The organism is Methylobacterium haplocladii (assembly GCF_007992175.1).
In the GTDB taxonomy this organism is placed as follows: Bacteria; Pseudomonadota; Alphaproteobacteria; order Rhizobiales; family Beijerinckiaceae; genus Methylobacterium; species Methylobacterium haplocladii.
Map to the genome: position 1 here is coordinate 1 of NZ_BJZT01000019.1, position 55,191 is coordinate 55,191.

The 55,191-nt window shown below is 66.9% G+C and carries 56 protein-coding genes, 1 tRNA gene and 3 pseudogenes (1 of these 60 only partly in view); 27 read left to right on the forward strand and 33 right to left on the reverse strand.

From position 1 onward, the window contains the following. The 3 genes from MHA02_RS09735 to MHA02_RS09740 all read right to left on the reverse strand — a co-directional run. The coding region (locus tag MHA02_RS09735) for a site-specific integrase (protein ID WP_244612415.1) at window positions 1-373 on the reverse strand (373 nt) is incomplete at its 3' end. 18 nt (window positions 374-391) lie between these two features. Next, a complete protein-coding gene (locus MHA02_RS23045; RefSeq protein WP_497801081.1) occupies window positions 392-496 on the reverse strand; it encodes a hypothetical protein in 105 nt (34 codons plus the stop codon). Window positions 497-523: 27 nt separating this feature from the next. After that, the gene (locus MHA02_RS09740) at window positions 524-856 is read right to left on the reverse strand and encodes a hypothetical protein (protein ID WP_147078451.1); all 333 of its coding nucleotides are present in this window, start codon (window positions 854-856) and stop codon (window positions 524-526) included. 33 nt (window positions 857-889) lie between these two features. Between MHA02_RS09740 and MHA02_RS09745 the strand changes: the two are divergent. Further along, window positions 890-1,465 (forward strand): annotated as a pseudogene (locus MHA02_RS09745) (IS3 family transposase); the annotation flags it as partial. Window positions 1,466-1,598: 133 nt separating this feature from the next. Then, window positions 1,599-1,862, forward strand: coding sequence for a hypothetical protein (locus MHA02_RS09750; RefSeq protein WP_147078452.1), 264 nt, complete (start codon window positions 1,599-1,601; stop codon window positions 1,860-1,862). Here MHA02_RS09750 and MHA02_RS09755 read toward each other — a convergent pair. Beyond that, window positions 1,859-2,539, reverse strand: coding sequence for a VIT1/CCC1 transporter family protein (locus tag MHA02_RS09755; protein WP_244612416.1), 681 nt, complete (start codon window positions 2,537-2,539; stop codon window positions 1,859-1,861). The genes MHA02_RS09750 and MHA02_RS09755 overlap by 4 nt on opposite strands. A gap of 20 nt (window positions 2,540-2,559) precedes the next feature. After that, window positions 2,560-3,114, reverse strand: coding sequence for a cytochrome b (locus MHA02_RS09760; protein ID WP_147078454.1), 555 nt, complete (start codon window positions 3,112-3,114; stop codon window positions 2,560-2,562). Between the two features lie 520 nt (window positions 3,115-3,634). Here MHA02_RS09760 and MHA02_RS09765 point away from each other — a divergent pair. The 7 genes from MHA02_RS09765 (at window position 3,635) to MHA02_RS09795 (ending at window position 6,559) form a co-directional block, all read left to right on the forward strand. Beyond that, window positions 3,635-4,003, forward strand: a complete 369-nt coding sequence (locus MHA02_RS09765) for an SPW repeat protein (protein WP_147078455.1) — start codon at window positions 3,635-3,637, stop codon at window positions 4,001-4,003. A gap of 59 nt (window positions 4,004-4,062) precedes the next feature. Then, a complete protein-coding gene (locus MHA02_RS09770) occupies window positions 4,063-4,284 on the forward strand; it encodes a hypothetical protein (RefSeq protein ID WP_147078456.1) in 222 nt (73 codons plus the stop codon). A 78-nt stretch (window positions 4,285-4,362) separates the two neighbouring features. Continuing rightward, window positions 4,363-4,758: a hypothetical protein gene (locus MHA02_RS09775; RefSeq protein ID WP_147078457.1), complete on the forward strand. Its 396-nt coding sequence runs from the start codon at window positions 4,363-4,365 to the stop codon at window positions 4,756-4,758. A 198-nt stretch (window positions 4,759-4,956) separates the two neighbouring features. Then, complete coding sequence (locus MHA02_RS09780; RefSeq protein WP_306424479.1) at window positions 4,957-5,238, forward strand: ribosome modulation factor; 282 nt, start codon at window positions 4,957-4,959, stop codon at window positions 5,236-5,238. A 23-nt stretch (window positions 5,239-5,261) separates the two neighbouring features. Further along, entirely contained in the window at window positions 5,262-5,759 is a 498-nt protein-coding gene (locus MHA02_RS09785) for a DUF2721 domain-containing protein (protein WP_238180479.1), read from the forward strand. A 101-nt stretch (window positions 5,760-5,860) separates the two neighbouring features. Next, window positions 5,861-6,073, forward strand: coding sequence for a hypothetical protein (locus MHA02_RS09790; RefSeq protein ID WP_147078458.1), 213 nt, complete (start codon window positions 5,861-5,863; stop codon window positions 6,071-6,073). 27 nt (window positions 6,074-6,100) lie between these two features. Next, window positions 6,101-6,559, forward strand: coding sequence for a BON domain-containing protein (locus tag MHA02_RS09795; RefSeq protein ID WP_147078459.1), 459 nt, complete (start codon window positions 6,101-6,103; stop codon window positions 6,557-6,559). Window positions 6,560-6,810: 251 nt separating this feature from the next. On the opposite strand, the gene MHA02_RS09800 is transcribed toward MHA02_RS09795, so the two are convergent. The 4 genes and pseudogenes from MHA02_RS09800 to MHA02_RS09810 all read right to left on the reverse strand — a co-directional run bounded on the left by MHA02_RS09800 (window position 6,811) and on the right by MHA02_RS09810 (window position 10,526). Then, window positions 6,811-7,326 (reverse strand): hypothetical protein, encoded by a 516-nt coding sequence (locus tag MHA02_RS09800; protein ID WP_147078460.1) that lies wholly within the window; start codon window positions 7,324-7,326, stop codon window positions 6,811-6,813. A gap of 42 nt (window positions 7,327-7,368) precedes the next feature. Continuing rightward, window positions 7,369-8,838 (reverse strand): methyl-accepting chemotaxis protein, encoded by a 1,470-nt coding sequence (locus tag MHA02_RS09805; RefSeq protein ID WP_306424480.1) that lies wholly within the window; start codon window positions 8,836-8,838, stop codon window positions 7,369-7,371. A 9-nt stretch (window positions 8,839-8,847) separates the two neighbouring features. Next, a pseudogene (locus MHA02_RS22895) lies at window positions 8,848-9,210 on the reverse strand (PAS domain-containing protein); the annotation flags it as partial. Window positions 9,211-9,440: 230 nt separating this feature from the next. Next, a complete protein-coding gene (locus MHA02_RS09810; RefSeq protein WP_147078461.1) occupies window positions 9,441-10,526 on the reverse strand; it encodes an HD-GYP domain-containing protein in 1,086 nt (361 codons plus the stop codon). Between the two features lie 209 nt (window positions 10,527-10,735). On the opposite strand from MHA02_RS09810, the gene MHA02_RS09815 reads away from it, so the two are divergent. The 3 genes from MHA02_RS09815 to MHA02_RS09825 all read left to right on the forward strand — a co-directional run bounded on the left by MHA02_RS09815 (window position 10,736) and on the right by MHA02_RS09825 (window position 13,550). Continuing rightward, window positions 10,736-11,818: a PAS domain-containing protein gene (locus MHA02_RS09815; protein WP_238180480.1), complete on the forward strand. Its 1,083-nt coding sequence runs from the start codon at window positions 10,736-10,738 to the stop codon at window positions 11,816-11,818. Window positions 11,819-12,423: 605 nt separating this feature from the next. Beyond that, window positions 12,424-13,236 (forward strand): universal stress protein, encoded by an 813-nt coding sequence (locus MHA02_RS09820; protein WP_147078463.1) that lies wholly within the window; start codon window positions 12,424-12,426, stop codon window positions 13,234-13,236. Further along, the gene (locus tag MHA02_RS09825) at window positions 13,236-13,550 is read left to right on the forward strand and encodes a c-type cytochrome (RefSeq protein ID WP_147078464.1); all 315 of its coding nucleotides are present in this window, start codon (window positions 13,236-13,238) and stop codon (window positions 13,548-13,550) included. Before MHA02_RS09820 ends, MHA02_RS09825 begins: the two co-directional genes overlap by 1 nt. A 55-nt stretch (window positions 13,551-13,605) precedes the next feature. Here MHA02_RS09825 and MHA02_RS09830 read toward each other — a convergent pair whose 3' ends face one another. Further along, on the reverse strand, window positions 13,606-14,343 hold the full coding sequence (locus MHA02_RS09830; RefSeq protein WP_147078504.1) for a Crp/Fnr family transcriptional regulator: 738 nt from the start codon (window positions 14,341-14,343) through the stop codon (window positions 13,606-13,608). A 171-nt stretch (window positions 14,344-14,514) separates the two neighbouring features. On the opposite strand from MHA02_RS09830, the gene MHA02_RS09835 reads away from it, so the two are divergent. Next, on the forward strand, window positions 14,515-15,186 hold the full coding sequence (locus tag MHA02_RS09835; RefSeq protein WP_147078465.1) for a PAS domain-containing protein: 672 nt from the start codon (window positions 14,515-14,517) through the stop codon (window positions 15,184-15,186). Window positions 15,187-15,201: 15 nt separating this feature from the next. Here the strand turns inward: MHA02_RS09835 and MHA02_RS09840 are convergent, their stop codons facing one another. The 4 genes from MHA02_RS09840 to MHA02_RS09855 all read right to left on the reverse strand — a co-directional run bounded on the left by MHA02_RS09840 (window position 15,202) and on the right by MHA02_RS09855 (window position 17,269). Next, window positions 15,202-16,014, reverse strand: coding sequence for a universal stress protein (locus MHA02_RS09840; RefSeq protein ID WP_147078466.1), 813 nt, complete (start codon window positions 16,012-16,014; stop codon window positions 15,202-15,204). 103 nt (window positions 16,015-16,117) lie between these two features. Further along, window positions 16,118-16,765 (reverse strand): BON domain-containing protein, encoded by a 648-nt coding sequence (locus MHA02_RS09845; RefSeq protein ID WP_147078467.1) that lies wholly within the window; start codon window positions 16,763-16,765, stop codon window positions 16,118-16,120. A 53-nt stretch (window positions 16,766-16,818) separates the two neighbouring features. Beyond that, window positions 16,819-17,073, reverse strand: coding sequence for a hypothetical protein (locus MHA02_RS09850; RefSeq protein WP_147078468.1), 255 nt, complete (start codon window positions 17,071-17,073; stop codon window positions 16,819-16,821). Window positions 17,074-17,083: 10 nt separating this feature from the next. After that, window positions 17,084-17,269, reverse strand: a complete 186-nt coding sequence (locus tag MHA02_RS09855; protein ID WP_147078469.1) for a hypothetical protein — start codon at window positions 17,267-17,269, stop codon at window positions 17,084-17,086. A 320-nt stretch (window positions 17,270-17,589) separates the two neighbouring features. On the opposite strand from MHA02_RS09855, the gene MHA02_RS23050 reads away from it, so the two are divergent. Beyond that, on the forward strand, window positions 17,590-17,910 hold the full coding sequence (locus MHA02_RS23050; RefSeq protein WP_497801049.1) for a Qat anti-phage system associated protein QatB: 321 nt from the start codon (window positions 17,590-17,592) through the stop codon (window positions 17,908-17,910). A gap of 169 nt (window positions 17,911-18,079) precedes the next feature. On the opposite strand, the pseudogene MHA02_RS23055 reads toward MHA02_RS23050, so the two are convergent. From MHA02_RS23055 to MHA02_RS09890, 6 genes and pseudogenes are all read right to left on the reverse strand, one after another. Next, window positions 18,080-18,265, reverse strand: a pseudogene (locus tag MHA02_RS23055) (DUF6538 domain-containing protein); the annotation flags it as partial. Between the two features lie 90 nt (window positions 18,266-18,355). Beyond that, window positions 18,356-18,445: transfer RNA gene (locus MHA02_RS09870), tRNA-Ser, on the reverse strand. A 552-nt stretch (window positions 18,446-18,997) separates the two neighbouring features. After that, the gene (locus MHA02_RS09875) at window positions 18,998-20,383 is read right to left on the reverse strand and encodes an alginate O-acetyltransferase AlgX-related protein (protein WP_147078471.1); all 1,386 of its coding nucleotides are present in this window, start codon (window positions 20,381-20,383) and stop codon (window positions 18,998-19,000) included. 31 nt (window positions 20,384-20,414) lie between these two features. Beyond that, complete coding sequence (locus MHA02_RS09880; RefSeq protein WP_147078472.1) at window positions 20,415-20,675, reverse strand: acyl carrier protein; 261 nt, start codon at window positions 20,673-20,675, stop codon at window positions 20,415-20,417. A gap of 4 nt (window positions 20,676-20,679) precedes the next feature. Next, window positions 20,680-22,374, reverse strand: coding sequence for an AMP-binding protein (locus tag MHA02_RS09885; protein WP_170249151.1), 1,695 nt, complete (start codon window positions 22,372-22,374; stop codon window positions 20,680-20,682). 59 nt (window positions 22,375-22,433) lie between these two features. Beyond that, window positions 22,434-23,702: a class I SAM-dependent methyltransferase gene (locus tag MHA02_RS09890; protein WP_238180481.1), complete on the reverse strand. Its 1,269-nt coding sequence runs from the start codon at window positions 23,700-23,702 to the stop codon at window positions 22,434-22,436. A 490-nt stretch (window positions 23,703-24,192) separates the two neighbouring features. Between MHA02_RS09890 and MHA02_RS09895 the strand changes: the two genes are divergently transcribed. Both MHA02_RS09895 and MHA02_RS09900 read left to right on the forward strand, forming a co-directional pair. Continuing rightward, the gene (locus MHA02_RS09895) at window positions 24,193-26,253 is read left to right on the forward strand and encodes a rhamnosyltransferase WsaF family glycosyltransferase (protein ID WP_147078475.1); all 2,061 of its coding nucleotides are present in this window, start codon (window positions 24,193-24,195) and stop codon (window positions 26,251-26,253) included. Between the two features lie 130 nt (window positions 26,254-26,383). Further along, window positions 26,384-28,699: a Tex family protein gene (locus MHA02_RS09900; protein WP_147078476.1), complete on the forward strand. Its 2,316-nt coding sequence runs from the start codon at window positions 26,384-26,386 to the stop codon at window positions 28,697-28,699. 102 nt (window positions 28,700-28,801) lie between these two features. Here MHA02_RS09900 and MHA02_RS22120 read toward each other — a convergent pair whose 3' ends face one another. The 3 genes from MHA02_RS22120 to MHA02_RS09910 all read right to left on the reverse strand — a co-directional run bounded on the left by MHA02_RS22120 (window position 28,802) and on the right by MHA02_RS09910 (window position 30,149). Beyond that, window positions 28,802-28,975, reverse strand: a complete 174-nt coding sequence (locus tag MHA02_RS22120) for a hypothetical protein (protein ID WP_170249153.1) — start codon at window positions 28,973-28,975, stop codon at window positions 28,802-28,804. A gap of 123 nt (window positions 28,976-29,098) precedes the next feature. Beyond that, window positions 29,099-29,491 (reverse strand): acyl-CoA thioesterase, encoded by a 393-nt coding sequence (locus tag MHA02_RS09905; RefSeq protein WP_147078477.1) that lies wholly within the window; start codon window positions 29,489-29,491, stop codon window positions 29,099-29,101. Window positions 29,492-29,576: 85 nt separating this feature from the next. Beyond that, on the reverse strand, window positions 29,577-30,149 hold the full coding sequence (locus MHA02_RS09910) for a polysaccharide biosynthesis/export family protein (RefSeq protein ID WP_147078478.1): 573 nt from the start codon (window positions 30,147-30,149) through the stop codon (window positions 29,577-29,579). Window positions 30,150-30,335: 186 nt separating this feature from the next. Here MHA02_RS09910 and MHA02_RS09915 point away from each other — a divergent pair, with 186 nt between their 5' ends. After that, window positions 30,336-32,624 (forward strand): GumC family protein, encoded by a 2,289-nt coding sequence (locus MHA02_RS09915; RefSeq protein ID WP_147078479.1) that lies wholly within the window; start codon window positions 30,336-30,338, stop codon window positions 32,622-32,624. A 4-nt stretch (window positions 32,625-32,628) separates the two neighbouring features. On the opposite strand, the gene MHA02_RS09920 is transcribed toward MHA02_RS09915, so the two are convergent. Continuing rightward, a complete protein-coding gene (locus MHA02_RS09920) occupies window positions 32,629-33,822 on the reverse strand; it encodes a GNAT family N-acetyltransferase (RefSeq protein ID WP_147078480.1) in 1,194 nt (397 codons plus the stop codon). A 191-nt stretch (window positions 33,823-34,013) separates the two neighbouring features. Here MHA02_RS09920 and MHA02_RS09925 point away from each other — a divergent pair, with 191 nt between their 5' ends. Further along, window positions 34,014-35,084: a polysaccharide deacetylase family protein gene (locus MHA02_RS09925; protein ID WP_147078481.1), complete on the forward strand. Its 1,071-nt coding sequence runs from the start codon at window positions 34,014-34,016 to the stop codon at window positions 35,082-35,084. 7 nt (window positions 35,085-35,091) lie between these two features. On the opposite strand, the gene MHA02_RS09930 is transcribed toward MHA02_RS09925, so the two are convergent. Together MHA02_RS09930 and MHA02_RS09935 are read right to left on the reverse strand one after the other, a co-directional pair. Then, window positions 35,092-35,490, reverse strand: a complete 399-nt coding sequence (locus MHA02_RS09930) for a hypothetical protein (protein WP_147078505.1) — start codon at window positions 35,488-35,490, stop codon at window positions 35,092-35,094. A gap of 77 nt (window positions 35,491-35,567) precedes the next feature. Then, window positions 35,568-35,780 carry a DUF2842 domain-containing protein gene (locus MHA02_RS09935; protein WP_147078482.1) on the reverse strand — a complete coding sequence of 71 codons (213 nt, stop codon included), beginning with the start codon at window positions 35,778-35,780 and terminating at the stop codon, window positions 35,568-35,570. Between the two features lie 191 nt (window positions 35,781-35,971). Here MHA02_RS09935 and MHA02_RS09945 point away from each other — a divergent pair, with 191 nt between their 5' ends. The 3 genes from MHA02_RS09945 to trhA all read left to right on the forward strand — a co-directional run bounded on the left by MHA02_RS09945 (window position 35,972) and on the right by trhA (window position 39,146). Continuing rightward, window positions 35,972-37,117: a COX15/CtaA family protein gene (locus MHA02_RS09945; RefSeq protein WP_147078483.1), complete on the forward strand. Its 1,146-nt coding sequence runs from the start codon at window positions 35,972-35,974 to the stop codon at window positions 37,115-37,117. Between the two features lie 42 nt (window positions 37,118-37,159). Then, the gene (locus tag MHA02_RS09950; protein WP_147078484.1) at window positions 37,160-38,206 is read left to right on the forward strand and encodes a glycosyltransferase family 61 protein; all 1,047 of its coding nucleotides are present in this window, start codon (window positions 37,160-37,162) and stop codon (window positions 38,204-38,206) included. Window positions 38,207-38,465: 259 nt separating this feature from the next. After that, window positions 38,466-39,146, forward strand: a complete 681-nt coding sequence (trhA, locus tag MHA02_RS09955) for a PAQR family membrane homeostasis protein TrhA (RefSeq protein ID WP_147078485.1) — start codon at window positions 38,466-38,468, stop codon at window positions 39,144-39,146. Between the two features lie 5 nt (window positions 39,147-39,151). Here trhA and MHA02_RS09960 read toward each other — a convergent pair whose 3' ends face one another. Together MHA02_RS09960 and MHA02_RS09965 are read right to left on the reverse strand one after the other, a co-directional pair. Continuing rightward, complete coding sequence (locus tag MHA02_RS09960) at window positions 39,152-39,484, reverse strand: hypothetical protein (protein ID WP_147078486.1); 333 nt, start codon at window positions 39,482-39,484, stop codon at window positions 39,152-39,154. A 274-nt stretch (window positions 39,485-39,758) separates the two neighbouring features. Continuing rightward, window positions 39,759-40,007 (reverse strand): hypothetical protein, encoded by a 249-nt coding sequence (locus MHA02_RS09965; protein WP_147078487.1) that lies wholly within the window; start codon window positions 40,005-40,007, stop codon window positions 39,759-39,761. Between the two features lie 309 nt (window positions 40,008-40,316). Between MHA02_RS09965 and MHA02_RS09970 the strand changes: the two genes are divergently transcribed. After that, complete coding sequence (locus MHA02_RS09970) at window positions 40,317-40,535, forward strand: hypothetical protein (protein ID WP_147078488.1); 219 nt, start codon at window positions 40,317-40,319, stop codon at window positions 40,533-40,535. A 32-nt stretch (window positions 40,536-40,567) separates the two neighbouring features. Further along, on the forward strand, window positions 40,568-41,128 hold the full coding sequence (locus tag MHA02_RS09975; RefSeq protein WP_147078489.1) for a hypothetical protein: 561 nt from the start codon (window positions 40,568-40,570) through the stop codon (window positions 41,126-41,128). Between the two features lie 6 nt (window positions 41,129-41,134). On the opposite strand, the gene MHA02_RS09980 is transcribed toward MHA02_RS09975, so the two are convergent. From MHA02_RS09980 to MHA02_RS09995, 4 genes are all read right to left on the reverse strand, one after another. Then, a complete protein-coding gene (locus tag MHA02_RS09980) occupies window positions 41,135-42,181 on the reverse strand; it encodes a hypothetical protein (protein ID WP_373318400.1) in 1,047 nt (348 codons plus the stop codon). Window positions 42,182-42,397: 216 nt separating this feature from the next. Further along, window positions 42,398-45,412, reverse strand: coding sequence for a penicillin-binding protein 1A (locus MHA02_RS09985; RefSeq protein WP_147078491.1), 3,015 nt, complete (start codon window positions 45,410-45,412; stop codon window positions 42,398-42,400). A 125-nt stretch (window positions 45,413-45,537) separates the two neighbouring features. Beyond that, on the reverse strand, window positions 45,538-47,841 hold the full coding sequence (locus MHA02_RS09990) for a TonB-dependent receptor family protein (RefSeq protein ID WP_147078492.1): 2,304 nt from the start codon (window positions 47,839-47,841) through the stop codon (window positions 45,538-45,540). Window positions 47,842-47,909: 68 nt separating this feature from the next. After that, window positions 47,910-48,278, reverse strand: coding sequence for a DUF2946 family protein (locus tag MHA02_RS09995; RefSeq protein ID WP_170249155.1), 369 nt, complete (start codon window positions 48,276-48,278; stop codon window positions 47,910-47,912). Between the two features lie 236 nt (window positions 48,279-48,514). Between MHA02_RS09995 and MHA02_RS10000 the strand changes: the two genes are divergently transcribed. Further along, on the forward strand, window positions 48,515-49,162 hold the full coding sequence (locus MHA02_RS10000) for an MBL fold metallo-hydrolase (RefSeq protein WP_147078494.1): 648 nt from the start codon (window positions 48,515-48,517) through the stop codon (window positions 49,160-49,162). 192 nt (window positions 49,163-49,354) lie between these two features. After that, complete coding sequence (gyrB, locus tag MHA02_RS10005) at window positions 49,355-51,802, forward strand: DNA topoisomerase (ATP-hydrolyzing) subunit B (protein ID WP_147078495.1); 2,448 nt, start codon at window positions 49,355-49,357, stop codon at window positions 51,800-51,802. Window positions 51,803-51,959: 157 nt separating this feature from the next. On the opposite strand, the gene MHA02_RS10010 is transcribed toward gyrB, so the two are convergent. Further along, on the reverse strand, window positions 51,960-53,441 hold the full coding sequence (locus MHA02_RS10010; protein ID WP_147078496.1) for a carbohydrate porin: 1,482 nt from the start codon (window positions 53,439-53,441) through the stop codon (window positions 51,960-51,962). A gap of 608 nt (window positions 53,442-54,049) precedes the next feature. On the opposite strand from MHA02_RS10010, the gene MHA02_RS10015 reads away from it, so the two are divergent. Both MHA02_RS10015 and MHA02_RS10020 read left to right on the forward strand, forming a co-directional pair. Then, complete coding sequence (locus MHA02_RS10015; RefSeq protein WP_147078497.1) at window positions 54,050-54,844, forward strand: ImuA family protein; 795 nt, start codon at window positions 54,050-54,052, stop codon at window positions 54,842-54,844. 7 nt (window positions 54,845-54,851) lie between these two features. Then, window positions 54,852-55,191, forward strand: partial view of a Y-family DNA polymerase gene (locus MHA02_RS10020; protein WP_238180482.1) — the 5' portion only. It continues 1,100 nt past the right edge of the window; only the first 340 of its 1,440 coding nucleotides appear in the window; the start codon lies at window positions 54,852-54,854; its stop codon lies off the right edge, out of view.

Sequence of the window (55,191 nt, forward strand, 5' to 3'; positions counted from 1 at the left end):
GTGCCAAAAACCTTGTCCTTGGGCGACCCAGCTTCAGCGTCTTTTTGCTGAAGGCTGTGACCGGCGATGTGTCCGCCCAGCCCCAGCAAATCGCCATCGTGAACACCGAACTCAGGACGGCAAGGTCCCGCCGGATGGTGACGTCGGCGACACCGGTCCGCTTCCGCGTTGCAACAAAGTTCGCAAGCACGCGACGGTTGATCTCGTGCAGCGAGTGGTGTCCGAGGAGTCGAACGATGATCCTGGCGTTGAAACGGTAGCCCTTGATCGCCCCCTTCTTCAAAGACGATCCTTCAAGGAAGTGATCCAGGGCCTCGGCCAGAAGGTGCTGCGGCAACGCCTCTCCCCGAGCGGCCTGGGCATGCTCCTCCATCAACCGGTGTAGATACGCCTAAGCCTCAGCCTTCCGGTTCGTCTTGGCTGATCGGCGGACGTGGACGCCGCCCATCCGGAACCGCACCCACCAGACGTCGCCGCGCCGATAGACCCCTGCCACGCATACCCTCCGAGATTGCCGAACCGATCAGTGGACCACGGTTCGGGAATCTCGCAAGCTTTTCTCTCCGAGAGCAGTCCGGCCATGGCCGAGAACAGCCTGGGTGGCGCGCCACCCAGGCTGTTCTGACTCACTGCTTCCTGCGAGGCGGTCGATTGCCTCCTCGGCGATGGTGCACTCGACCTCCAAGCCGAAGTGGAAGACAAGTTCGATCGACCCATCCGGTAACTCGATCCAAGGATCGGCCTTGAACCAGTGCCTGGGGAGAGGAATCGCCGAGCGCACCGTGTAGGCCCTGGCGATGACCACAACCTTGGTCGGTACCATTCCGGGTTCCTCAAACCCTTCGAGCTTGGCCAAGCGGCTCTCCACCGCCTGGATCACGTCGTCCGGGATGATGTGGCTGCCTGCCCGCTCGACCGGGTGAACCGTCAGTTCAAGGCGCCGCGCCCGAACGCCTTGTGGGTCAGTGACTTCACCTACGTCGCGACCTGGACCGGCTTCGTCTACGTAGCGTTCGTGATCGATGCCTATGCCCGGCGTATCGTCGGCTGGCGGGTCTCCCGTACGGCGCACGCTGCCTTCGTGCTCGACGCTCTGGAGCAGGCCCTGCACGAGCGCCGCCCCCTCCAGGGGGCCGGGCTCGTGCACCATAGCGACAGGGGTTCGCAGTACTTCGCCCTGCGCTACACGGAGCGGCTGGCGGAAGCGGGCGTCGAGCCCTCAGTCGGCAGCGTCGGCGACAGCTACGACAACGCTCTGGCCGAGACGATCAACGGTCTGTTCAAGGCCGACGTGATCCATCGGTGCGGACCGTGGCGGTCCTTCGAAGCGGTCGAGTTCGCCACCCTCGAATGGGTCGATTGGTTCAACGCCCGCCGCTTGCTCGAACCGATCGGCAACCCACCTCCCGCCGAGGCCGAAGCGCGCTACTTTGCTCAGACCGACGTACAAGCCTTGGCCGCTTGACCCAAACCGGATGGCCTCCGGGAAACCCGGAGCGGTTCACTGGCTGATCCACCGGGGCTTGCGCTGGATCAAGGCGCCTGTCCGCCCGCCGGCCAAGCTTCGCGGTCCCGATCCCCGGGCACGAGAGGCAGCCATGACCGACAAGGACCTGAGACGCGACATGACCGACGCCCTCGATGCCGAGCCGGGCATCAGCAACGTCATCGTCACCCATCTCGCGGACCGGAAGCCCGCGATCAGGGAGCACGTCCGCTCGCTAGTTCGGTGCATTGCCGGCGAGGCGGGCACAGGGAGGACGTCCGTGTTCAAGAACCACGCGACCGTCGAAGGCCCGGTCCCCGAGATCGACTCGGCCGAGGACCGGGTTGGCGTCGCTGGACCCGGTCCAAAACCCTAGACCGCATGTCCGACGAGGCTGCCGATGCCGGCGGTGACGGCCATGGCGGCGGCGCCCCAGGAGGCGACGCGCGCGGTACCCCGCACGAGGCCGGCGCCGCCCGCACGCGCGCCGAGTGCGCCCAGGACAGCCAGGAACACGAGCGAGGCCGCCGCGACGGCCGGGACGACGAGGTTGGCCGGCGAAAGCGCGGCAACCGTCAGGGGGAGCGCCGCGCCCGCCGAGAACGTCGCCGCCGACGTGAGCGCCGCCTGGGTCGGTCTCGCCGTCGTGAGTTCCGAGATGCCGAGCTCGTCCCTGGCATGGGCGCCGATCGCGTCCTTGGCCATCAGCTGGTCGGCCACCTGCAGGGCGAGCGGGTAATCGAGCCCGCGCGCGACATAGATGCGGGCGAGCTCCTCCCGCTCCGCCGCCGGGTCGTCCGCCAGCTCGCGACGTTCCTTGGCGAGGTCGGCCCGTTCGGTATCCGATTGCGAGCTGACCGAGACGTACTCGCCCGCCGCCATCGACATCGCCCCCGCGACCAGTCCGGCGCTGCCCGCCACGAGGACCTCGCTCGTGCCGGCGGCGGAGGCCGCGACGCCGACGATCAGGCTGGCGGTCGATACGAGGCCGTCGTTTGCTCCCAGCACCGCCGCGCGCAGCCAGCCCACACGGTCGATGAGATGGTTTTCCATGTGGACCGCGCCCGACACGGTCATCGTCCGTCACCACCGGAGGCGGTCCGCCGTCCCGGCAGGATGCGCACCAGCACGGCATCGTGCCAGACGTAGTGATGGATCAGGGCCGCCGTCGCATGAAACAGGGCGACGACCATTAGGGCATTGGCGGCCAACCCGTGCCAGTGGGTCAAAGGCTTACGCCATTCCCTGTCGCCGACCTGCGGCAGGCCGAGGGACCCCAGCAGGTCGACGCCGCGCACGAAGGCGTTGGCGATGCCAAGTCCCACGATGGCGAACAACAGCACGTAGAGCATCGCATGCGTGGCCTTCGCGAGGCGATGCAGCGGGCCGGGATCCGCGACGGGAAGCCGGCGTCCTCCGGTCCGTCGCCTGGCCAGCAGGGCGACGATGACGCCCGCGAACAGGAAGCCCAGGTCGAAATGGACGGACCAGACGGCCGAGCGCACCGCTCCCTTCGGAACCAGGTCTTCCAGGAAGGTGCCGATCAGCCAAAGGGCCAGCACCAGCCCGGCCGTGAGCCAGTGCAGCACGATGGTCCAGCGGTCGTAGGGGGTCTTCGACGGTTGCATCCGTAGCCTCCGTGTCATGCTTGAGCACCCGCCGCTGGCGAGCCTTAGGGACCTCCGCGGAGCCAGGCGGGCCTGCCGGCCGAGGCGTCCTGCAGTGCGTTCGCCAACCTCCGGGTGCCCGCCGCCGTGAGGACCCCGGTCGCAGCCGGGGTCGTTCCTTCGCGTCGGGCGCCGCCCTCGGCCGGCTCACGCCTGACGAGGCCGCGAAGCCTCAGCGACCAGATCGTCGGCAGGCCCCAGGGTCCGACCTTGGCGATGGAGCCTTCCCGAGCCAGGCGGTGCAGCAAGGCCTTCTGGACGGGCGTCGGCGGCAGCCCTCGCGATATGTGCGTCGGCACCATTCCTTGATTAGAATTAAACCAATGAAAGAGTCCAGCCCTTCGTCGGTGGGACCTTCCGTCGCCGCTGTCAGGCCAGCTCCCACCCTTTGATCCATCTCAAGGCGGGCCGGGCCGCCATCGCCCCATCCTCCTCACCGCAGCGCCCGGCCTTGCGGCTGAAGCGGTGAGGAGGTTCGACGATGCGCACCCTCGATCACGACCTGGAGGACATCTTCCTCGCCGGCTGGAGTCTGATGCTCGGGGTGGCCTTGGTCATCGCGCCGTGGTGGCTCGGCTTCGACAACAACGGGACAGCCACTTGGAACGCCTGGGCGTGCGGAAGCGCGGTGGTCGTCCTGTCCATGCTGGCCCTCGGCCAAGTCTACGACTGGCTGGAGTATCTCGTCGCCGTGATCGGGCTCTGGCTCGCCTGCGCCCCTTGGGTGCTCGGCTTCGGCGAGGTCCAGGCGGCGGCCTGGACACATGCGGGCTTCGGCCTCGCCCTGATCATCTCGGCCGGGGCGGAACTCTGGCGCCTGCACGAAGCCCCCGGCGCCCGATCGGTCTGACCCGTCGGCGACCGCGCCGCCTACCCATCGCGCGGCCGCTCACGCTTCGGGAGAGAGCGATGCCCGACCCGCTCGACCTCGTCCTGGCGACGCTCTTCACCGCCGGCTGCATGCTGATCCATGCGTTCCGCAGGCAGGCCCACGACGTTTCCATCGTCCTGGTCTTGTTGCTGATCGGGCTCGTGAACTTCGGTGGCGCGCTGGCCCTGTCACGGATCGGCCTTGCCATCGATCCGGTCCTCGCCGCCGAACTCGTGAGCTATCGCCCCCGCCACGAGTGAGGTCGCCACCTTGCGCTGGATCAAGGGCGGCGTCGGGCGGTCGTGGCAAGGAATCCGTCATCCTGAGAGGAGGTGCCCATGCTCCGTTCCGTCACCCTGACCCTGGCGCGCTGCCGCGAGTACCCGGACGGCCATGCCGGCTGCGGCTACGCGATGACGGCGCCGCTAGACCCCGACGGCCGCCTCGACGCGGACGACTGGGGCCGGACCCGCGACGTCTGCCGTGTCCGCCGGTTCTGGGCGGGCGAACCTGACCGGTACGGCCGGCTCGTTCACCGGGCCGGCGGCCCCGGCGGTGCGACCTGGCTGATCGACTACGACGACCGCACCACGGATGACGACGAGCCCGGCTTCCGGCTTGGCGCGCACCGCTTCGTCGAGGGCGAGTACGTCTCGATCCGCGATGCCGACTTGGACCTCCTGCGCACGTTCAAGGTCGTCCGCGTCGGCGATGCACGAGGCATGGCCGCATGAGTTCAGGCACGATCATGTCCTATCCCGCTTCGCAGGGCGCACTGCCTGTCTGGATGGAGCTCTGGCGAGCCTTCTGGCTGGACCTTCCTCTCGCGTGGCTCGACTAAGTGGATCGCACCGCCACCGCGCTCGTGACGATGGGCGCCCATGCCACGCCTCAGCAGGCCGTCGCCCTCGGCATAGGCTGCGAGCCCTCGCTTGAAGACGTTCTCGACGTCTGACGCGAAGGGCACCGAAACAACCCTGCGCCCGCCGCGGTTGTCTCAGGCAGTCCCGAGAAAGCCCAACGACATGGACACGAACCGGCAGCAAGGACGGGATCCCGTTTCCGAAGGTGCGCATGCCAGGGCGGCCGGCTGGCCGAAGGACGCCAACCCGTACCCGGCCGGCTCGATCGAGCGGGTGGCCTGGTTCGAGGGTTACGATGGCCTGCCGTTGGACGGCGACGTCCCACCGAGCCTGGGCGGAAACGGTCGCTGACGACCTATTCCGGGGCCGGCGAGATGGCCTATCTGCCGGAGATGACCGCTTCCAGCTTCGCCCCCGACGACATCGCGCACGTCATCCAGGTGGCGCTCGCGCCGGCCTTCCTGCTCACCGCGCTGGCGACCCTGCTCAACGTCTTCTCGACCCGCCTCGGACGGGTCGCCGACAAGGTCGATGCGGCCGCCGCCGGGTTGCGCGGCGCCGACCCGGCCGAGGCCGGACGCCTGTCACAACAGCTCTCATATCTGCGCCGGCGCTCCTTCGTCCTCGACGTCGCCGTCGTTCTCGCGTCCGGCGGCGGGGTCGCCACGGGCATCGCGGTTCTGACGTTGTTCGTGGGCGCCCTGCGCGACGCCGCCACCGCCTCCGTCCTGTTCGGCTGCTTCGGCATGGCCCTGGTCTGCACGGTCGCCGCCATCGGCGCGTTCCTCGTCGAGATCCTCATGGCCGGCCGCGGCATCCGGGTCGAGGTCGACCGCCAGCAGGACCATGCAGCAGAGCGGGGCTCTCGCTGACGAAACCCGGTGGCGACCCGCGGAGCGGTCGTTGATCCACCTCAAGGCGGTCCGGCCGAAAGTCGGCACCATGGCTCCCGTAATGATGACGGGAGACGGTCATGACCATGGCGATGCGGACGACTGACGTGACGACGGTTCGCACCGTTCGGATGCCGAGGGGCACCGCCGCGCGTACGCTCCCGATGGACGAGGGTGTCAGGTCCCTGATCGGTGACGGATATCGCCACGAAGCCATCGGCAGCCTTCAGGCGCTGGCCCTCGCTGTCGTCGCTTCGCTGCTGGTGAGTGGCCTGCTCTGGACTGTGCTCTGAACGACGGCCCGCGCGAGGAGACGTGTCATGGAAGACCGGTACCTGCGCCGCTTCGTCGTCGACGAGCTGGACTACGACCCCCGCGTCACCGCCGCGCATATCGGCGTGGCGGTCGAGAACGGGGTCGTGACCCTGACCGGCCACGTCGCCAGCTACGCCGAGAAGGCCACGGCGGAACGGATCGCGATGCATGTCAGGGGCGTGCGCGCGGTCGTTGATGGCGTCGAGGTCCGCTATCCGGACGACTGCAGGATCGGCGACGAGGAACTGGCCGACCGGTGCGTCCGCGCCATCGCATGGGACGTGACGGTTCCGCCGGGCTCGGTCGAGATCAAGGTCGAGAAGGGCTGCGTCACCCTCTCGGGCTGGGTGGAGCGCTACGACCAGAAAGCCGCCGCCGAGCGAGCGTTACGTCGGCTGGCGGGCGTGGCTGATATCGTAAATCTGGTTGGGGTTTGTCCAGCTCATAACGAAGCACAGGCTTGAGTCGAGAATGCCAGACGGTTTGCCCGAGATAGTCAGACGGACATCGGGCATGTTCGAACATGTCGCAGCTTTGGGTGAGACGATGGCGATGTTTCTGTCTCCGCGTATCATTCGGATCGTCGGTTCGGATGATGCGCTCTTGGTTGCCGTACGGTGTTCAATGAGCTGTGTCATTGAGGGCTTGCCGTGATTTTTTCGCCTTCGCGTATCTGAGGGTAATGGCAGTCGAGCCCCGTGCGCGGACGACGGCCCTACAGGCAGGATGCGGGTAGCCGGTGGCCCAGAAGTGTCCGTGCCATCCTCAGATTGCGCTCGGCCAGAACGAGCGTCGTTTCTCCGACGGCCCAGAGCTCGTCCGAGCCACTGCCGGCTTGATCCAGAGAAGTCAGCATCGCGGCGAGTGCGGCGACGGACCGTTGGAGGCCCACTGCGATCTGATGAATGTGAACCCGCCGGTCCCCGAGATCTTCGCCGGACGCGATACGCCGTTGCAGGTCCTGCAGCAGCCGATGCGTCGTATCCGCGTCCAGACGTATCGGCAGCGGAATAACGTCTGCCGGCGCCGATCCGACCGACGCGCTCGTCCGCGGCACGGCCTGTCGAAGCGTGGAGGCCGGGATTTCGGGACCGCCAGCGTCTTCGGCGGTTGGCCTCTGCGACGCGGTTTCGCGGCGCGGGCTCTCATCGGCGCTCGGGCCGTGATCCGCTGCACAGGTTTCGGCGTCTTCGCCGCACCCGTTCGTCAGCACTGAAGCAAGACTGTCCATAGCTCTCGAGGCTCGTTGGAGTAATCGGAGCAGCTCGCCGGCTCAGGCCGCCATGCTTCGGGATGCCTCGCGGACCTGGCGCGTCGAACGGTCCACGGCCTGCGTCGAGGATGCGATCAGGCCGATGCTTCGGCTGATCTCGGACACCGCGGTCGTCATGGTTTGCATGTTCGACGACATCTCCTGAGCGACCGCCGCCTGCTGATCGATTGAGGCGGAGATGGACGCCGAGATCTCGTTGACCTCCGCAATGGTCTGACCGATGCCCGAGATGGCCGCCGCTGCCTCGTTGGCGGCGCCCTGTGTCTGCGCGATCTGCGCGCTGATGCTTTCGGTCGCCTTGGCGGTCTGGGATGCCAGGTTCTTGACCTCGGCCGCGACCACCGCGAACCCCTTGCCGGCTTCGCCGGCGCGTGCCGCCTCGATGGTGGCGTTCAGTGCGAGGAGGTTCGTTTGGCCGGCAATCTTGTCGATCATGTCGACGACTTCGCCGATGCGCTGGGCTGCGGCCGCGAGCCCCGCCACCACGGTGGAGGTGGCGTTGGCCTGTTCTACGGCGCGGCCCGCGACGAGCAGGGCACGCGCGACCTGCTGACTGATCTCGCCGACCGATGCTGCGAGTTCCTCGGCACCCGCCGCCACGCTCTGCGCGTTGCTTGAAGCCTCTTCCGAAGCGCTGGCCGCGCTGACCGCCTGCTGCGTGGCTTCCGTCACCGAACCCGCGATGCCGTCGAGGTCGCCGTCGATGGCGCGTTGGAGCCTGGCCCTGTCCAGTCGGTCGTTGACTGCCGCACTGACGTCGGTCGCGAACTTGACGACCTTCACGAGGCGTCCCGAGGCGTCCGCGACCGGATTGTAGGTCGCCTGGATCCAGACATCGCTGCCGTCCTTGGCGATCCGCCGATACTCTGCCGACTGGAACTCACCCCGGCGCAAGGCTTCCCAGAAGCTCCCATACGCGGCCGAAGAGCGCTCGGCGGCATCGACAAAGATCGAATGATGCTTGCCGCGCACCTCATCCAGACCGTATCCGACGACCTTCAGGAAATTCGCGTTGGCCGTCACGACGGTTCCATCGAGATTGAACTCGACGATGCCCTGCGACCGATCGAGCGCCTTGAGCTTTCCCTCGGCATCCGCGCTTCGCAGCTTTGCCGCGGTGATGTCGGTGGCGAACTTGACGACCTTTACGGGCTTGCCGGATGCGTCGGCGATAGGGTTGTAGGTCGCCTGAATCCAGACTTCGCGCCCACCCTTGCCGATCCGCTTGTATTCGGCGGATTGGAACTCGCCGCGACGCAAGGCCGCCCAGAACATGTCGTAGTCCGGTCCCTGCTCCGCCTTGTCCACGAAGAGCCGGTGGTGCTGACCCACGATCTCGTCGAACCGATAGCCGACCACGCCGAGAAAATTCTCGTTGGCCGAGACGACCGTTCCATCGAGGGTGAATTCGATGATGCCCTGCGATCGGTCGAGTGCCCGCAGCTGACCTTCGAAACTGGCATTACGCAGCTTCTGCTCGGTGACGTCTGCCACGAACGCCAGGACGCCCTGTGTCTTGCCCGAACGGTCCCTCAGCGGCAGGTAGTCTTCCCACAACCAGACTTCGCGACCGTTCTGAGCGACGCGGCGCGCTTCGAGCATCTGGCGCTCGCCACGCCGAAGCGCGTCCCACAATCCGCGGCCCTCGGCACCGTCCCGTTCGGACGGCGCGACGATCAGATCATGCCGTTTCCCGATCACGTCCTCGATCCGGTAGCCTAGCGTGGCGAGAAAGCCAGCAGTCGCCGTGAGGATCGTACCGTCCGGATCGAATTCGACGACTGCCTGGTGCGTGTTGATCGCCTGAATCTTTGCAGATCCGTTCCGCGGGCCGAAAAACATTCGATCTCTCCTTGCGACGGCCTGGGTCAATCCAGTCCTGACGATCCTATTCCTGCAAAGCTGACAGAAAGTGCAGATGAGGCCCAAAAAAGCGGCAGAACGTGACCGGAAATGAATTACTTCGTCGTATTCCGCGCCGGATTCGGCCAAAACGAGGAGTACGTGACCTAAATTCGTCCAGAGATTCGCCAGTCGATGAGGTGAAGACTGCGAATGGACCGATATGTCGGTCAGGCCGCGTCCGCGACCGTCCCCGCTGCCTCGGCCAGCGGCTGGAATGCGCGCACGAGGTCGATGTCGATCTTGCCATCCATGCTGCGCAGGATCTCGTAAGCCTCGTTCCCGGCCAGTGGCCGCCTGTATGGGCGACGCTCGATGAGTGCGCCGAAGACGTCGCAGACCGTCACCAGCCTTACGATGTCCGGAATTCTGTCAGCCCGGAGATTGTCCGGATAGCCGGACCCGTCCAGCGCCTCATGGTGCGAGCGCACCACGGCGAGCATCGTGTCCGAGAAATCGCCGTTTCGGAGCATCTCGTGGCCAATGACGGGATGCGTGCGCATTACGGCGATTTCATTCGCATCCAAGCGTGAGGGCTTGTTCAGGATGGCAAGAGGAATGCGCGACTTGCCGAGGTCATGGAGCAGCGCGGCCTGGGTCAGTTGTCGGCAGTCAGGTTCCGATAGGCCGAGTTGTTGGGCGAAGCCGGCGGCGAGACCGGCCACCAGGAGGCAGTGCTGGTGCGTCGCGTCATCGAAGTGCCAGACGACGTCGAGCCAGCCCCGGATGTCGGCCTTTTGCAATGCATCGACCACGAGGTCCGCGCCGCTCACGACCTGATGCAGGCCGGGAGCCTGCCCGGAACGGCCGAGATCGAAGATGCGCGTGAGCGCATCGTCGGCGGCCATCGCACTGGCGGTCGTGGCAGCGATGGTCTCGGCATCCCGCTGGAGCTCGCCAAGATGATCGAGAGTTTCGGCGAGCAGTCGTGCGGCTTGCGAAGAGTCGATTGTCCGATCCGCCCCCAGTGCATGCGCTTGCGCACGGGACCTCGGCGTATCGTTGTGAAGCAGGCAAACGAAAGGTGGTCGCCTCGGTCCAAGCCGGTCGAGTTGTTGCCTCAAGGCTGCGACTTGCTCGGAATGCGACAGTGAGACGTCGCTGACGATGGCCGTCACGGCCTGGGGGATCGCCACGTTCGAAGCATGTTCGGGATCGAGGAGATCCACGACCATCGGAGCGCCCATGCTGTTGAGACTACGAGCGAGCCTGCGAGCCCGCGATGGCGTGTCGGTGAGGATGAGAATGGAGCTCACGTTCAATCTCGTGCCGCCGTCGTTTCGATCCGAAGTCAGCATAGCGACCGGAGCTTGCCGGTGGATTAGACGAGATACTTAAAGTTGCGCCTTCGCATCGCTTTTTCGGCCTGAGTTGACGGGGATACGTTCTCGTACGAACATCGACGGCATCGGGATGAAATAAAACCGATCAAGTACGATCATCACCGGCCGACTTGGACGGAGCCATGCCGACACGTTCGTTAATGCGGCAGCAGGCCGGATCGGTTTCGCCCCGCGCCTTCTCGTCCAAGCACTTCCTCAAACTCGTCGAGGACACGGGCGACGTGGGGTTCTGGTCCGCAGACCTGAGCAAGGACCGGCTGGAGGCTTCGGTCGGGCTCTACCGCATCCTCGGGCTCGATCCTACGGAGGAAATGACGTTCGGGTTAGGCCTCGACATGATCCACCCCGACGACCGCGCGGCTCATGGCGACCAGATCGCCGTACTGCGCAGCGGGCAGCCCATAACCCGCGAGTTCCGGATCATTCGCCCGGACCGGACGCAGCGCTGGCTTCTGCATCGCGCCGAAGTCATGCTCGGACCCGACGGTAGGCCAAGCCAGGGGATGGGCGTCGTCTTCGACGTCACCGCGCGCCATGACAGCGTTCGCTCGATGGAGCAGCGCCACGACCGTTTCAACGCGCTTCTGAGTGCAACGGCGGCGGTATTCTGGATCAATGGTCCCGATGGTGAGCCATTGGAGATGCCGCAATGGCAGGCTCTCACCGGCCAGAGCCATTCCGAGATGAGCGGGCAAGGCTGGTTGGCCGCGATCCATCCCGAAGACCGGGAACGCACTGCGGCTGCCTGGTCGACGGCGGTCTCGCATGCCGCCCCCTACAACACGGATTATCGGGTTCTGTGCGCCGACGGAATCTACCGTTGGTTCAATGCCCGCGGCGTTCCGATCCTGAACCGCGACGGAGCGGTCCGAGAATGGGTTGGCGTCTGTCTGAGCGTTCCCGGGCGAAACCGCTTCGGCTCGGCCGGTGCTCGCTCGGCCGGTGACAGATCGCCGGCGGATATCGAGGAACAGGTTCTGACCCCGGCTCAGGTACGGGGCGCCCGGGGCATGACCGGCCTGTCGAAGGATGAGCTCGCCCGGCGCGCGCACGTGTCCGTTTCGACGATCGTGCGGCTGGAGGACGGAACCTCGCTCGTGCGACCTCGGTCGGAGACGGTGTTGGCGATCCGTCAAGCGCTGGAACAGGCCGGTGTAGAGTTCACCTTCGAGCCCGGCGCCAAACCTGGGATACGGGAAGCCTGAAGCGGGTCGGCTTTGGACATCCCAACTCGGAAACTCTTAGGTGGATCAGGGTTCGACTTGCCGAAGCGAGGCAGCCGGGGACTGGCCGTCAACCACGGCCAGCCGAACTCAGTCGCGACACCGCGAACTATCCTGTGCCGCTTGATGCCTGCAACGCGACGACGACGACCGTTGCCGTCAGCGCGTCACGTCGAACGATAGGATCCAGTCTGACGGTTTGCGGTTTCGTCGTGCCTGAGCGTTCGGAACCGCAAAGGGAATGACGTTGGTCAGGTCGGGTTTGGCCTCAGGGCACCTGATGACTGGGTCGAAGTCAGGCTTGTTCATTCGGTGCATCCACCCGCTGAGCCGTTTCCCGCGTCGGCGTTGCGCTCGACGTGAGATCCAAGCATCCGTCCTGGCCTTCTTCAGCATTCGACGTCTCGCGGTCAGCGCTCTCGGCGGGTGGCATGCGCGTCCGACATCGACAGGAGGCCGATGTCCGACGCCCCGGCAATCTCGGCGGCAAGGCGATCTTCGGTCTTTGCGCTGGATCAAAGCTCTCCCGGCCGCACGCCGCGAGAGTGCCGCCATCGGGCCGGGCTCGCCGGCTGGCGGAGGCGGCCATGTGTTACGCGAACATCCTCGTATCCCTCGATCCCGGCCATGCGACGGTTGACCGGGTCCGGCTCGCCGCCGGCTTGGCGCAGCGGTTCGACGCCACGCTGACGGGCGTCGCAGCCCGCCAGATCCCCGCCCCGATCGCAGTCAACGACATCCGCGAGGCCGAGGCGGTCTACGAGAAAGAGAAGGACAAGCTCTGCGACGAGCTGGCGCGCGTGCGAGAAGTCTTCGAACGAAACGCCGCCGGCGTGACGACGGACTGGCATTCGGCGACCGCTGGGCCGCTGAAGCTGCTGATCGAGCGGGCACGCGCCGCCGACCTCGTCGTCGTCGGGCGTCGCGGTCTCGACGACGGCGACCCCGGTGACATGGCTGTCATGCCCGGCCCCGTGCTGATGGAGGCCGGGCGTCCCGTCCTCGTCGTGCCGCCGGGCATCGAGCATCTCAGGGCGGCGCGGATCGTCGTGGCCTGGAAGGATACCGTGGAGGCCCGGCGGGCCGTGACCTCGGCAATTCCACTTATCAAGCGAGCGGATCAGGTCTTCGTGGCCACCTCGGGCGCCGAGGCCGGCCTCGAAGGTGCAGAGGACGTCAGCGGTCATCTCGCCCGCCATGGGGCCCATGTCACCACGCACCTGCTGTCCAGGCCGGCCGCGGGGGACGCGGACGAGGTCCTTCGCTTCGCCGAACGGCACGACGCCGACCTCGTGGTCATGGGGGGCTATGGCCACTCCCGGCTTCACGAGTGGCTCTTCGGCGGTGTGACGCGGGAGGTCCTTCAGACCACGCCCATCTGCTGTCTGATGAGCCATTGATGCGCGCCGCCATTGTCATCGTCGCCCTCGCGTTCCAACCGTCGCCCGTCCGAGCCTTCGACGCGCACGAGAGGCGGGGCGAGACGATCGCGCTCACCAACTGCGCCCGCTGTCATGCGGTCGGTAGGGTCGGGGCCAGTCCCTTGCGGGAGGCTCCGCCTTTCCGCACGTTGCACGAGCGCTATCTGGTCGGGGACCTCTCTGAGGCGCTGGCCGAAGGCATCACCACCGGCCATCCGACGATGCCGGAATTCCGGCTCGACCCGGACGAGGCCGAGAACCTGATCGTCTACCTCCGGACCCTGGAACGCTGAGAGCGCGTGCCGGTGCGGAGGGTCGGATGCCATCGCGACGGGTCCGTGCGCAGCCTCAGATCCCGGCCAGACGCTCCAGTCGGTCGGCATCGAGCAGGCGCACCCCGCCGGGTACGATCAGGATCAATCTCGCCCGATCCAGATGCGTCAGCATCCGGCTGACCGTCTCGATGGTGAGGCCGAGATGGTCGGCGATGTCTTGCCGCCCCATCGGGAGCTCCAGCGTGACCGAGATCCGTCCGATCCGGGCGTAACGCCGTCTCAAGCCGACGAGGAAGCAGGCGACCTTCTCCTCGGCCGTGCGACGGCTCAGGAGGATCATCTGCTCTTCGGCGAGCATCAACTCGTAGCCGGCGCGCTCGTACAGGCGGTCGAGGAGGTTGGGCTTGTCAGAGACGAGGCCCCGAAACGGGCGACGCTCGAACCGGCACACCTCGGTCGGCATTAGCGCCTCCGCCGTCAGGCTGTGCCGCTCGGGCATGGACAACCCGAGGAAGTCACCCGGGAGCGCGAAGCCCATGACGTGGCGTCGTCCGTCCGACAGCAGGCGGGACAGCCGGATCGCACCCTCGGTAACGTTGTAGACCGCGTCGGCCCGTCCTTCCTGCGAGAACAGGGCCTCACGGGGGCCGAGGCTGACGTGTTGGCTCAACGCTTCGAGGTCATCGAGTTCGTCGCTCGTCAGCGCGGCGCAAACGCTGACGAGCCGAACCTTGCATTCGTTGCAATGACCGCCGCCGCGATGACGACAGGCTTTTGGCCCTGCCGGGGGAAACTCGCTCAAGCTTAGCATAGGAGCCCCCACCATCGCCTCTGGATCAAACCTCTTGATCATAAAAAACGTTTCTATCGTACTAGAAAAGTTATTTTGTCGCAAAAATCGACGATTTCATCTTCAAAAAGAACGAAATTCATCCAATAGGATGACCTCCGAATAATTCTGGCGACGGGGCGAGGCAGGGGTGTGAACGACATTGAGATCGAGGAACCGAGCCAGCTCGCGCATGAACGTTACAGCGCGTTGGTGCGGGCCATCGCCACCGTCGTCTGGACCGCGACCGCGGATGGCTCGACCCGGGTGGGCGCCGACTGGACCCGACTGACGGGACAGACACCGGCGCAGATGGCGGGTTATGGCTGGCTCGACGCCATCCACCCCGACGACCGAGAGCGGACCCGCGAGGCCTGGCGCACGGCGGTGCTGCACCAGGGCGTCTACGACACCGATTACCGCATCCTCTGCGCCGACGGCATCCATCGCTGGTTCAACGCGCGCGGGGCTCCTGTCCTCGACCGCGATGGCACGATCCGGGAATGGGTCGGGATCTGCCTCGCCATCACCGGCAGCAAGCGCTTCCAGGCCGGCATGGTCTCGGAGGACGCCGCGCCAAGCCGTGTGACCCCGGGTCAGGTCAGGGCGGCGCGGGCCCTGCTCGGATGGAGCATCGGGCGGCTCTCCGCCGAGGCCGGACTCTCCGTATCCACGGTCGCGAGGATCGAGGACGAGGCCCGCCGCGACAGCGTCCGGCCTTCGAAATGGCAGGCGGCCCTCGCGGCCTTCGCGGTGAGCGGCATCTCCTTCACCCGTACCGGCGACGGCGAGGCGGGCATACGGCACAGGCCGCCACAGCCTTGAGGGCAGGCCGGACCTTTAATGGCTCATGAGGCAACAGATCGGCGCGCCCGCCAGAAGGTCGCGCGTGACGCCACCGAAAGCCCATTCCTGCAGCCGGGAATGACCGTAGGCACCGGTGACGAGAAGGTCGGCCGCACTCTCGCAGGCGACGTCGACGAGGGCTTCCCCGAGCGACGCGCCCCGGGCGTCCGTGCGCGCCGTGAAGGCATGGATGCCGCGTGTGGCGAGATATCGGACGACCTGCTCACCAAGGTCTTCCCCGCCCTCGTCGACCGTGCAGACGATGACGGCCGAGGCGCGCTTGAGGAACGGCATCGCGTCCCAGATCGCGCGGCGGGCCGCGCGGGTGTTCTTCCAGCCGATGGCGATCCTGGCTGCGTCAAGTCGGTCGACATCGGGCGGGACGATCAGAAGGGGTCGGCCAAGTTGCATGACGAGGTCGCCGGGATCGGCGTAGAATGGGGAGGTGTCCGGGTCGTCCTCCGGGCGTCCGACGACGATGAGATCGGCGCCGGCGGCGTGCTGCAGCATGAAGTGCGACGGGCTGTCGAGGTCGGAGCGCCATTCGATGCGTTGGAATCCCGCGGCGGCCTCGTCGAACAAGGTATGCGCACGTTTCAGTCCGTCGAGGCAGGCCTCGTGCAGCCTCGGTAGGACGTACGACCCTCCCGGTGTCGGACCTATCGGAACCGCGGCGTAGTCCGGCCGTTCGGCGGCGACGCCGATGAGACGGCTTCCGAAATCGTCAGTGAGATGCCCGGCCAGTCGGACGCGGCTCCTGGCATCCGCGCCGGGATCGACCGCCACCATGATGTTCGCGTAGGTCACCGAGGCCTCCTGATCGTACGAAGGGGTCCCGGCAGGCGCAGGACCGGGCCGCGGGCCGGCCTGCCGGAGACGTGGACGGGGCCCGAGGTGGGCTGCGTGGCCCTCACGTCATCTCGATGCGGTCCTCGACGGTGCGGACGCCCGGTGCCGACCAGGCCGCGCGCTCGGCGATCCCACGCTCGTGCCAGGCGTGGACCTTGCCCTTCAGCGTGACCTTGCCGCCGGAGACGTCGACGTGGATCGCATCGGCCTCGACCTGGGCGTTGCGCTTGAGCGCCGCCTCGATCTCGCCGCGCACGTCGGTGGCGCTGACCTTCGGCGTCACCTCGATCAGGTTGACGATGCTGACGACGCCCGGCAGCCGGTTCGGCGCGGCCTTGGCCTCCGCCTTCTGGTACTGCCATTCCACCGTGCCGGTGAGCGTGAGGCAGCCGCCCTGCACCTTCACCTGGACCGCGCCCTTCGGCACGACGACGTTCCAGTCGAGCAACTGCACGGCGCGCTTGGCGAGATCCTCGTCCAGCGGAGGCTTGTCGCGGCTGAACCGGACCTCGATCCGCTCGACGACGGCACGGACCCCGCGCACCTTCTTCGTGGCCCTCTTGGCGGCCTCCCGTTGGACGAAATTTGCAACGTGGCCACCGAGCGTCACGATCCCGTCGTCGACGGACACGGCGATTTCGGCCGCGTCGATGCTCGGCTCGAAGTCGAGTTCGGCGATGGCGCTGTCGCGGATGGTCCTGTCACCCATGGTCGGATCCCGAGGTTTGGATGGCCCGGACGTCCCGGGCGAGGGACCGACCCTCAGGCACCGCAGGCCGGGGGGCATTGATCCAGTGCAAAGCCGGACGGACCCGCCGTCAGCCCTGCGTTCGGGCAGAGCCGGGTCCGGCCCCGGCTCGCCATGACCGCCCTCGGCAGCGCGGCCACGAATTCCTCGGCGAGGCAGGGCCGGTCGAGCAGGGGAACGTCGCGAAAGGCGGCCAGGACCGGATGTGCGCCGGAGAACAGCGCGATCGGCACGTCGGCCCGACGCAGCGCGCAGGCCAGGCGAAGCACGGCCCCTGGCTCAAGTCGACACTGACCACGGCGTAGTCGGGCCTCGCCACCTGAGCGCATCGAGCGCCGCCTCGCAGGTGCCGTGGGGACCGTCGACGACGTAGCCGGCATCGACGAGCTCGTCCTCCAGCCACATCTCCATCAGGGCTTGGTGCTCGGCCAGGAGCACCGTCAGCTTTTGATCCGCCGTCGGCATCATCGGCTCCCGTCGTTTAGGACCGAGGCAGCATGCGTTCGATCCGGGACGGCGCCTTAATTCATCTTAAAAGCGTCGGATCGGAGCGGACGGACGGGAGGCTAGGCGCGCGGATGCGCGCGCCTCCCCCGGATGGCGGGCCTCGGATGGGTTGGCGGATGCAGCCCTGTGGGCGCGCGCCTTGCCGTGAAGTGGCCAATACCGCTCCATGGCGAGGTAGGTGAACGACGCCAACCAGCCGATCAAGCAGGCGGAAGCCTGTACGGTTTGCTCGGCAACCTTGGCGCGGGTGGGGACGGAGCCGCTTTCGCCGGCTCGACCTGTCGGGCCTCGTCGGCCGGACGCTCGGTTACGCCGCACAGGAGATCGCCCGCGCCCTCGCGCCGGAAAACGGCGACGCGGATCGCATCCGTATCGCCATCCAAGAGGCTATCGCCGAGGTCCTGCCCGACGTCGAGATCTTCGATCCGGCGGCGCTGACGCCCGACGACATCATCGCGATCATGATCGAGTTCCAGATCGCGCCCGGCTTCGAGCAGGGCGCCCTTCCAGGCCACGAGGTCGTCGCGGGTGACGAGCGGCCAGATCGTCGGCGCCGACCGCGTCCTCGAGGGCGACGAGGACGCCGGTCCAGCACTTGACCGTCGAAGGAGCGAGGGCGGCCTCCCTGGCGTAGGCGGTGAACGTAGCGCGCTTGGGCTTGGAAGGAACCGAAGGAGCGGACGCGTCGGGCGGAGGCGGAGGCGGGGCGGATGCGACGCGGCAGCGGGGCGCGGCCAGGGTACCTACGACACATTGAAGGAGCGACCAGCGTTCGTCGACCTCGACGGCGGCGAGCAGCCAGCGGCTTCGGGCGATCGTCGGTTCCTTCGTACGGAGGCTCTTCCGTTCCTCAGTCCTGCCGACCAGGAACAGCAGTTCCTTCGGCTCCCGTCTGCGGAACCAGAACACGCCGCTCCGGGGATGCCGCCATGGGCGGGATGCGGGGAGAATCATCGTGCGTACCACCTTTGTGTACCACGACGGCGCAGCTAAACCCTTGTCAGGGTCGAAGTATGTGATTCCTCAGGAGGTTGCCGGGATGGCTGGCGGAGAGGGGGGGATTCGAACCCCCGATGGGCTTGCACCCATGCCGCATTTCGAGTGCGGTACAATCAACCGCTCTGCCACCTCTCCTCCAGTGAGATCCGTGAGGCGCCGGCTGCCAGAAGCGCCAACATCACCACCATCGTCACCGAGGGCGTTCGCTGCAAACCAAGACCGAATACGCTTCGTCATGGCAGTGCGGCGAAAGCCGGAGGCGGTCATAGCGGGGTCGGAATGGGAGGGCAAGCCGAGAAAACGCGCATGGATCATCGCATGGCGCCCTATCGAATGCCGAAGCACATCGGCCCGGATTGGAGGTCGGCGACGATCGTGCTGACGGTGGACCAGGGAATGGTGGGATGAAGCACCGGAATGTCGCTCATCGCACGTGCGCAGATCGATTCCTGTCCGGCACGTGAAGCCGTGGGGGCGACAGACTGGACCGGATGTTCGTTCCGGCGGCTCTGCGCCGCTGCAGTCTTCTTCGCGATCTGAAGCTTTTGAGCGTACAGTGCCTTCGGTTTTCCAAAGGACAGATCGTCTGTCTACAAACCACACTTGTGCCGACAAGCCAAGTCTTCGCCCATCGCGGCGATCATCATGCATCGCCGGAGATTGAGAGAGGCTTGCCCACAATATCTCTTATATGAGCCCACTCGCCTCGAAGGCTGCTTTGGCGCCTGTGAAATCTCCGAGCGCGTGGCGCGCTTCGCCGAGCCGATACAAAATGGTGGCATGTCCTGGCGCGATGGCCAGCGCACATCCGAGCGGTGAGAGCGCCTCGTGCGGACGCTGTGCCTCGAGGAGCCATTCGGCCTTCTGGATCAGCAGGCGGGCGTTGTTCGGCTGGAGCAGGAGCACCGCATCCAGACGATCGAGCGCCTCGGACCGGCGGCCGAGGGCTGCGAGCGCGAGGGCTGCGAGCGTGCCCTGATATCGATCGGTGTGCTTGTCGGCGCGTTCGACCGCCGCCAGGGCTCCGGCCGCGTCTCCGGTTCGCAGGCGGCACTCGGCCAGATTGCCGGTGAAACGGCCTTCGGCATCGAGGAGGGCCGCCGCCTCGGCGGAGAGCAGGGCTTCCGCCCAATCGTTCTCGCGCATTGCCTGTCGCGTACGCCGGTTCTGCTTGCGCGCCGGATGGTCCGATTCCGATTCGAGGTAGATGTCGCGCCAGCCGCGGATACTCCAATCCGCGAGAAGGTCGGGCCGGTAGAACAGCGCCCGTTCGGCCAGTTGGACGATCACGACGTCCGGCCTCAGATCGTCGATGAGGTCGTCCGGCAGAACGCTGGGAGGAGCGATGTACGTCGTTTCGGCAAAGGTGCGGGACAGGAACGGCGCGAGGAAGGTCGTGAACGAGTCGCGCACGACGAGCGCCCGGCCACGCCCCTGCGGGCAGGTATGCTGCTGAAAGGCGTATTCGCGCTCGTCGAAGGTATCGCTGACGGAGACCAAGTCGCGTCCCGCGATCTCGGCCTGCTGAAGGTATCCGGTGCGTTCCGGCTGCAGGTGAATGCCGAGATCACCGAAGACTTGCCGGTCATGATAGCGGATCGCGCTGAAATCGATCGGCCGCTGGTCCAGATGCGCCGGCATCCGCTTGAGGATTTCGCGATAGACCCGATAGGCGGCGAAGCTCGTCCAATGGGAATCGACGTCGTAATAGACCGGCACGACACCTTTGGCGCCGTTCAGGAGGCTGACGAGGTCGATCGCCTGCACGCCGTCCGCAACGGCCGCCGCGGTCAGGCGTCCCGCGGCCGTCGGCAGGTCGGGCACGATCCCGTCGGGGAGATGCTCCGCGTAGATGCTCGACTTCTCGGGCGCGACGAGGAACACGAAGTCGATCCCGCGCTTCGCGAGCCGCTCATGGCGGCTCTTCATGATGCTGCGCTGGAGCGGCAGCGTCGTCCGCGCCCAATCGGACAGGTTGGATGCGAAGTCGAGCGGCCGCGCGTCGAGATAGCGTTCGAGGAACAGCCAGCCCTCGCGCCCTTCGGCGATGGAAATATCCGATCCTGCTAGCAACCCGTTCTCCTTCGGCCGCTTTCGCGATCTTTCAGGACGCCTGGGCGCCGTGTGTCGACGTAACCAGACCTTCGATCCCCGTGATCAGATCGCCGACGTTGGCGGCGTCGGCGGCCAGACTTTCGGGAATCCGGATCTTGAACGCGTTCTGAAGCCGGATCATCAGCACGGTGTGGGATAAGGAATCCCAGCCGTCGACGTCTTCGGCACCCGCCGCGTCAGGGACGGCGTCGAGATCGACCGCGAATGTCTGAGCGATGACTCGTCGTATCGCTTCACGCTCCGTGTTCATCGCATCATCCTCGTGCTGTCGCATCTCGATCCGCGCGGTAGCGCGCCAGGTTTTCGGATCGGCTGATCTTTCCGCTGCTGGTCTTGGTGAGCCATCCCGGCGACACGAGCACCACGCTGTGCACGGTGAGTTCGAGCCGCGAGAAGATCGACTGCTTGATCGTACGTTTGAGCGTGCGCTGAGTGTCGTCGCCTTCGACCCGCGTTTCGGCGAGGATGACGACATCCTCGCTCCCGGTCTGGGCATTCGGAACGCCGATGGCGACCGAGCGGCCGGGTAGCACCCCGCTTTCGTGCGAGACGATCTCCTCGATGTCGTGCGCGTAGTAGTTGCGGCCGTGAACGATGATGATGTCCTTGATCCGGCCGCTGATGAAGATCTCGCCATCGTCGATGAAGCCGACATCGCCGGTACGATACCAGTCCGAGGCGAAGGCGGCTTCGGTCGCCGACGGGTCGTTGTGATAGCCGGCAAAGACGAAGGCGCCGCGTACGGCGATTTCGCCGACGCGGATTCCGGGTCCGTCGCCGCCCGCATCCGAACGGTCGGCGTGCGTCTCCAGCGGAAGGATGCGGACGTCAGCGCCCGAGAGCGCAGGGCCATTCGATACGAGCGGCCTGGATCCCGGGCGGTCGGGCACTGCTGCCACGGCGCGCCCGCGCGAGGCGAGGAGATCGGCGTCGTACCAGCGCACCGGTGCTCGTCGTCCCGCGGGAGAATGCGACACCGCGAAACCCGTCTCCGCCATGGCGTAGCAAGCGGCGAGTTGCTCCGGGCGAACCCCGCGATCGGCAAAAGCATCGGCAAAGGCATCGAGGGTCACGTGTTTGACCGGTTCGGAACAGCTCGTGAAGAGCCGCATGCTGTCGAGCCGATAGCGTGCCGATCCGTCGGCCGGGACCGTGTTGACGAGATGCTGGAAGGCGAAGTTCGGCAGCCAGCAATGGGTGCCGCGGAAGCGCTCGATCAGCTGGAACAGCAGCTCCGGCTTCCCGACCCACTCGAAGGCATCCATCACAACGACGGTGGCCCCGACCGTGAGCGGGATCAGCAGGGCCGTGAACAGACCCATGTCGTGGTAGAGCGGAAGCCAGCTGACGACGACGCTTTGCTCCGACAAGCCGATGACCGGCGCGTAGGCCTCGGCCTGGATACGAATCTGCGAGAAGGTCAGTGCGACGCCCTTCTTGAGGCCTGTCGTCCCCGACGAGTGCTGCAGGAGTGCCGTATGGCCGTCGTCTCGGTCGACACGCGGACAGTCGACGTCTCCGTCGGCGATCCGGTCGATCGCCACAAGTCTGGCGCCGACTTCTTCGGCCAGCGGAAGGAGCGGCTCGAAGATCGCGTCATAGGCCACGATGGCCCGCGGACGGATCCGCCGGATGAGTGCCGCGTGCGCCTGCCAGTACAGTTCCGGCTGCTGCTTCGGCGTCGGGAAGGACATGAAGGACGGGACCAAGCCGGCCATCATGACCCCGAGATAGGCCGGGACCTGAAGCGGATGATGTTTCAGGAACAGCAGCACGATGTCGGACGTCGATCCGTCGGCCGGCAACGACAATGCCGCCCCGACCCGCATCGCCGCGTCGCGAAGGTCTCCGAAGGTCTGAACGACGTATCGACCGTCCTGCCAATGTACCAGGAACGGCTTGTCCGGCATCCGGTCCGCATGTGCGTGGACTTGATCGATCAAGTTCATGGCACCGGACCGCGGGGACGGGGACATCCGGACGTCGCCCTGCGCACGCAGCGGACCCATCAAGAAGCGGATCGCTTGGCGGCGTTTCTGCGCCGCAGGACGGCGACATCCTGATTGCCGATGGCGCCCGGATAGATGTCGACGATTTCCAGGTAGTCGCCCCAGGCGCCGAGCGTGTAGCTCGGGGATTGCAGCGTGTTTCGATAATAGGTGCCGTCGTCGATCTTGCCGTCGAGGGCGGGATCGTGCTGCTCGTCGTCGAACTCCGTCTCCTGCCAGCGCTGCCACCATTCCGGCGACCGGAACACCGACGCGAACGAGACCGCGGCAAATCCGGCGAACGTGATCAGCGCGACGCCGTCCGGCTTCAGGATGCGCGCGATCTCCTTCAGCCATAACTGCTGCACGTCGGCGGTCAGATGCGTCATGACCGAGATGCCGAAGATGCCGTCGAGGCTCGCATCCGCGATGCTCGATGGCGGGCGCAGCGGCAGGGTGACGAAGTCGCCGTCGAGATGCGCGTTGCACCACTCGACGTTCTGCCGGTCCACGTCGGCCCCGGAGATCCGCGCCTCCGGCCAGTTCTGGATCAGGTGGCGCGTCACGCGCCCGTGCCCGCAGCCCCAGTCCAGAATGGTGACGCCCGGTCCGGCGCGCACGCCGTAATGGCCGAAGAGCGATTCGATCGTCTTGAAGGCCGAATACCCGGTGAAGTTCACGCTCAGGTCGTTCGACCAGGTCTGGACGCGCGTAAGCTGGTTCGAGTCGCGCGGAAAGCAGACCGCACTGTCCAGACGCCGCGGGATGTAGACCTTTCGGCCCACACCCTGGATGCCGTCGGTTGAATGTGATGAGGGCGCTGCGGTCGGATAGACGAACTCGAACGAGAACGGATCGCTCCCCGCGGCCGACGATGCGAGATCGATCGTGATCTGAAAGTTCGAGAGGCCGCCGTTCGGCCAGTACCAGAAGTGATGCTCGAACTCGGGCGAGGGAAGCGGATAGGCCACTTCGAAGGCAACGCCGGGGCCGAACCGAACGGACAACTGACCGGGGTCACCCCCCGGCGGGAGATGCGAGCCGGACACCACGATGCGGGCGCCGTCGAACGACATCCAGGGCGCACCGAATTGCGGTTGGTCGTGGACGGCGAGCACGCTTGCGGCAGCGAGGCCATGCGCGTTTAGGCGCGGCTGAACACGCGCCGTCATGGCGCCCAGCAGCCCCTCGCCGATCGACGTGATCGCGATGTCGATCGGTCGGGTTTTGGCGACGCTCGGCAGATCGAGTGCGAAGTTCGGGCCGTCGGCGTCCTGCGTGACGGGCACACGGGCCCAGTGGCGTCCATCACAGGATACGTTGACGGAAGCGTGCGGATCGGCGCCGGGCAGAAATCGCCCCAGGAGACGGCAAGGTGGCTGAAACGCGAGCATGAGCTGTGCGTCGGATTCAGGCAGACGTGCGCTGGAAGCGAGTGAGCTATTCATTCTTTAACAACACCCTAACGGCCTCCGAAGGTCGTTGGGCTTGTCAGGCGAATGCGGCGAACGAAAGCGCAAAAGGCACACAACACTTTTCCAAAAACGGGCTTTTCCTGTTCCGGCGCACCCCGCTAGCGTCCTGCGTCGTCGACGAGCGCGACGATATTCGGCCCAATCGACGGAAAGTAAAATTTGGATCAATGCTCGGCAAACTAAACAATATTCAAGCGTCGAAATAGACCGCTTGTTTTATTAATTGATGCAAATTCGATTGGTTTATTTATTGCCAAAGCATGAATTGTCGAGTCCAAGATGGCCTCATCAGAACGGAGACCGAATGGCAGCCGCAGCCAACCGCGACACCCTTGGCCGCGACGTCGTCGAATCCCTGACGCGGGGACGGCAAAGATTTATGGAGCATAGCGCGAAAGCGCGCAGCGACATCTCGGCCTGCTTCGACAAGACTTGGTTCAGCCGGCGGTTGGATCTTCGGAACCGGATCGACGACCCGATCCTGGTGTATTTTTCGGATCAGGGTTTTCGCGCGTTCAGCATCAATCCTCTGTTCGACGAGGCTTGGTACCTGGACGCGTATGAGGACGTCGCCGCATCGGTTTCGTCCGGCATGATCTATTCGGGCTTCACCCACTTCGTCATCGACGGGCTCCATGAGGGACGCGCGCCGAACGCCACGATGGCTCTCGCGATGTCGGACCAGCCTCCGGCTTCGGACGTCCGAAGAGAGGATTTCGACGGGCCGCGCTATCTCGATGCGCATCCGTTCGCTCGAAAATTCCTCAGCCATTTCCCGATTTTAGGCGTCTACGAATTCTACTATGCGTATGGGCGGTACTTCGGTCATCGCGCGCCGGAACGGCAGAACGGACAACCTGTCTTCGACGATTTGCTTCCGCAGCATTTCGACGCGAATTACTATAAGGCGCGGTACTTGCCTGAAGAGGCGAACGCGCAAGACGCCTTGCCGCACTATATCGCATTTGGCGCAGCACAAGGCTACAGCCCATCGGACGCGTTCGACGAAACCTGGTATCGCCTGTTCTACACCGATGTGGCGGCGGCCGTGCAGGCCGGAACGATGCGCTCGGCCTTCCACCACTACGTCGTGGCCGGCCGCGAGGAGCAGCGGCGCCCGAAGCACGACATGCGCTATGCGCTCGAAGCACGGATGTCCGGCATATCGGAGCCCAAGCTCCTGCAACGCGCCAAAGATATCGAGAAGCGCATGCAGGCACTCCCACATGCTATCTCTGCGACCGCGGCTCCACGGGTCTGGTTCTGCCTACCGAACCTCAACCCCGACCTCAGCTTCGGCGGCTATAAAGCCGTTTTCGAGTTCATGAAGGCCGTCGTCCGATCGGGCCGGCAGATCGGCATCTTCGTCACGGAAGACAATTCCGACGGTCTCGATTACTTTCTCTATCTCGAGAAGGACGAGGCACTAAAGCGGGTCGTCGCGGACGCGCCTTACGTCAATAGATCGGTCGGCACGAAGATCGAGATCGGCCCGAACGACATCTTCGTCGTCTATTCGGTCTGGGATGCGTATGTGGTCCAGCCATACCTCGCCCACACGCGTAGCAAGCGCTTTTTGTTGTTCGCGCAGGAATACGAGCCGATCTTCTACGAATGCGGCTCGGCGCGTGCGCTCACCGAGTCGGCCTATGATTACGCCCACGTCCCGCTGTTCAACAGCAGGTTCCTGACCAATTTCTTCCGGGGACACGGGATCGGCGCTTTCGAGACTGCCGAGGCCGCGGAAGGTCGCGATTTCCATGTGTTCGAGCATGTTCCGACACGATTGAAGACCCAGCCTCTCTCGGGCAGGAAGACGTCTTGGACACTTGCATTCTACGCTAGGCCGGAGATGCACGCGGCCCGCAATCTCTTCGAGTTGGGGTATCTCGCCCTGCGCCGCCTCTGTGCCGACGGGGTATTCGATGCGTCCTGGCAGTTCTTCGGGCTCGGAGGTCTTACCGAGGACCACGAACTGCCGCTCGGCGGTGGCCATAGCCTGCAGATGCGGCAGAAGATGCCGCTCGACATGTACGAAACCTTCATGAACAACATCGATATTGGGCTCAGCCTGATGTTCGCGCCACATCCGAGCGTCGTGCCGTTCGAGTTCGCGGCAACGGGTGCCGTGGTCGTCACCAATGTCTACGAGAACCGCGCGGCAGACGATCTGGAGGCGATCTGTTCGAACATCGTGCCGTGTCAGGCGACCATCGACGGTGTGGCCGCTGCCCTGCGTGAGGCTGTCGCTCGGGCCGGCGATCTGGAAAGGCGCGAGGCGAACCGGCTGCGGTTGACGGATCGACGTTGGGACGACGTGTTCGACGCCAAAACGCTGGATACGGTCTTTGCGTCCCTGAACTGAGCCCTATCCGTCGGGCCGACAGCCGGCATCGTCGCTCCGCCCAGCCGTCCTGCGCCTTCGATCCGACCACTTCTCTTCGCAATCCGGCTAGGATGGGCGTATCGCCGCCCGTCTGCCTGCCGGAGCCCTCATGACGTCCGTGACCCAGCTGATCGCCGAAGAGCTCGGTGTCCGGGAGGCCCAGGTCGCCGCCGCGGTGGAGCTGCTCGATGGCGGCTCCACTGTTCCCTTCATTGCCCGCTACCGGAAAGAAGCGACCGGCCTCCTCGACGACACACAGCTGCGCAATCTGGAGGAGCGCCTCGGCTACCTGCGCGATCTGCAGAAGCGCCGCGACGCCGTGATCGAGAGCATCCGCGCGCAGGGGAAGCTGACGCCCGAACTCGCGACTGCGCTCGCCCGCGCCGACACTAAGGCCCGGCTCGAAGACATCTACCTGCCCTACAAGCCTCGCCGGCGTTCGAAGGCGCAGACCGCCCGCGAGGCCGGCCTCGCACCGCTGGCCGATAGCCTGCTCGCGAGGCCTGAGATCGATCCGTGCAAGATCGCGGAGGAATTCGTATCGATCGCCAAGGGCATCGACACGGTCGAGGCGGCCCTGGAGGGAGCGAAGGCGATCCTCACAGAGCGCTTTGCCGAGGACGCCGATCTCGTCGGCCGCCTGCGCGAGGATTTCTGGAAATCCGGCGCGGCCGTCTCGACGGTCAAGAAGGGCAAGGCTGCCGAGGGCGCCAAATTCTCCGACTATTTCGACTGGAGCGAGCGGCTGGAGCGGATGCCGTCGCACCGGATCCTCGCGCTGTTTCGCGGCGAGACGGAAGGGATCCTCGACATCGACCTCGCAGCCGAAGGCGAGGATTCCGCGTTCGGCACGCCGGGCCCTTACGAACTCGCCATTTGCCGCCGTCACGGCATCGCCGCCAGGGGACGCCCGGGCGACGGCTGGCTGCTGGAGGTCGTCCGCTCGGCCTGGCGCACCAAGCTCCGCGCCGGCGTCAAGTCCGACCTGCGCACGCGCCTCTTCGAAAAAGCCGAGACCGAGGCGGTGAAGGTGTTTGCCGGCAACCTCAAGGACCTGCTGCTGGCGGCGCCCGCCGGCGGCCGCGCCACGATGGGTCTCGATCCCGGCTACCGCAACGGCGTGAAGGTCGCCGTGGTCGACGCGACCGGCAAGGTCGTGGCTGTCGAGACCACTTATCCGCACGAGCCGCAGCGGCGCTGGAACGACACCGTGGCGACGCTCGGGAAACTGTGCCGCCAGCACAAGGTCGAGATGCTGGCCATCGGCAACGGCACCGCCTCGCGCGAGACCGACAGGCTGGCCACCGAGATCCTGACCGCCAACCCCGATCTGAAGATGGCCAAGGTCATGGTCTCGGAGGCGGGCGCATCGGTCTATTCGGCCTCCGAGATCGCCTCCCGCGAATTGCCCGATCTCGACGTCTCGCATCGCGGCGCAGTCTCGATCGCTCGGCGCCTGCAGGACCCGCTGGCCGAACTGGTCAAGATCGACCCGAAGTCGATCGGTGTCGGCCAGTACCAGCACGACATCAGCGAGCAGAAGCTGTCGCGTTCGCTCTCGGCGGTCGTCGAGGACGCCGTCAACGCGGTCGGCGTCGACGTCAACACCGCGTCGCCCTCGCTGCTGTCGCAGGTCTCGGGACTCGGCACGTCCGTCGCCGCCAACATCGTCGCCCACCGCGATGCGAACGGGCCGTTCCGCAGCCGCACGGCGATCAAGTCCGTGGCGGGCCTCGGCCCGAAAGCCTTCGAGCTGTCGGCCGGCTTTCTGCGCATCCAGGGCGGCAAGGATCCCCTCGACAGCTCCGGCGTCCACCCGGAGGCCTATCCGGTGGTGCGGCGCATTCTCGAGGCGACGAAGAGCGACATTCGCGCGCTGATCGGCAATGCTGCAGCGCTCAAAAGCCTGCAGCCGGCCGCCTTCGCCGACGCCCGCTTCGGCATCCCCACCGTACGCGACATCATCAGCGAACTCGAGAAGCCGGGCCGCGATCCCCGGCCGGCCTTCAAGACCGCGAGCTTTCAGGAGGGGGTTGAGAAGATCACCGACCTGAAGCCCGGCATGCAGCTGGAGGGCGTCGTCACCAACGTCGCGGCCTTCGGCGCCTTCGTCGATATCGGCGTGCACCAGGACGGCCTCGTCCACATCTCGGCGATGTCCACGAAGCGGATCGCGGCGGCCTCGGAGGTGGTGAAGGCCGGCGACGTCGTGCGCGTACTGGTGCTGTCGATCGACGTGCCCCGCAAGCGCATCGGCCTCTCGATGCGGCTCGACGACCCGATCGACCGCTCGACACCGCGGCCGGGCAACCCCCGTCCCGATCCGCGTCACATGGAATCGAAGCCGGCCGCACAGCACGAGCCGGGTGGTGCGCTCGCCGACGCGCTCCGTCGGGCGGCTTCGCAGTCGGGCCGGCGGAACTGAGACAGAGGCGACCGGTCGTTTCCGTGCTTGCTTCGCTGGACTCGCAAGCAAGGCGGGTGCATCGGCAGCCGTCGAAATATCCGACGATCTACCGGATCGGCATCAATGCCGATCGCGACCCGCATCGTGCGCCGCGCTGCCCTTGGGATATCTGGCGCCGTACGCCGCGAGCCGCTTCAGCCGGTCGCTGTTCTGTCGTTCGAGCCTGTCGCTCGTGTCCGAGATGCGCGCGCAGAGAGCGGCATAGGCGGCCTTGATGGCCCGAATGGGATTCATGGTGCGCTCGCGTCGGCAAAACGCGACAGGGCCTCGGTCGAGCGCGAAGCGTCAAGCTCATCGGGGTGCGTCATCGTCACGGCGACCGCGGCGGATTTCGGAACGCACCGCCGAGCCTCGACCTCAGGTCGCGATCGGTCGCGGGCGCCCTTCGTCGTCGATTGAGACGAAGGTGAAGGTCGCGGCAGTGACCTTTTCTCGGACCTGCGTGCGGAAGCGGCGGGCCCAGGCCTCGACCTCGATGGTCATGGAGGTGCGCCCGATGCGGCCGATGTTCGTGTAGACGCAGAGCACGTCGCCGACGCGCACGGGGCGGATGAAGGTCATCGCGTCGACGGCGACCGTGACCACGCGGCCCTGCGCCCGGTCGACCCCGGCGATACCGCCGGCCTGGTCCATCTGCGACATGACCCAGCCGCCGAAGATATCGCCGTTGGCGTTGGTGTCGGCGGGCATGGCGATGGTCCGCACGGTCAGCTCGCCCTTCGGCTCGGCTTCCGCAACTGGCTCATCCATCTAAGCTTTTCCCCCGAATCGCGTCGAGCGTGCATCATGCTCCGCGCGAATGATCGGGTCCAGTTCGAAGGAGGTGGTGCGCTCCTTAGAAAAATCGCTCCTTGATCACGATGGTGTCGCCGGGGCGCACGGCGTAGCTCATCGGCACGATGCCGTTGACGAGACCGCCCTGGCCCTCGCGGGTCAGAACCGCATAGTCCCGCGCCGCCCGCGGCCCGAAGCCGGCGGCGATGGCCACGGCCGTCTCCACGGTCATGCCGTTGACGTACTGGTACTGCCCCGAGGTCGTGACCTCGCCGAGGATATAGAACGGCCGGTAGGCGTCGATCTCCACGGTCACGTGCGGCTCGCGCAAGAAGCCGTTGGAGAGCTTGCTCTCGATGGCCTTCGCGGCCTGCGCCGTGGTCTGGCCACCGACCGAGATGGTGCCGATCAACGGCATCGCCACGCGGCCGGCGCCGTCGACGGCGTAGATGTTCGAGAGGTTGTCCTGGCCGAACACGATGATGCGCAGCTTGTCGCCCGCCGACAGCGTGTATCGCGCCGCGATCGAGCCGGTGCCGGTGGCATCGAGCTCGTTCGTGCGGAAGTTCGGACGCAGGCAGCCCCCGAGCGCCAACGTCGACGAGAGTGCCAGGATGAATGCACGCCGGTTCATGAAACACGCCGTCGTAATGAAGTGACTGACCTCGCTCTACGTCGATATGGTTAAGGAAAACTGACGTCCTGCATCCGCACACCGGCGCGGCGCCGTACTTTAACCGGCAGTAAACCATGGCCGGTCTTATTGGTGGAGAAGGCCCGACAGCCTTTCGAAGTCTTGCCTCGCGTAAAGACGATTGCCATGCCTCGCCGTAGCTCGACCATCGATCCCTCCCCGCATCTGCCTTACCCGCCGCTGGCGCGGGACGGGATGACGCTGTCGCAGGTGTTTCCCATCCTGCGTCGCGCCTGGGCCTGGATCCTGATCCCGACGCTGCTGATTGCGATCGGCGCCGGCGTGTTCGTGCAGGTGGTTTCGCCGCGCTACACGGCGGAGGCGAAGATCCTGCTCGAGAGCCGGGACCCGTCCTTCGCCCGCACGGCCACCGAGCGGGGCGACCAGACGCAGCCGATCGACGAGCAGGCGGTGGCGAGCCAGGTCCAGGTGGTGATGTCCCGCGACTTGGCCCGTGAGGCGGTCCGCCGGCTGAGCCTCGTCGGCAATCCCGAATTCGATCCGACGGTCGGTGAGATCGGCCCGGTCCGCAGCCTCCTGATGATGGCCGGCCTCGGCAAGCCGGCGCTCGACGCCAAGCCCGAGGATCGCGTCCTCGACACCTATTTCGAGCGGCTGCTGGTCTACCCGGCCGGTAAGTCGCGCATCCTGCAGGTCGAGTTCCGGGCCGGCGATCCCGAACTCGCCGCCAAGGCGGCCAACACGATCTCCGAACTCTACATCGCCTCGCTCGAAGCGGCTAAGGTCGACACCGCCCGCTATGCCTCGACATGGCTCGGCACCAACATCGACGCCCTGCGCGCCCGCGTCGCCGACGCCGAGGCGAAGGTCGAGGCCTACCGCGTCAAGAACGGACTGATCAGCTCCGGCGCCGCCGGTTCCTCCCTCGGCGGCCAGCAGCTCGGCGAGCTGTCGAGCCAGCTCAGCCAGGCCCGCACCATCAAGGCCGACCTCACCGGCCGGGTGAAGATCCTCAAGGAGATGATCAAGGACGGCCGCGCCTTCGAGATTCCCGACGTCGCCAACAACGATCTGATCCGCCGGACCGTCGAGAGCCGCATGAACATGCGCGCACAGCTCGCGCTCGAATCGCGCACGCTGCTGCCGGCACATCCGCGCATCAAGGAGCTGACCGCGCAGGTCGACGACCTCGACAAGCAGATCAAGGCAGCCGCCGAGCGCATCGTGCGCACGCTGGAGAACGACGCCAAGATCGCCGGTGCCCGCGTCGACAGCCTGCAGGCGACGGTTCAGGGCCAGAGCGACGTCGTCGCCAAGGGCAATTCCAGCGAGATCCAGCTCCGCGCCATGGAGCGCGAGGCCAAGGTCCAGCGCGAGCAGCTCGAATCCTACCTCTCGCGCTACCGCGAGGCCTCCGCACGCGATGCCGAGAGCGCGACGCCAGCAGACGCGCGCATCGTCTCGCGGGCCATGGTGCCGGAGCTTCCCTCGTTCCCGAAGAAGATCCCGGTCGTCGGCTTCGCCACGGCGCTCGCCTTCATGCTCTCCGCCGCCGCCGTTCTCGGCCGCCACCTGCTGGCGTCGCCGGACCATCTCGATCGCCGGGAGACCTCTGCCCGCTCCGAGCCCGCACCGTCCGAGCGCATGGAGCCCGTCGCCGAGCGCATCGACTATCCGGAGCCGATGCCGCCCGAGCAGCACAGCGAACCGCATCGCTTCGCGCCGGCCTATGGCGGCTTCGAGACGGTCGTGACCGCCAATGCCGACTTCCCGCGGCTCGTGGCAGAGCGCAGCAGTCTGCCGATGCCCGCCATGGGCGGAGCGCCGCCGAAGACCGAACCGGCTCCCGCGCCGCAGCAAGACGACGATTTCGCGCTCCAGGCCCTGATCGACCGCCTCGGTACGGTGGCCGGCCAAGGCGGCCGCTGCGTCCTCGTCGTCGAGACCACGGATCAGGCCTCCGAATCCGACGGTCTGGCCGCCGGTCTCGCCCGGACCCTGGCCGCCCGCGCGCCGACGCTGAGCGTCGACGTCAGCGGCCAAGCCACGGATCGCAGCGATCCCGGCCTCACGGATCTCGTCGCCGGCGAGGCTGCCTTCCTCGACGTGATCCATCGGGTCGCCGGCTCACGCCATCACGTCGTCCGCGCGGGCTTCACCGACCGCGCGATCCTCTTCGACGAACCGCACGGCCTCGCGATCGGCCTCAACGCCATGGCCCAGGCCTATGACTGGGTGATCTGCCGCCTCGCGGCCACGGACGCATCGTCCGACGACCTGCTCTCGGCCCTGTCGGCCTGCATGGATTCGGTGGTCATCGCCTCCGATGCCGAGCCGGACGATGCCGGCCTCGTCGCGCTCTACGGGCTCGCCACCGAAGCGGGTGCGGGACAGGTGCTCGTCGCCCGCGATCCGACGGCAGAGCCGGAAATGCAGCTTCGCCTGTCGGCCTGAACGATCAGGCGCCCCGCAACCGTCGCAGGCGTGCCACCGCCTGCCACAGACGCGGAGAGCGCTTGATATGTCGCTTGAGGCGCGAGGCCGCATCCGCCGCAAGCGTGAAAAGGCGGCCGCGCAGGGTCACCGGGAGCAGCACCTCCACGAGTTCGATCGTCTCGTCGCAGATGCTGGCCTTGTAGCGGGCCTCTCCCACGCCGAGGTCGAAGGCGCGTCGGCCGGCCCCGGTCTGCTGGCCGATCAGATGGTGCAGCAGCAGGTCGCCGGGGCTGAATCGGCCGATCGCGGGGTCGGGGTCGAACGAAGTCCACATGCCGCTGAAGCGGTTGTCGTTCACCGCACCACCGAAGGTGGCGAAGATCCGGCCGGACTCTTTCGCGATCAGGGCGTGGAGTTCGATCGCGGGACGGCCCGCGCTGCCGGTGGTGGCCTCGGCGATGAAGCGCCGGATGGCCTCGTCCGCATAAGGGTTCGCGATGCCCAATGCGGCGAAGCGGATGCGCTTCTGCTCGTAGAACGCATCGAGAATGGCCGAGCGATCTTCGGGCGTCGTGGCCGAGCGATACTCGACCGTCCCATGCGCCTCGACGAGCTTGCGCTCCTTGCCGCGCAATTTCTTGCGGGCATCGCCACTGAAGGCGCGCTTCACGGTGGCGTCTGCATCGGGCCCGAGCATGAGGCCGTAGGCGTCGCTGGCGCAGGGCTTACCCCTGGCGCTCAGCGGGTTGGCGATACCGTCCCAGAAGCGCGGCTGATGATCGAAGGCATAGGCGTCGATGCGGGCCTCGCGGGCGGCCAGCACCAGCGATGCGTCGAGTTCCTCCGCCGACAGCCCGGCGGATTGCCGCGAAGCGTAGACCGGCATGTGGTAGTTCGCGTGCTTGGCCCCGATCACGCGGGCGACCGAGACGCCACGGACCCGCGAGACCTGGAGCGGCAGCAGCGCCATCGGCCGGCCGGCCGCGTCCCGCAGGACCATGATCCGCAGGGCCTCCGCCGAATGGGTGCCGGCGACGTAGGCCGCGACCCAGTCGAAACGCTGATAGGGCGTCGAGACCGCGGCGGGCGCGGATTCCATGCCGCGCCAGAGGGCTTCGACGCTCTCAAGGTCGGCAAACACCTCCGCCGTCAGGTTGCCGCGCATGCGGTCGCGGATCATGTCGGCACCCGTGAGATCCCGCACCAGAACCGCCATCGCCCCGCCTCACGCCGCCGGCCACGCGCCGTCCCTGCTCGGTTCGGGATAACTTGCGAGACCTGAACCGGCGATTGAGGCGGTCGGACCCGCAGGCGGGCATCACCGGCGATCGTGCCGGATGGGTAACGAAAGCTTTTGCCCGCGGCCCTATCGTCGCTCTGGGATGCATTGGCTCGCGGGACCCATCGATGCTGTCGTCGCGCAACCGCCATCGGCTGTTCAAGGCGGCCTTCGCAGCCGTGTCCTCGACCGGCGCGGATCGCTGGCTCGCGCCCGTCGCGCAGGGCCGTGGCCTGATCCTGACCTTTCACCATGTCCGGCCCGAGGCACCGGCGGCCTATGCGCCGAATGGGTTGCTCGCGATCACACCCGAGTTCCTCGACCGCACGCTCACGCTGCTGAAGGCGCGCGGGTTCGACCTGATCGGTCTCGACGCCGTACCGGAACGCCTGAACGGTCCGAGCCCGAAAGCGCCGTTCGCGGTGCTCACGTTCGACGACGGCTATCGCGACAACGTGGACTTCGCCTTACCCGTGCTGACCCGCCATCGGGCACCCTGGACGCTGTTCGTCACCAGCGATTTCGCGGACGGATGTGGGCGCCTCTGGTGGATCGAGCTGGAGCGTGCCGTCGCACGGCTGGATCGCGTGCGCGTGACGGACGGCGAGACGAGGCGGCTCGTCCTCGACTTCCCCGCGCGCAGCCCGGAGGAAAAGTCGGCGGCGTTCGAGGCCGTGTATCGACAGTTGCGGTCGGGGCCGGAGGCGCGGCTGCTCTCGGTGATCGCCGGCCTTTGCACGGAGGCCGGCTTCGCGCCGGGCGAAGTCGCCGCCGAGTTGTGCTTGTCCTGGGATGAGTTGCGGGTCCTCGCGGCCGATCCCGCCGTGACGATCGGCGCGCACACGCTGAGCCATCCGATGCTCGCGAAGCACGGAGCCGACATCGCGCGGCGGGAGATGGCCGAGAGCCGCGCGCGGATCGCCGCCGAACTCGGCCGCGAGATCCGGCACCTCTCCTATCCCGTCGGCGATCCGACCTCCGCCGGCCGGCGTGAATTCGCGATCAGCGCTGAGCTCGGCTTCGCCACGGCAGTGACCACGCGGCCGGGCCATCTCTTCGCAGACCATGCCGGACACCTGAACGCGCTGCCCCGGGTCTCGATCAACGGTTTCCACCAGACCGACGCCGCGCTCGCGAGCCTGATCTCCGGTGTGCCTTTCCTCGCCTGGAACCGCGGCCGGCGCCTCAACGTCGCCTGACCAGGGTCTATCGGCGTCGGCGATGCCAGCGGCTCCGGCTCGATCCGTTCAGGTCGAAGCTTACGCTCTGGCGTCCGCCGGACCGCGTGTAGCGGCCGCGCCGGCCACGGCGCGGGCTCTCGTCGACCACGGGCTCTTCCAGGGCCGGCATGCCTGCGATGGCCGAAGGCGTCGGCGGCGGCACGGTAACGGGACTGCCGCCGCCGCCCGATCCGTCGCCGCCGGCCACGTTCTTGGCCGCCGGGCCGAACATCGCGAGGCACTGGTTGTAGGCGAGATCGTTCTTCAGCCGCTCGCATTCCCCCACCGAGCGGGGCGTCCCCTGCGCGAATGCGCTGGAGGCCAGCAGCGACAGCAGGCCGGTCGCGCCGAGGAGGCGGATCGTCGATGGGGGCAGGCGTGGCATCGGGCGCAGTCGGCTCCGCGGCTGTGCGAGCGAGGATCGCGGCCTTCTGCCGGGGGAGTGCGGCGAAAAAAGGAGGATCAGGCAGGATCGTCCGGGCGCTCCATCCAGCGGATCAGCGGCATCAGCGGGAAGATCCAGGCGATGCCGAGGATCGAGTAGAGGAGCGCCTGCACCAGCGCCGGCGTCTCGGCGATGCGGCTGTCGGCGAGCGCCATCGCCAGCGGCGCGTAGACGATCACGAAGGCCAGGATCGCGAAGGTCCCGACCAGGGAGCGGGTGCGGCGGCGCATGGCGGGTTCCGGACGCGTGTCTCGATGGCTCGACGTGGGGCAGGCCTAATCCGGCCATCCACCGCTTGCAACGGACGCGATGTCCCTGCGGCAGCGTCCGGCGTTGCCCGTCGGCATGTGGCCGTCCTAAAGCACGGCCCAGTGCTGGACCTTTAGGTCCGACCCGATCCGCAGGACGCCGCCGAGCCACCATGCAGCTCTCCCCTACCCTGCCCGCCGGTACGGCATCGTCGGATGCCAAGGCGCGCCCGTATCGCCGCGCGGTCCGGATCTGGCTCTACCTGCTGGCGTTCCTCGTCATCGTGATGGTCGCTCTCGGCGGCGCGACCCGCCTGACCGGCTCGGGCCTGTCGATCACCGAGTGGCGGCCCGTGACCGGATCGGTCCCGCCGCTCTCGGCGGCGGACTGGGCGGTCGAGTTCGAGAAGTATAGGGACACGCCGCAATACCGCATCCTCAACGAGGGCATGGGGATCGACTCCTTCAAGACGCTGTACTGGTGGGAATGGGGCCACCGGCTGCTCGGGCGCCTGATCGGTCTCGCCTTCTTCCTCCCGTTGATCGTGTTCTGGGTGCACGGCGCCCTCGACCGGCGCCTCGCCCTCGGTCTCGTGACCCTCGGCATCGTCGGCGCGTTCCAGGGGGCGATCGGCTGGGTCATGGTCGCCTCCGGGCTGCAACCCGGCATGACGGCGGTGGCGCCGCTGAAGCTCGCCCTGCATCTGACGACTGCCAGCATCATCCTCGCCGGGCTCGTCTGGCTCGCCGCCGGCACCCGCGAGGATGCTCTGACGCCCGCCCCGGCCCGCATCCGTGCGGGCGCCGTCGTCGTCATGCTGCTCGTGCTCGTCCAGATCGGGCTCGGCGGCCTCGTAGCAGGGTCGCATGCAGGGCTCGCCTACAACACCTGGCCGACGATGAACGGCGATCTGGTGCCGCCCCTCGACGGCCTGTTCTCGGCGACGCCCTGGATCGAGAACTTCGTCGACAACGTCACGTTGGTGCAGTTCAACCACCGGCTCGCGGCCTACTGCGTGGTGCTCGCCGCCCTGCTGCACGCGCTGGATACGCGTCTGACGCTGCCCGGCAGTGGCGCCGCCCGCCGAGCCACCGGCGTCGCCTGTCTTACGCTCGGACAAGTGGCGCTCGGGATTGCGACACTGCTGCTGGCTGTCCCGCTCTGGGCGGCGCTGGCGCATCAGGTGTTCGCGATGCTGGTGCTGACCATGGCGAGCGCCCATGCCCGGCTCAGCGGCGGAACCGCGGCCACCGCGACGGCGATCCACCCCCCGGCGGTGCCGTTCGGCTTCGAACAGCTCGCCGGCCGCCGGGCCTGACGCGCCCTCGACCCGCGCGGCCGGATCGGCGAAACCGCGGCGATGGCAGCCAGACTCCTTCGCTGTACGAGCCTGTGGGGCACCAGCGACTGGATCGCGGCGGACCCTGCCCTGCGCCGCCTGCCCGAGGCGATCTATCGGCCCTGGTCGGCCGAGGCACCGTGGGGGCTCTTTGCAGAGGGTCGCTCGATCGGCGACGGCGCGACCGAGGCGGGGCTCGCGGCGGCGGAGACCGCTGCGAAGCGCCAGTTCCTCTATGTCGGGGCGCTCGCGACCCATTACGGCCACTTCCTGATCAACACGCTGCCGCGGCTCTGGCCCCTGGTCTCCTGGCAAGGACCCCTGCCCCGGATCCTCTGCCACGTACCCGGCCCGCGCGAAGCCTGGGAGGAGCTTCCTTTCCTCGGTGCAATCCTCGGACGACTCGGCCTCGACATGGCGGACGTGGTGACGTTCGACCGGCCGACCACGCTGCGCGACATCGTGGTGCCCGAGCCCGCGCTGCAGGAGCAGGCCGCGGTTCACGCTGTCTTCGCCGATCTCTGCCGCACGATCGGCCAGCCGCTCTGGCAGGACGTGGCGGTCGATGGCCTGAGACGGCCGCTCTACCTGTCGAAGACGCGGATGCGCTCCGGTGTGGCGCACGTGGCGAACGAGGATGCCATCCTCGCGGAACTCGAACGCCGCGGCGTCGAGATCGCATTTCCCGAGACGCTCGCCTTCGCCGATCAGGTGCGGCTGCTCAGTGGACGGCGGATCGTCATGGGGACGCTCGGCTCGGCCTTCCACACGGCGGCCTTCGCGGCGCCGGGCCGCCGTCTCGTGGGACTGAACTGGCAGCACGCCGTCAACGCCAACTTCGCCCTGCTCGACCGCGTGAACGGAGCGACGGCGCGCTACTACCACCCCCACGGCACCCTCTACGAGGAGGGCTCCGACTGGCATCTGGCGTGGACCGTGGCCGACCCGCGTGGCGTGGCCGCAGCCCTCCTGAGACGCGCCGAATGGCTCGACCGTGGCGAACCGGACGACGCGGGTGTTGTCGCGGAAGTGAGACGGCGCGTGCTCAGGCCATTTCGCAGAGGCTGAGTGCCGCATCCCGTGCCGGGACGCCCGGGGCGGCATGGTCCGTGCAGGCCTTGGAGCGATGGCGCATCAGAAATGGACACTGACCGGCGTCAAGTTGCGCAATGCACTATACTGCAATAGATTTTATCGCACCGCACAAGTGCCTCGAATCGACTATGCGTTAGAGTTTTGTCGACGAAGAACGGATATCGGTATTTCTCGTATGGAACGACTTGCGCAGTCCAGGACTTATTGTGGAACGATCGATGAGGAGCTCGATATGTTCCTGGCGGAAGACGGACGGCCGCTCGCGCTGACTTGGCACTACACCCGCGAGGAAATGTTGGCTGACGGCGCCGTTCATCTTCTGGGTGTCGCGCTGGGCATCGCCGGAGCCGTCGCCCTCGTGGCAACCGCCACCCTCGCCCATCTCGGCTGGATGGAGCGGGCCTCGGTCCTGATCTACGCCGCAGCCCTCGTCTCGATGCTTGGCATCTCGGCTGCCTACAACATGTGGCCGGTCTCGCGCCGCAAGTGGATCTTGCGCCGGTTCGACCATGCCCTGATCTACCTGATGATCGCGGGCACCTATACGCCCCTCGTCGTCCTCGTCGGCAGCGGTCCGGTCGCCTGGGGCCTGCTCGCCGTGATCTGGACGGTGGCCGCGATCGGGATTGCGCTCAAGCTGCTGATGCCGGGCCGCTGGGATCGCGTCTCGATCGCCCTGTATCTCATGCTCGGCTGGAGCGGCGTGCTCGCCTACGAGTCGACCATTGCAGGCCTGTCACCGCCGGCCATGTGGATGCTGGCCATCGGCGGCTTGCTCTATTCTTTCGGCGTGGTCTTCCACGTCTGGCGCAGCCTCCCCTTCCAGAACGCGATCTGGCACGGCTTCGTCTTGGCGGCCGCGGCCTGTCACTACGGAACCGTCATCACGAGCGTGATGGCCGCCGGAAATTGATCGCTTCAGACCGACGCGTCGGCCGGATTGTCGGACGGTTCTTCGAGGCCCGCGGCCCTGACGACGTCGAGGCAGTACCGGCGCATGACCGGATCGGTGATTCCGACGAAGGCCCGGGTCAGTTCTTCGACGTCCGCCGCCGTCGCGCCATCCCTGGGCGCAGAGTTCGCGTGCTCCGCGAAGAAGGCCCCGACCGGCACGCCGAGCGTCAGTGCGAGGCGCTCGAGGACAAGCATGGAGCGGTGCATTTCGTTCGACCGCTCGACAATGGAAAACTGGTTTCCCAAATGCGATGTGTTCAAATCCAAGGCTTCACCGGGTTTCACTGATGATGTCATGGCCGGGATCGCTCCTGCCTCAGAGAGAGCGGCGGCATTACGGCCGGCGCTTACTTGCGAACAGCTTGTATGAACGATCGCAATCGGCTGGCAAGCCGTCGGACTGCGTATGACGACTACATCACCATTCGGCCGAATGTGCTGAAACGGACGTCGACGCGCTGCTGCCCGTATCGGTGGATACGCAATCCCGTCAGCTATTGCAGCGAATGCGGAATGGCCCGGTCATGACGGACCCGGAACTACGGATGCACCTGCGGCCCGAGACCCGCGGTCAGGCCGGCGCGGCTTCGCTGCCCTCGCCAAGGCAGTCGAGCGCACGCTCCAGCGCACCGACCGCATCGCGCAAATTGCGCACGGTGCGCTCGACCTCGATGGCAGGTCGGCCCATCAGGGCTGCACGCTCGGCCAGATCCTGGAGCCCGTCGAGCGTAGCGAACAGGTCGTCAGCTACCGAGATCACGTCGCAGCGAGCGCGCGCGGCGGGCGGTGCGGGACGGCGGAAGAGGACGACGTTGCTCATGAGGCGATTCTTCGCGAATTCGCCGCGGTTGCGCCATCCGCTGGCCGGCTTCCTCCACACGAATGCCGCGCTGCAATGGCTTCTGGGACGGTGTTCCGTGCGGGTTGGTAATCCCAGCGTGGCCGTTCGACATCAGATCCAAGCGAAACCGTTAGGAGACGGTTGAGGGTTGGTTGACGGGACGAGATCCGAGCCGCAGTCCGGGGGGCTGGCCGTTGGATGCGCACGACGACGATAGCGGCCCTCGTTCTTGCACGACCCTCGCCTGACGGCCAGCGACCTCCAGATCTTGTTAACGGGAATCCATCGATGCGCCTGACCTGCCTCCTCGCCGCCGCGCTCTCGGCCGTTGCCCTCGCCGGCTGCAGCAGCTCGGGCTCCGGTCCCAACGGCAGCGGGCTCGCCGAAAGCTTCAACGTCGACAACTACCGCCGTTCGAACGATACCAACGGGACGCAGACCCGGCCCGACGTGAACCGCCAGTTCACGCAGCCCTCCTTGCCGACGATCTCGAACCGCGGCTTCTGACCGGGGCGGCACGGGTCCGCACGGAAAACCTGATGAGTGTGTTTCCGATCGACGAGGGTTCGGGCGGCGCCGGGACCGGCTCCTACGCGTGCGGTCTGCTCACCCTGGCGAATGGCGAGGCACGCGGCGTCGAGGCCGTCGCAAGTCTGACCGCACGTGAGGACGCCACCCGCAGGAGCGCGGCGTCACAGCGCGTTCCCGGTTTTCTCGACACCCTGCGCGGCGCCCTGCCGGCCTCCACCCGCCTCTCGATGCCCGCACGTCTCGCGGTCTCGACCGTGCGCGCGGGGCTCGGCGTGATCGAGGAAGGGTTCGCGCCGGGAGGCGACGACCTCGAGATCGTCGAGGTCGCGTTCAGCGATGGAGCCTCGCTGGTCGCGAGGATGCCGGCGGAGCTGGTCGCGGCGATCCGTCATGACCGGGAGATCGCGCTCGGTGTCCTCGCCCGAAGCGGCCGCACCCAGATCGTTCCGGCAGAGGCTATGTCCGAGGCGGACGATTCGGCCGAGGCCCTGACTTCGATCTTCCGCTACGAGAAGCGAAACGGCCGCCTGCGCCGCGTCATCGAGGCGGGGCCGGACTCGAAGGACTGAGCTCGCTCAATTCTTCGCGACCGCCTCGGCGAAGGCGCTGAGCCGGTTGCGCGCATAGGTCGGCAGGCCGGCGCTGATCGAGGTGCCTGTGTTGAAGGACGAATTGCCCATCAGCACCTGCACTGGCAACAGGTTCTTGAGCACGGGCACCCGCGCATATTCCTGCTTGCGGTCGAGCACGTCGGCCTTCACGGCGAGCGCCATATAGGTCGTCACCACGGACTTGCCCGGGTCGTTCGGAGCCGGCTGGACGACAGCCAGGAACTTGCCGAAGCGCAGGATCTGGTTGACCCAGAAGATCGTCTGTTCGAGGCCCCCGGCGACAGGCGTTTCGATCCGCGTCAGCGTGCCGAGCCCCGCCGCCTCGCCCGCCGACAGCAGCCGCAGCTCGCTCTGGAAGGAGACGAATTCGGCGACCTTCTTCGTGGAGCCGAGTTCGAGCTTGTTGGCGAGTTTGACGCCGAGCGGCAGCTTGCCTTCGAGGTCGTAGCGCGATTCCAGGCAGACCGTGTTCGCGGCCTCGCACCAGGGCCGGTCGGGGCGGCGGGCGAAGGCGGCCGCCGGGTCCTTGGTCGGCGTCACCTCGGCCGGGTTGAGGGCCTTGTGGCGGATCGCGCCGTCCATCTTCGAGACGAAGTCGAGGGTGGCGTAGCGCGACAGGTCGATGGCGCCCGGGGGCTTGGCGACCACGAAGCGACCTTCCGCGACATAGACCTTCAGGGTCTCGTGGCGCTGTTTCGTGACGCCGTTGAGCGTCACGCTGTAATCGGGCTCGGCATAGCCGGGATAGGGCGCGAGCGCAGCCGCCTCGACCGGCCGGGTCTTGAGCCAGTCGGCATAGGCGATGAGCCCGCTCTCGGGGTTGGCCGAGGCCTTTTCGCGGTAATCCGTGAACAGGATCGTACCGGGCTTGAGGGTGGCGACGTCGGACGGCTCCAGGCTCGCCACGTCCTTCACGTTGGCCGCGGCTGCAGCCGGCTGAAGCTTGATGCCCTCCTGGGCCGTGGCCGCCAGCGTGGAGGCGAGGAACAGGGCCGCCGAAAGTCGTTTCAGCACGTGGTTTCCTTGTGGTTGGAAAATTGGCGGGTCCGAAGATCAATTCCTCACGTCGTCATTCCGGGGCCGCGATGCTGAACCTGGAATCCACGAGCGAGCACGACAGAACGATCGACCGGCAGCATCACGGGTAGGTTCCGGGTTCGCGCCTTTGGCGTGCCCCGGAATGACGGTGGAGGGGCCAAATGGCCGCCGAGCTGCCGTGATCGCTCATCAATAGCGTGGGTCTTCGCCGAACAGGTAGTCCGGGTCGCGGCGGCGCGGGCGCTGAACGGCCTCGCCGTCGTCTCCGAACGGAGAGGGCTGGGCCTGTCCGTAGCGGTTGCGGCCGGGCCAGTTCTGGTAGGGGTCGTAGCGTTGCGTGCGCCGGGCGGCGTAGGGGTCGCGCTCGTCGCTGCCGAATGGATCGAGCAGATCGCTGCCGCTGCGTCCTGGTCGGTAGCCGCCGGCGATGTCGGCGCCGTCCTCGGAATTGCCGAAGTCGCCGTCCTCGGAATCGGGCCGCATGGCGTACATCGTCTCGCGCGGGACGAGGTTGTACTGCGTGTCAGCCACCTGACCATTCTTCCGGCGGAAATGCTCAAGGAAGCCGCCGCCGGCGATGCGCTGGCCGCTGCGCGGATCGATCGGGATGTCGGCGATCTGTCCCGCGGCCTCGGGCGACGGCGGCGCGAGGGCCGTGCGCGGCACGCCGTTGGCCCAGGCCGCCTGGAAGATCGCCTTGGCGATCGGCACCGAGACGTGGCCGCCGGTCTGGCCGCGCCCGAGCGTCTTGCGGATGCCGTCGGCGTTGTCGTAGCCGACCCAGACCACCACCGTGATCTCGTTGGTGAAGCCCGCGAACCAGGCGTCGTTCTCGTTCTCAGAAGTGCCGGTCTTGCCGGCGACGTATTGCGAGATGCCCGAGAGCGCTGCGGCGGTGCCATGCTGGGTCACGCCCTGCAGCATGGTCTTGAGCTGATAGAAGGCGACCCGGTCGGCCGATCCGATCCGAACCGGCGGCTTCGCCGCCCGGGTGAAGACAAGCTTGCCGTCCTTCTCGACCGATTCCAGCGCGTAGGCGCTCGGGCGGCCGCCCTCATTGGCGATGGCGGCGTAGAAGCTCGCGAGGTCGATCATCCGCACCGGCTGCGCGCCGAGCACGAACGGATAGTAATTCTCGCACTCGGCGTAGAGCTGGGCTTCCAGCGCAATGTCGCAGACCCGCTTGAGGCTGGCCGGCGCCTTCTCCGCGATCCCGCCCTGAAGCAGGCGGGCGGTGACGAGGTTCTTGGAGAACTCGAGCCCGCGCCGCAGCGTCGTCGGGCCGGAGCCGCCGCCGTCGTAGTTCTTCGGCGACCAGGAATCGCCGGCGCCGCCGATCGGCGGCAGCGTGACGGGACTGTCCATCACCAGCGTGTTGGGCTGAAGGCCGGCATTGAGCGCGGCGAGGTAGGTCAGCGGCTTCAGCGTCGAGCCCGGCTGGCGCACGGTCTGCGTGACGCGGTTGAGCTGGCTCTGTGGGTAGGAAAAGCCCCCGGTCATCGCCAGGATTTTTCCGGTCTTGTTGTCGAGCACGATCGCCGCGCCCTGGACGGCCGGGCGGATGCGCAATTGAGCGCGGGGCGCGCGGGCGGCGGGATCGAGCAGCTTCACCCGCACGGCGTCGTAGAGCTGCAGCCGGCCTCGCGCCGCGCCCGCGTCGAGGGTCGCGACGCGCCCATCGGCAAGTCCGACCTTGGTGCCCGCCTTGCCGGTAGAAATCACCACCGCGAGTGGCCAATGCACGTCGTAGAGGACCGGGCGCGCCGCTTCGAGGGCGCGCTGCCAAGCGGGCTTTGGGCCGGTCGGCTTCGGCAGTAGCGGCTGCTTGAGGGCGGCCTTCTTGGCCGATGCCGGTTTCGGCTCGGAGACAGGAGCCGGCGCAGGTGGGAGCGCGACCTCCGTCGTCGGCGGCAGGGCCTCGAACTTCGTCACGGAGTCCGAAAGATTCATCTCCGGGCCGTCGTAGAAGACCCGACCGGTGCCGCGCTCGTAGGTGGCGAGACCCTCCTGAAGCGCGGTCTCGGTGGCCGTCTGCAGGCCGGCATTGACGGTAGAGCGAACGGTGTAGGAAGCGCTCGTCAGGGATTCGAGCCCGGCGAAGGTCCGCGCCTCGCGGCTGAGATGCTCGACGAAGTAGAATCCGGAATCGCGCCGTGCCGTCTCGACGGGCTTCGTACCGAGGTCGCTCTTCTGCGCCTCGACCAGCTGCTCCTCGGTGATCACCCCATCCTCCTTCATCCGGGACAGGACGTAGCCGCGGCGCTCGCGGGCGCGGTCGGGGTACTTGTCGGGGCTGTAGTAGTTCGGACCCTTGGGCAGGCCGGCGAGCAACGCAGCTTCGGGCACCGTGAGCGCGCCCACCGACTTCCCGAACCAGCTCCGCGCGGCCATCTCGATGCCGTAGGCGCCCCGTCCGAGATAGATGCCGTTGAGATAGAGCCCGAGGATCTGCGGCTTCGATTGGATCTGCTCCAGCCGCGCTGCGACGATCATCTCGCGGATCTTGCGCTCGTAGGTGACGTCGTCGCCCACCGACAGGTTCTTGACCACCTGCTGCGTGATCGTCGAGCCGCCGGCGGGACGGCCCGGCGCGGCGAGGTTGCCGATGAAGGCGCGGATCACGCCGCGTTCGTCGATGCCCTTGTGCTGGTAGAAGCGCTTGTCCTCGGCCGCCACGAAGGCCTTCTGGACCAATTCGGGGATCTCGGCGATCGGCACCACGCGCCGGCGGCCGTTCGCCTCGAAGGCCTCGGAATAGGGTTTTCCGGCGGCATCGAGGATGGTGCTGGCGCCGGGCAGCTTCATGTCCCGCAGCGCCTCGGCCGAGGGCAGCTCCTTGACGGCGTTGTTGTAGAACTCGATCACCGCCCGCGCCTCGAACGGGGACTTCTGCGGGTTCTCACCTTTGCAGAACTGCTTGTAGCTCGTGTTCAACTCGGCCAGATCGAGCCCGTGCAGGATCTTGGGGGCGTTGTCCCCGGCAACCGTGGTCGGATCCTCCATCGCCGTAGTGATGAGCTCGTCGAGGTTGATGTCCTCGATGTCGAAGGCTTTTCGCATGTGCGCGCAGCCATCGCGCAGGATCTGCACGACCTGAGCGCCATCTGTCGCGGGATCGAACTGCGTCTTGACCGCGTCCGGCCGCGTCGTGACCTGGCTGAGGGTCAGCGCGGTCGCGAACAGCTTGATCAGGATGACGTTCATCGGGCGGCAGGCACCGGGGCAAGGACGCGACGACGGGCGTGAAAAACGCTACGCCTGGTCGTCTGAATATGCGCTGCACAACGCGGCGGTTTTAGGATGATAGCGGCCGTCCGACAGAGCCTCGCTCAGAAGCTCAGCTTCATCCCCGCGACAAAACTCCGCGGCGCGCCGGCATAGACCGAGCCCGTCGTCGCCGCGAGCACGGCGGCTCCGTTCTGCAGTCCTGTCGCTGCGCCGATCGAATTGGCGAGCGGGTTGGCCGAGGCCACGTAGACCGTGTCGAAGACGTTGCGCACCTCGCCGTAGAGGTCGACCCGCTTGGCGTACCAGCCCGGTAGTAGGCTCGAATAGTGCACGTTCAGGTTCACGATCGCGAAGCCGGGCACCTTGAGCAGGTTCGCGTTGTCGAGGAAGTAGCCGTCCTGCACCACCGTCTCGGCGAAGGCGCCGAGCCCCGCGAGCGGCCCGCTCGGGACGTCGTAGCCGATGCGGGCGAGGAGCTGGTGGGCGGGCACGCCGGGAATGGCGTTGCCGGCCCGGTCGAAGCGCGCCGTGCGGGTGCCGGCGCTGAGCTGCTCGACGTAGTCCGTGTAGACCTGATCGTCGAAGGTGTAGGCGAGCGTCCCGCGCCAGCCCTCGGCGAAGGCATAGACCGCGCCCGCCTCGATGCCGCGATGCTCGGAGGCCGGGGCGTTGAAGGTGTAGTTGAGCAGTCCTGCGCCGGGCGATTGCGAGAGCAGCTCGTTGCGGAAGAATTCGTAGAAGCCGGTGAGGCTGACGCGTAAGCCCTCGACCGGGCTCCAGTCCGTGCCGAAGTCGAAACCGAGATTCTGCTGGGTCTTGAGATCGGTGTTGTTGCCCGGCAGGCCCGCGGAGGTGACGAACAGGTTGCTCGCGGCCGGCGTGGTGTATCCGGTGGCGACGCGGCCGCGGAAGGCGAGGTCCGTCGCCGGCCGCCAGACCAGCGCGAGTTCCGGCGCCAGGTTGAGAAAGCTCCGATCGGTAGAGGCGAGCGTGCGCGTCACCCCGGCCGCCGAGTACGCGTAGGCGAGGTTTCGCCCGGTGATCCAGCTGTTCTCGGCGCCGATGCCGAGGACGCCGGTCCAGGCTTCGGAGAGGGCGATCTCCGTGCGGGCGCGGCCGCCGAGGTTCGACTGCACCGCCTCCTGGTCGCCGATCAGCGCACCGAGCCGCGGGCCGCCATAGAGCGCGCGGTTGTAGGTCGAGATCCGCAGGTCGAGGGCGTTGTAGCCGAGCGCCACGTAGCTCACCGCCGGCAGGCCGAACCAGTCGCCGCGCCGGGTCAGGTCGGTCTGGACCGAATAGGACGGATAGGAGCCACGCGACGAGGTCGTGAAGAACGGCTGGTTGAAATTGCGCTCGTCGAAGCCGACCTGCGTGCGCCACGTCGTCTGAGCGTCGATGTCGTGTTCCCAGCGCCCGGCGATGACGGTGCGCCGGTCCTTGCGCTCCAATCCGCCCTCGGCGGCCGTCACCGGCACGATCGCCCCGAAAGCGCCGTTGCGAAAGAAGTTGAAGGTCGTGCATCCGGGAGCTGCCGTCGCCGCCGCCTCGCAGCCGCGCTGATAGGGGTTGATGCGGTACTGGTTGAGCGACGATCGCGCCGCGATGTCGGCCTGCAGGTCGTTGTTGATGACCTTCAAGGTGAAGCGGTTGTCGGGCGTCGGCGTGTAGCTCGCCAGCAGGTTGACCGTCTGCGTGTCGTAGGAGGAATGGCCCTGGTAGCCGTTGCCGCGCACGTCGCTGGCGAACAGGCTGATCTCCACCGGGCCGCTGGCGCCGCCGACGGTGAAATAGTTGCTGAGGTAGCCGAAGCTGCCGGCATCCGTGCCGATCTCGTAGCCGCCGATCTCGCGGCCGGTGCGCGTCCGGAAGGCGAGCGCACCACCGGTGGCATAGTTGCCGAACAGGGCCGATTGCGGCCCGCGGAACACGTCGATGCGGGAATAGGCGCGCGGGTCGACGAGATCGAAGCGAGAGGCGCCGTCCGGCTGGGTCAGCACGAAGCCGTCCTCCAGCACGACCATGTTCTTGGTGACGCCCGTCGAGCGGGCGTTGTTGCCGCGGATCGAGATGACCACGTCGCGGCCGCCATTGCCCTGCCGCACGGTCACGCCGGGGCTGTCGAGCAGCACCGAACCGATGCTGGTGGCCGGCCGGTTGGCGATGGCGCCCTCGCGGCCGATCGCCGTGACGATCTGGCCGACCGGGTTCTCGATGACGTGGGACGCGGAGCCCGCCGGAGAGGAGACGCCGAAGCCGCGGCCCTCGCCGGTGACCGAGACCTCCTCAAGGGTGACCTCACCGGCGTCTTCCGCGGCGGCGGGGTGGGCGGCGGCGAGGAGCACGAACGGAAGGGCGAGCGACAACGCAAGGGGCAAGGCCCCCGGCGAACGGGAAACACGCATGAAAAGGCTCGTCTGATCGGGAGGTGCGCGGCGCGCAGAAGCCTCCGGGGCGTCGGAAGGGGCGCGGATCAGGCGAGCGTGGGCGGTGCGCGGGGTTGCCCGGGGGGATGGTCGGGCGCGGAGAGCGGAGCCGGCGGCGGGATCGGCCAGGAGACGGCGCGCCAGATCCCGGCGGGCAGCGCGACGGAGGCGGCCGTCGTCGGAAGAGTGACCGCCGCAAGCCCGGCGGTGCAGAGCGCGCACAGGCTGCAGCCCGCATGCTGCGCCGGTTCGGCCGGGCCTGCCCGGTCGCCGGTCGACACCTTGCTGCAGATGACCGCGCCGGCCAGCGGATCGGCCGCGGCGCCGAGCATGCGCAGGCCCACCACGGGCGCGAGCGCCTGGAGCCAGAGGGCGAAGAGGATCAGTCCCGCCCCGATGATGCCGCGATGCGTCACAGGCCTCTCTTCGTCGATCCTGCGCGGATCGATCCCTCCTCGGATATGAGCGCCCGTTTCCGCACGCCAGCCCCTCCCGATCCCTCGATCGGTATCCGTTCGAGCGTGGCCTTGGCGCCACACGTCACCACGCGACGTCGGGTCATGTGAGCCAGGGGCCAGCGGGTGCATCGTCACGGCGATCCCGCTAAGGAGAACCGTAGCGCCGCCTACGGCGCGTAACGGATCGCATGCCGATGACGGGAACGCTTCGCGCCGGGATCATCCCGGTCACGCCCTTCCAGCAGAACTGCACGCTGATCTGGGACGACGCGACCAAGGTCGGCGCGGTGGTCGATCCGGGCGGCGACCTCGACCGGATCGAGGCCGCGATCCGAGAGCAGGGTCTCAAAATCGAAAAAATCCTGCTGACCCACGGCCATATCGACCATGCCGGCGGCGCGGCCGAACTCAAGGAGCGTCTCGGCGGCGTGCCGATCGAGGGGCCGCATCAGGCCGACCGCTTCCTGCTCGACCGCCTGCCGCAGACCGGGGCGGAATATGGCATAGCCGGCGCCCGCGAGGTCACGCCGGACCGCTGGCTCGACGAGGGCGATCAGGTCACCGTGTCCGGCCTGACCTTTGACATCCTGCACGCGCCCGGCCACTCCCCCGGTAGCGTCGTGTTCATGAGCCGCGACGCGCGTCTGGCACTCGTCGGCGACGTGGTCTTCCAGGGCTCGGTCGGCCGCACCGACCTGCCCGGCGGCAACCACGAGCAGCTGATCCGCGCGATCCTCGACAAGGTGCTCCCCCTCGGAGACGACGTCGCTTTCATCCCTGGCCACGGCCCGACGGGGACGCTCGGCCAGGAGCGGCAGTCGAACCCGTTTCTTCAGGGCTGACTTTTTCGGTTCGTTTCCTCGCTGCCATCTCCCCTGCCGGCCGGCGCGCGCAGTCGAAAATCGATGCATTCGCAAGGCGGAACGCCTATATCAGCCAGGCACAGGAATCGCAGGCGTGCGCCCGGCGCACCATCCTCACGTCGTCGGGCCAAAAGACCCTCGAGCGAACGCCTCGCCTGCTAGAGGAAGTTGATGTCCGACAACGAGAATTTTGAAAGCGCCGACGCGTACGGGGCTGAGTCGATCCGGGTGCTCAAGGGCCTCGACGCCGTGCGCAAACGGCCGGGCATGTATATCGGCGACACCGACGACGGCTCCGGCCTGCACCACATGGTCTACGAGGTCGTGGACAACGCCATCGACGAAGCGCTGGGCGGTCACGCCGATCTCGTCACCGTGACGCTCAACGCCGACGGTTCGGTGACGGTCTCGGACAATGGCCGCGGCATCCCGGTGGACATCCACAAGGAAGAGGGCGTCTCGGCGGCCGAGGTCATCATGACCCAGCTCCATGCCGGCGGTAAGTTCGACCAGAATTCTTACAAGGTCTCCGGCGGCCTGCACGGCGTCGGCGTCTCGGTCGTCAACGCTCTGTCGCAATGGCTGCGCCTGCGCATCTGGCGCAACGGCATGGAGCACACGATGGAATTCCGCCACGGCGATGCCGTGGCCCCGCTCGTCGCGGTCGGACCCGGCAACGGCCGGCGCGGCACCGAGGTCTCGTTCCTGGCCTCGACCGACACCTTCACCATGGTCGAGTTCGACTATGCCACGCTCGAGAAGCGGCTGCGCGAACTCGCCTTCCTGAACTCGGGCGTGCGCATCGTCCTCACCGATGCGCGTCATGCCGAGCACAAGCGCGAGGAGCTCTGCTACGAGGGCGGCGTCGAGGAGTTCGTGCGCTATCTCGACCGCTCGCGCAAACCGATCGACGGCGTCACCAAGCCCCTGATGGTGCGCGGCGAGCGCGACGGCATCCGGGTCGAGTGCGCCCTGTGGTGGAACGACTCGTTCAACGAGACCGTGCTGCCCTTCACCAACAACATCCCGCAGCGCGACGGCGGCACCCACATGGCGGGGTTTCGCGCTGCGCTGACGCGGCAGCTGACCGGCTACGCGGAGTCCTCGGGCGTCGCCAAGCGCGAGAAAGTCGCTCTCACGGGCGACGATTGCCGCGAGGGCCTGACCGCGATCGTCTCGGTTCAGGTGCCGGACCCGAAATTCTCGTCGCAGACCAAGGACAAGCTGGTCTCGTCAGAAGTGCGCCCGGCGGTGGAGAACATCCTCAACCAGGGCCTCTCGAACTGGCTGGAGGAGAACCCGTCGCAGGCCAAGTCCGTGATGGCCAAGGTCGTGCTTGCAGCGGCCGCGCGCGAGGCGGCGCGCAAGGCGCGCGAGACCATCACCCGCAAGGGCGCCCTCGACATCGCCTCGCTACCCGGCAAGCTCGCCGATTGCCAAGAGCGCGATCCGTCGAAATGCGAGATCCTGCTGGTGGAGGGCGATTCCGCCGGCGGCTCGGCCAAGCAAGGCCGCGACCGCACCTTCCAGGCGGTTCTCCCGCTGCGCGGCAAGATTCTGAACGTCGAGCGCGTGCGCGCCGACCGGATGCTGTCTTCGGCCGAGATCGGCACGCTGATCACGGCGCTCGGCGCCGGCATCGGACGATCGAGCACGGACCGCGAAGGCTTCAACGCCGAGAAGCTGCGCTACCACCGCATCATCATCATGACGGATGCCGATGTCGACGGCTCGCACATCCGTACACTGCTGCTGACGTTCTTCTTCCGCCAGATGCCCGAGTTGATCGAGCGCGGTCACCTCTACATCGCACAGCCGCCCCTCTACAAAGCCGAGCGCGGGCGCAAGATCATCTATCTCAAGGACGAGCGTGCGCTTGAGGACTACCTGATCGATCAGGGCGTCGAGGGTGCTGTTCTGCGCCTCGCCTCGGGCACGGAGTTCGGCGGCGAGCAACTCAAGGTGCTGGTCGAGGAAGCCCGTGCCTTCCGCGGCGTCGTGCAGGGGCTGCACACGCGCTACGACCGCTCGGTCGTCGAGCAGACCGTGCTGAGCGGTGCCCTCTCGCCGGAGATTGCCGAGAATGTCGGCGAGGCCGAGGCCCTGGCCGATGTCGTCGCCAAGCGCCTCGACCGGATCGCCGAAGACATCGAGCGCGGCTGGGTCGGCGAGGCCAGCGAAGGCGGCTACGCCTTCAGCCGGACCCTGCGCGGTGTGCGGCAGGTCTCGACCCTCGACGCCTCGCTGATCGCCTCGCAGGAAGCCAGGCGCCTGCATGCGCGCTCGCCGAACCTGCGCGAGATCTACGACGAGCCGGTGGTGCTGGCCCGCAAGGGCGACGAGGAGGTCCTGCACGGACCCGTCGGCCTGTTCGAGACGATCATGGCCTTCGGCCGCAAGGGCCTCCAGCTCCAGCGCTACAAGGGCCTGGGCGAGATGAACCCGCACCAGCTCTTCGAGACCACCCTCGACCGCGAGACGCGCTCGCTGCTCCAGGTGAAGGTCAAGGACACCCAGGACGCCGACGACCTGTTCGTGAAGCTCATGGGCGACATCGTTGAGCCGCGCCGCGAATTCATTCAGGAGAACGCGCTGAACGTGGCCAACCTCGACGTGTGAGTTCGTGGCGACTGCTTCGGTCAACCGCCAACGACGTGTGCAGATCTGAAACTGTCGTCAGCATATAGCTACACTGGCCAGCGTCTTCTGGCGCTGTAGCGGGTTTGTGAATGGCGTCTTACGCTGACAACCGTGATCGGCGCGCCGGTCACGAGCCTCAGCCCGGGGCAAGTCCCAGGATCGCCCCCAGCGGCACGATCAGCGTGGCGCCGACGTAAAAACCGTCCTTCGGGCGGTTGGCCGTGTAGGGATTCCAATACGAGTTGCCGTCGACGAGGTACTGCGCCACCGGTTCGAAGAACACGCCCCTGCCGAGGGCCAGATGCGCGTTCGCCTCGAAGACGAGTTTGTCTCGGGAATAGGGTGCGCCGCTACCACCGGAGATGCGGTTGGCGTCCGACAGGAACTGCGCATAATCCGGCGCGATGCGCTGCCAATTGACCTTGATGCCGTAGCGGTCGAGCGGCCGCGAAGGGTCTGGCGACTGCAGGGTCAGGCCGGCAAAGGCGTTCCAGCGGATGGGGATGGTCGGGTCGGGGGCGTAGGCGAGGCTGGTATAGGCCTGGACCGAGGTCGGGTTCAGGTTGCCGCCATCGGTCCCGCCATCGGCACGCCAGACCACCTGGGAGGCGGTGAGGATCACGCCCGAGGTGCCGGAGCGCTGCAGCACTGGATCGGCGGGATTGAGCGCCTTCGAGCGGCCTGAGACCGTCTTGAGGTTATCCTCGTGGTCGGCAGTGTTGTAGAAGCCGGTCAGGGCGACGCGGCCCGGATAGGCTTGGCTCGCGAAGGTCGTGGACCGCCCGATCTCGGCGAGGACCAGGGCACCGTCGAGGGGTTCGCTGCCCCAATCGTAGCCGGAGAAGAAGTTGGCACGGCTCGTCACCGCGAAGGCACCGGCCTGGATGTAGTCCTCGGGCGATATCTTGTAGGCGAGGTTGCCGCCCCAGACTCCATAGAGCGGCGAGGTGACGCCGGCATTGAGTTGTAAGATGTCCTGGAAGCAACTGACGCTCGATTGGCAAGGCGGCAGGGCATAGTAGCGGTTCGGGTGCGTCCGCCCGACCTCGATGGCGAAGCGATCGTCGAACAGGCGTTGCTGGTAGGTCAGGATCGAGAGCCGGGCGAAGTCGCGGTTGAAGGTCGGCTGGTAGCCCACCGTCGAGTCGCCGACGTCGCCGTCCATGTTGCGGTTGTTCCAGCGCAAACCGAAGAAGGTCTGCGTGGCGTGAATCCAGCCGCCCTCGATGCCGGCGATGGTGTTCAGGTCCGCATCGAGGCTGAGCAGAAAGTAGGTCGAGTTCGAGAGCTGGCCCGGCCGCAATCCCGCGCTCGGGTTCGAGAAGAAGTACTCGTAGACGTTGACGTCGAAGCTCAGACCCGCCGTTGCGAGGGAAGCTGCGGATGGCCCAAGCGGCCCGTGCCATTTCACGGTTCCATCCGGCGCCGTACCGATCGCACCCGGATCGGTGCGGGGACCGGCCTCGCCGGTGAAGCTCTCGACGGCGCTCGGAGACTGAGCCCATGCGGCATCGATCGCCGGCGGCAGGACGCAGGCGACGCAACCGCCCAGGAGGACAGCCCCCAGGCGACGGCCGCTCTTCCGGATTGGAACGATGGGGTATGCGACGTCGGTCATGAAGTCTCATGTCGTGACTTACGGGCATGCGGGCGCAACCGGGCCGGGATTCCGATCGTAAAGGCGGCGCATTTTTGGTACGATTACGAGTAAAACGATAGACTATAGAGCCAAAATAACGTGATCTTCCGAGATATGTCCTCGATGATGAGGATTTTTTTAGTTATTTTATCTTAACTGTGCTGATTTATTGGATAAAATACGGTCTGCGTCAATGAATTACGATCCTGTATTCACCGTCGATCCCGGAAGAAGCTTTCGCGCGGCATGTCGGCGGGAGAAGCCGTTCATCGGCGCGGTCGAGGCGCAGGGGCGCGAAGCCCCTGGGCTCGGTCATCGGTAAACGCCGCCTGCACCGCTTCGGTGCCGAGGACGCCGTTCGCGATACCGGGGCTGCTGGCGCGAGCCGAAGCCTTTCACGACAGCTCGGCTCCGCACCCGCGATGACCGTGGGCGGGTCGGATCCCCGCGTTACGGCGCTTATCCCCAGAATAAATGAGCTTTCCCGACCCCATCGCCGCCCTCGGCAAGGCGGCCTATGAGGGGCTCGCAGGAAGCTTGACTCCACTCGGCAGGAGAGTCGTTATGGGAACAAATCAGGAACATTTATGACCGCGGCGCAACTCACCACTCTGTCCGCATTGCGTCGTGCCGTCTCGGCCATCGAGCCGGATGCGACGGTGCGCGCGACCGATCGCTTTCCGCTCGGCCTGGCCTCGCTCGATACCTGGCTCGGCGGTGGGCTCGCCCACGGCGCGCTGCACGAGGTCTATGCCGACCGCGTGACGGATGCCGCGGCGGCGGCCGGGTTCGGGCTCGGCGTGGCTGCGCGAGCGGCGGCGGGACGTCCGGTGGTCTGGGCGCGACAGGATCTCGTCGGCCTTGAGACGGGTCAGCTTCACGGTGCGGGTCTCGCCGCCTTCGGTCTCGATCCGGCGGGGCTGATCCTGGTGCGGGCGCGCGATCCGACCGCTGCCCTGAGGGCGGTGGCCGAGGCGGTCCGTTGTGCCGCCGTCGGCGCGGCCCTCGTCGAGATCTGGGGCGATCCGCGGGTCTTGGACCTCAAGGCGAGCCGGCGGCTGGCGCTGGCGGCGGGGGCCTCGGGCGTGACCCTGGTGATGATCCGGCTCCAGGCCGAGCCGGCGCCGAGCGCGGCGGCGAGCCGCTGGGGCGTCGCAGCCTCGGCCTCGGTGCCGCTGGAAGCAAACGCCCCCGGCCGCCCGGCCTTCGCGGCCTCCCTGCTGCGCCATCGCTCCGGGCTCGGCCAACGCAACTGGAGGTTGGAGTGGGACCGTGACAGCGCATCCTTCGCATCCGCGTCGCTACCTCGCCCTGTGGTTTCCGTTCCTGCCCATCGACCGGTTGCGGCGGAAACCGGCGTGCTCTGGCGTCGCGCAGGATGAGCCCCTCGTGCTCACACAGTCTCTCAAAGGCGCCCTGCGTCTCGCGGCCGTGAGCCGGGAGGCGCTGGCGCTCGGCCTGAAGCCGGGCCTGACACTCGCCGACGCCCGCGCCCGCATACCGACCCTCGCGGCGGCCGAGCACGACCCGGTGGCCGACGCGGCCCTGCTCGGCCGCATGGCCGAGGCCTGCGACCGCTGGACGCCTCTCGTCGCCCGCGAGTCCGACGACGGCCTCGTCCTCGACGTGACCGGCTGCGCGCATCTCTTCGGCGGCGAGGCCGCCCTGCGGGAGCGGATCGTCTCCGCCTTCCGTCGGCGCGGCATCTCGACCCGCGGGACGCTCGCGG

Bases quoted from the DNA above. Each gene is read 5' to 3' on its own strand.
- MHA02_RS09750 (WP_147078452.1), top strand. From the start codon at position 1,599: ATGACCGACAAGGACCTGAGACGCGACATGACCGACGCCCTCGATGCC.
- MHA02_RS09755 (WP_244612416.1), bottom strand. From the start codon at position 2,539: ATGGAAAACCATCTCATCGACCGTGTGGGCTGGCTGCGCGCGGCGGTG.
- MHA02_RS09760 (WP_147078454.1), bottom strand. From the start codon at position 3,114: ATGCAACCGTCGAAGACCCCCTACGACCGCTGGACCATCGTGCTGCAC.
- MHA02_RS09765 (WP_147078455.1), top strand. From the start codon at position 3,635: ATGCGCACCCTCGATCACGACCTGGAGGACATCTTCCTCGCCGGCTGG.
- MHA02_RS09770 (WP_147078456.1), top strand. From the start codon at position 4,063: ATGCCCGACCCGCTCGACCTCGTCCTGGCGACGCTCTTCACCGCCGGC.
- MHA02_RS09775 (WP_147078457.1), top strand. From the start codon at position 4,363: ATGCTCCGTTCCGTCACCCTGACCCTGGCGCGCTGCCGCGAGTACCCG.
- MHA02_RS09785 (WP_238180479.1), top strand. From the start codon at position 5,262: ATGGCCTATCTGCCGGAGATGACCGCTTCCAGCTTCGCCCCCGACGAC.
- MHA02_RS09790 (WP_147078458.1), top strand. From the start codon at position 5,861: ATGACCATGGCGATGCGGACGACTGACGTGACGACGGTTCGCACCGTT.
- MHA02_RS09795 (WP_147078459.1), top strand. From the start codon at position 6,101: ATGGAAGACCGGTACCTGCGCCGCTTCGTCGTCGACGAGCTGGACTAC.
- MHA02_RS09800 (WP_147078460.1), bottom strand. From the start codon at position 7,326: ATGGACAGTCTTGCTTCAGTGCTGACGAACGGGTGCGGCGAAGACGCC.
- MHA02_RS09815 (WP_238180480.1), top strand. From the start codon at position 10,736: ATGCCGACACGTTCGTTAATGCGGCAGCAGGCCGGATCGGTTTCGCCC.
- MHA02_RS09820 (WP_147078463.1), top strand. From the start codon at position 12,424: ATGTGTTACGCGAACATCCTCGTATCCCTCGATCCCGGCCATGCGACG.
- MHA02_RS09825 (WP_147078464.1), top strand. From the start codon at position 13,236: ATGCGCGCCGCCATTGTCATCGTCGCCCTCGCGTTCCAACCGTCGCCC.
- MHA02_RS09830 (WP_147078504.1), bottom strand. From the start codon at position 14,343: ATGCTAAGCTTGAGCGAGTTTCCCCCGGCAGGGCCAAAAGCCTGTCGT.
- MHA02_RS09845 (WP_147078467.1), bottom strand. From the start codon at position 16,765: ATGGGTGACAGGACCATCCGCGACAGCGCCATCGCCGAACTCGACTTC.
- MHA02_RS09855 (WP_147078469.1), bottom strand. From the start codon at position 17,269: ATGCCGACGGCGGATCAAAAGCTGACGGTGCTCCTGGCCGAGCACCAA.
- MHA02_RS09880 (WP_147078472.1), bottom strand. From the start codon at position 20,675: ATGAACACGGAGCGTGAAGCGATACGACGAGTCATCGCTCAGACATTC.
- MHA02_RS09885 (WP_170249151.1), bottom strand. From the start codon at position 22,374: ATGAACTTGATCGATCAAGTCCACGCACATGCGGACCGGATGCCGGAC.
- MHA02_RS09895 (WP_147078475.1), top strand. From the start codon at position 24,193: ATGGCAGCCGCAGCCAACCGCGACACCCTTGGCCGCGACGTCGTCGAA.
- MHA02_RS09900 (WP_147078476.1), top strand. From the start codon at position 26,384: ATGACGTCCGTGACCCAGCTGATCGCCGAAGAGCTCGGTGTCCGGGAG.
- MHA02_RS22120 (WP_170249153.1), bottom strand. From the start codon at position 28,975: ATGAATCCCATTCGGGCCATCAAGGCCGCCTATGCCGCTCTCTGCGCG.
- MHA02_RS09905 (WP_147078477.1), bottom strand. From the start codon at position 29,491: ATGGATGAGCCAGTTGCGGAAGCCGAGCCGAAGGGCGAGCTGACCGTG.
- MHA02_RS09910 (WP_147078478.1), bottom strand. From the start codon at position 30,149: ATGAACCGGCGTGCATTCATCCTGGCACTCTCGTCGACGTTGGCGCTC.
- MHA02_RS09915 (WP_147078479.1), top strand. From the start codon at position 30,336: ATGCCTCGCCGTAGCTCGACCATCGATCCCTCCCCGCATCTGCCTTAC.
- MHA02_RS09920 (WP_147078480.1), bottom strand. From the start codon at position 33,822: ATGGCGGTTCTGGTGCGGGATCTCACGGGTGCCGACATGATCCGCGAC.
- MHA02_RS09925 (WP_147078481.1), top strand. From the start codon at position 34,014: ATGCTGTCGTCGCGCAACCGCCATCGGCTGTTCAAGGCGGCCTTCGCA.
- MHA02_RS09930 (WP_147078505.1), bottom strand. From the start codon at position 35,490: ATGCCACGCCTGCCCCCATCGACGATCCGCCTCCTCGGCGCGACCGGC.
- MHA02_RS09935 (WP_147078482.1), bottom strand. From the start codon at position 35,780: ATGCGCCGCCGCACCCGCTCCCTGGTCGGGACCTTCGCGATCCTGGCC.
- MHA02_RS09945 (WP_147078483.1), top strand. From the start codon at position 35,972: ATGCAGCTCTCCCCTACCCTGCCCGCCGGTACGGCATCGTCGGATGCC.
- MHA02_RS09950 (WP_147078484.1), top strand. From the start codon at position 37,160: ATGGCAGCCAGACTCCTTCGCTGTACGAGCCTGTGGGGCACCAGCGAC.
- trhA (WP_147078485.1), top strand. From the start codon at position 38,466: ATGTTCCTGGCGGAAGACGGACGGCCGCTCGCGCTGACTTGGCACTAC.
- MHA02_RS09960 (WP_147078486.1), bottom strand. From the start codon at position 39,484: ATGACATCATCAGTGAAACCCGGTGAAGCCTTGGATTTGAACACATCG.
- MHA02_RS09965 (WP_147078487.1), bottom strand. From the start codon at position 40,007: ATGAGCAACGTCGTCCTCTTCCGCCGTCCCGCACCGCCCGCCGCGCGC.
- MHA02_RS09970 (WP_147078488.1), top strand. From the start codon at position 40,317: ATGCGCCTGACCTGCCTCCTCGCCGCCGCGCTCTCGGCCGTTGCCCTC.
- MHA02_RS09975 (WP_147078489.1), top strand. From the start codon at position 40,568: ATGAGTGTGTTTCCGATCGACGAGGGTTCGGGCGGCGCCGGGACCGGC.
- MHA02_RS09985 (WP_147078491.1), bottom strand. From the start codon at position 45,412: ATGAACGTCATCCTGATCAAGCTGTTCGCGACCGCGCTGACCCTCAGC.
- MHA02_RS09990 (WP_147078492.1), bottom strand. From the start codon at position 47,841: ATGCGTGTTTCCCGTTCGCCGGGGGCCTTGCCCCTTGCGTTGTCGCTC.
- MHA02_RS10000 (WP_147078494.1), top strand. From the start codon at position 48,515: ATGACGGGAACGCTTCGCGCCGGGATCATCCCGGTCACGCCCTTCCAG.
- gyrB (WP_147078495.1), top strand. From the start codon at position 49,355: ATGTCCGACAACGAGAATTTTGAAAGCGCCGACGCGTACGGGGCTGAG.
- MHA02_RS10010 (WP_147078496.1), bottom strand. From the start codon at position 53,441: ATGACCGACGTCGCATACCCCATCGTTCCAATCCGGAAGAGCGGCCGT.
- MHA02_RS10015 (WP_147078497.1), top strand. From the start codon at position 54,050: ATGACCGCGGCGCAACTCACCACTCTGTCCGCATTGCGTCGTGCCGTC.